52 protein-coding genes and 2 tRNA genes (2 of these 54 cut by a window edge) are annotated in these 57,671 nt (G+C 68.1%); 37 read left to right on the plus strand and 17 right to left on the minus strand.

The genetic code is table 11. The annotated features are described in order from the left end of the window. The 3 genes from ACWGDB_RS05720 to ACWGDB_RS05730 all read left to right on the plus strand — a co-directional run. A protein-coding gene (locus ACWGDB_RS05720; protein WP_406200257.1) for a hypothetical protein crosses the window boundary here: on the plus strand, positions 1-56 show its 3' end. It extends 253 nt beyond the left edge of the window; 56 of the gene's 309 nt are visible here — the last part of the coding sequence; its start codon lies beyond the left edge, outside the window; its stop codon occupies positions 54-56. 217 nt (positions 57-273) lie between these two features. Then, positions 274-1,392 (plus strand): peptidoglycan bridge formation glycyltransferase FemX, encoded by a 1,119-nt coding sequence (gene femX, locus ACWGDB_RS05725; RefSeq protein WP_383608264.1) that lies wholly within the window; start codon positions 274-276, stop codon positions 1,390-1,392. A 98-nt stretch (positions 1,393-1,490) separates the two neighbouring features. Beyond that, a complete protein-coding gene (locus tag ACWGDB_RS05730; protein WP_453821240.1) occupies positions 1,491-2,522 on the plus strand; it encodes an alanine racemase in 1,032 nt (343 codons plus the stop codon). Between the two features lie 145 nt (positions 2,523-2,667). On the opposite strand, the gene ACWGDB_RS05735 is transcribed toward ACWGDB_RS05730, so the two are convergent. Both ACWGDB_RS05735 and ACWGDB_RS05740 read right to left on the minus strand, forming a co-directional pair. Continuing rightward, a complete protein-coding gene (locus ACWGDB_RS05735; protein WP_453821241.1) occupies positions 2,668-4,167 on the minus strand; it encodes a glycosyltransferase family 87 protein in 1,500 nt (499 codons plus the stop codon). A gap of 204 nt (positions 4,168-4,371) precedes the next feature. Beyond that, a complete protein-coding gene (locus ACWGDB_RS05740) occupies positions 4,372-7,065 on the minus strand; it encodes a transglycosylase domain-containing protein (RefSeq protein WP_453821242.1) in 2,694 nt (897 codons plus the stop codon). A gap of 352 nt (positions 7,066-7,417) precedes the next feature. Between ACWGDB_RS05740 and ACWGDB_RS05745 the strand changes: the two genes are divergently transcribed. The 4 genes from ACWGDB_RS05745 (at position 7,418) to ACWGDB_RS05760 (ending at position 11,245) form a co-directional block, all read left to right on the plus strand. Beyond that, positions 7,418-8,101 (plus strand): PadR family transcriptional regulator, encoded by a 684-nt coding sequence (locus ACWGDB_RS05745; RefSeq protein WP_453821243.1) that lies wholly within the window; start codon positions 7,418-7,420, stop codon positions 8,099-8,101. 44 nt (positions 8,102-8,145) lie between these two features. Beyond that, positions 8,146-9,228: an inositol-3-phosphate synthase gene (locus tag ACWGDB_RS05750; protein WP_383608274.1), complete on the plus strand. Its 1,083-nt coding sequence runs from the start codon at positions 8,146-8,148 to the stop codon at positions 9,226-9,228. A 97-nt stretch (positions 9,229-9,325) separates the two neighbouring features. Further along, the gene (locus ACWGDB_RS05755; protein ID WP_453821244.1) at positions 9,326-10,603 is read left to right on the plus strand and encodes an MFS transporter; all 1,278 of its coding nucleotides are present in this window, start codon (positions 9,326-9,328) and stop codon (positions 10,601-10,603) included. Between the two features lie 108 nt (positions 10,604-10,711). Beyond that, entirely contained in the window at positions 10,712-11,245 is a 534-nt protein-coding gene (locus ACWGDB_RS05760) for an LppU/SCO3897 family protein (RefSeq protein WP_383628864.1), read from the plus strand. A 118-nt stretch (positions 11,246-11,363) separates the two neighbouring features. Here the strand turns inward: ACWGDB_RS05760 and ACWGDB_RS05765 are convergent, their stop codons facing one another. Next, entirely contained in the window at positions 11,364-12,806 is a 1,443-nt protein-coding gene (locus ACWGDB_RS05765) for a CCA tRNA nucleotidyltransferase (protein WP_453821245.1), read from the minus strand. Positions 12,807-13,074: 268 nt separating this feature from the next. On the opposite strand from ACWGDB_RS05765, the gene ACWGDB_RS05770 reads away from it, so the two are divergent. The 7 genes from ACWGDB_RS05770 to trxA all read left to right on the plus strand — a co-directional run bounded on the left by ACWGDB_RS05770 (position 13,075) and on the right by trxA (position 22,838). Then, positions 13,075-15,483 carry a DUF6049 family protein gene (locus tag ACWGDB_RS05770; protein ID WP_453821246.1) on the plus strand — a complete coding sequence of 803 codons (2,409 nt, stop codon included), beginning with the start codon at positions 13,075-13,077 and terminating at the stop codon, positions 15,481-15,483. A 45-nt stretch (positions 15,484-15,528) separates the two neighbouring features. After that, entirely contained in the window at positions 15,529-17,775 is a 2,247-nt protein-coding gene (murJ, locus tag ACWGDB_RS05775) for a murein biosynthesis integral membrane protein MurJ (protein ID WP_453821247.1), read from the plus strand. 137 nt (positions 17,776-17,912) lie between these two features. Then, positions 17,913-19,634, plus strand: a complete 1,722-nt coding sequence (locus tag ACWGDB_RS05780; RefSeq protein WP_453821248.1) for a protein kinase family protein — start codon at positions 17,913-17,915, stop codon at positions 19,632-19,634. A gap of 30 nt (positions 19,635-19,664) precedes the next feature. After that, on the plus strand, positions 19,665-20,402 hold the full coding sequence (gene sigM / locus ACWGDB_RS05785) for an RNA polymerase sigma factor SigM (RefSeq protein ID WP_453821249.1): 738 nt from the start codon (positions 19,665-19,667) through the stop codon (positions 20,400-20,402). Beyond that, complete coding sequence (locus tag ACWGDB_RS05790) at positions 20,399-21,328, plus strand: anti-sigma factor family protein (protein ID WP_453821250.1); 930 nt, start codon at positions 20,399-20,401, stop codon at positions 21,326-21,328. The genes sigM and ACWGDB_RS05790 overlap by 4 nt, the downstream gene beginning before the upstream one ends. Positions 21,329-21,497: 169 nt before the next feature. Beyond that, on the plus strand, positions 21,498-22,466 hold the full coding sequence (trxB, locus tag ACWGDB_RS05795) for a thioredoxin-disulfide reductase (protein WP_453821251.1): 969 nt from the start codon (positions 21,498-21,500) through the stop codon (positions 22,464-22,466). Between the two features lie 39 nt (positions 22,467-22,505). Beyond that, positions 22,506-22,838 (plus strand): thioredoxin, encoded by a 333-nt coding sequence (trxA, locus tag ACWGDB_RS05800; protein WP_453821252.1) that lies wholly within the window; start codon positions 22,506-22,508, stop codon positions 22,836-22,838. A gap of 74 nt (positions 22,839-22,912) precedes the next feature. Here the strand turns inward: trxA and ACWGDB_RS05805 are convergent, their stop codons facing one another. The 9 genes from ACWGDB_RS05805 to rpmH all read right to left on the minus strand — a co-directional run bounded on the left by ACWGDB_RS05805 (position 22,913) and on the right by rpmH (position 29,843). Then, entirely contained in the window at positions 22,913-23,530 is a 618-nt protein-coding gene (locus ACWGDB_RS05805; RefSeq protein WP_406200225.1) for a GNAT family N-acetyltransferase, read from the minus strand. Between the two features lie 320 nt (positions 23,531-23,850). Further along, complete coding sequence (locus ACWGDB_RS05810) at positions 23,851-24,948, minus strand: ParB/RepB/Spo0J family partition protein (protein WP_453821253.1); 1,098 nt, start codon at positions 24,946-24,948, stop codon at positions 23,851-23,853. Further along, positions 24,945-26,018, minus strand: a complete 1,074-nt coding sequence (locus tag ACWGDB_RS05815) for a ParA family protein (protein WP_453821358.1) — start codon at positions 26,016-26,018, stop codon at positions 24,945-24,947. The genes ACWGDB_RS05810 and ACWGDB_RS05815 overlap by 4 nt, the downstream gene beginning before the upstream one ends. Positions 26,019-26,316: 298 nt before the next feature. Continuing rightward, positions 26,317-27,033 (minus strand): 16S rRNA (guanine(527)-N(7))-methyltransferase RsmG, encoded by a 717-nt coding sequence (gene rsmG / locus ACWGDB_RS05820; protein WP_427843623.1) that lies wholly within the window; start codon positions 27,031-27,033, stop codon positions 26,317-26,319. A gap of 126 nt (positions 27,034-27,159) precedes the next feature. After that, positions 27,160-27,672: a Jag family protein gene (locus ACWGDB_RS05825; RefSeq protein WP_369272170.1), complete on the minus strand. Its 513-nt coding sequence runs from the start codon at positions 27,670-27,672 to the stop codon at positions 27,160-27,162. Between the two features lie 15 nt (positions 27,673-27,687). After that, complete coding sequence (gene yidC / locus ACWGDB_RS05830) at positions 27,688-28,959, minus strand: membrane protein insertase YidC (protein ID WP_453821254.1); 1,272 nt, start codon at positions 28,957-28,959, stop codon at positions 27,688-27,690. Between the two features lie 3 nt (positions 28,960-28,962). Then, the gene (yidD, locus tag ACWGDB_RS05835; protein ID WP_453821255.1) at positions 28,963-29,316 is read right to left on the minus strand and encodes a membrane protein insertion efficiency factor YidD; all 354 of its coding nucleotides are present in this window, start codon (positions 29,314-29,316) and stop codon (positions 28,963-28,965) included. Beyond that, the gene (gene rnpA, locus ACWGDB_RS05840; protein ID WP_453821256.1) at positions 29,313-29,684 is read right to left on the minus strand and encodes a ribonuclease P protein component; all 372 of its coding nucleotides are present in this window, start codon (positions 29,682-29,684) and stop codon (positions 29,313-29,315) included. The genes yidD and rnpA overlap by 4 nt, the downstream gene beginning before the upstream one ends. A 21-nt stretch (positions 29,685-29,705) precedes the next feature. Then, the gene (rpmH, locus tag ACWGDB_RS05845) at positions 29,706-29,843 is read right to left on the minus strand and encodes a 50S ribosomal protein L34 (protein WP_005482975.1); all 138 of its coding nucleotides are present in this window, start codon (positions 29,841-29,843) and stop codon (positions 29,706-29,708) included. Positions 29,844-30,227: 384 nt separating this feature from the next. Here rpmH and dnaA point away from each other — a divergent pair, with 384 nt between their 5' ends. From dnaA to ACWGDB_RS05895, 10 genes are all read left to right on the plus strand, one after another. Then, entirely contained in the window at positions 30,228-32,168 is a 1,941-nt protein-coding gene (gene dnaA, locus ACWGDB_RS05850) for a chromosomal replication initiator protein DnaA (protein WP_453821257.1), read from the plus strand. Between the two features lie 858 nt (positions 32,169-33,026). After that, the gene (gene dnaN, locus ACWGDB_RS05855) at positions 33,027-34,157 is read left to right on the plus strand and encodes a DNA polymerase III subunit beta (RefSeq protein ID WP_266824758.1); all 1,131 of its coding nucleotides are present in this window, start codon (positions 33,027-33,029) and stop codon (positions 34,155-34,157) included. Positions 34,158-34,363: 206 nt separating this feature from the next. After that, positions 34,364-35,239: a phosphogluconate dehydrogenase (NAD(+)-dependent, decarboxylating) gene (gene gnd / locus ACWGDB_RS05860; RefSeq protein ID WP_362385980.1), complete on the plus strand. Its 876-nt coding sequence runs from the start codon at positions 34,364-34,366 to the stop codon at positions 35,237-35,239. A gap of 160 nt (positions 35,240-35,399) precedes the next feature. Beyond that, complete coding sequence (gene recF / locus ACWGDB_RS05865) at positions 35,400-36,521, plus strand: DNA replication/repair protein RecF (RefSeq protein WP_453821258.1); 1,122 nt, start codon at positions 35,400-35,402, stop codon at positions 36,519-36,521. Beyond that, positions 36,518-37,069, plus strand: coding sequence for a DUF721 domain-containing protein (locus ACWGDB_RS05870; RefSeq protein ID WP_453821259.1), 552 nt, complete (start codon positions 36,518-36,520; stop codon positions 37,067-37,069). Before recF ends, ACWGDB_RS05870 begins: the two co-directional genes overlap by 4 nt. 477 nt (positions 37,070-37,546) lie before the next feature. Beyond that, on the plus strand, positions 37,547-39,607 hold the full coding sequence (gene gyrB, locus ACWGDB_RS05875; protein WP_453821260.1) for a DNA topoisomerase (ATP-hydrolyzing) subunit B: 2,061 nt from the start codon (positions 37,547-37,549) through the stop codon (positions 39,605-39,607). A 42-nt stretch (positions 39,608-39,649) separates the two neighbouring features. After that, on the plus strand, positions 39,650-42,241 hold the full coding sequence (gene gyrA / locus ACWGDB_RS05880; protein ID WP_427843618.1) for a DNA gyrase subunit A: 2,592 nt from the start codon (positions 39,650-39,652) through the stop codon (positions 42,239-42,241). Between the two features lie 18 nt (positions 42,242-42,259). Next, complete coding sequence (locus ACWGDB_RS05885) at positions 42,260-43,060, plus strand: DUF3566 domain-containing protein (RefSeq protein ID WP_383608320.1); 801 nt, start codon at positions 42,260-42,262, stop codon at positions 43,058-43,060. A 136-nt stretch (positions 43,061-43,196) separates the two neighbouring features. Next, positions 43,197-43,273 (plus strand) — tRNA-Ile (locus tag ACWGDB_RS05890). A gap of 80 nt (positions 43,274-43,353) precedes the next feature. Continuing rightward, the gene (locus tag ACWGDB_RS05895) at positions 43,354-44,097 is read left to right on the plus strand and encodes an AAA family ATPase (protein ID WP_453821261.1); all 744 of its coding nucleotides are present in this window, start codon (positions 43,354-43,356) and stop codon (positions 44,095-44,097) included. 72 nt (positions 44,098-44,169) lie between these two features. Here the strand turns inward: ACWGDB_RS05895 and ACWGDB_RS05900 are convergent, their stop codons facing one another. Next, complete coding sequence (locus tag ACWGDB_RS05900) at positions 44,170-44,547, minus strand: DUF6344 domain-containing protein (protein ID WP_453821262.1); 378 nt, start codon at positions 44,545-44,547, stop codon at positions 44,170-44,172. A gap of 337 nt (positions 44,548-44,884) precedes the next feature. On the opposite strand from ACWGDB_RS05900, the gene ACWGDB_RS05905 reads away from it, so the two are divergent. Both ACWGDB_RS05905 and ACWGDB_RS05910 read left to right on the plus strand, forming a co-directional pair. After that, complete coding sequence (locus tag ACWGDB_RS05905; protein WP_003999697.1) at positions 44,885-45,013, plus strand: DLW-39 family protein; 129 nt, start codon at positions 44,885-44,887, stop codon at positions 45,011-45,013. Positions 45,014-45,264: 251 nt separating this feature from the next. Further along, a complete protein-coding gene (locus tag ACWGDB_RS05910; protein WP_453821263.1) occupies positions 45,265-46,575 on the plus strand; it encodes a hypothetical protein in 1,311 nt (436 codons plus the stop codon). A 221-nt stretch (positions 46,576-46,796) separates the two neighbouring features. Here ACWGDB_RS05910 and ACWGDB_RS05915 read toward each other — a convergent pair whose 3' ends face one another. Next, positions 46,797-48,518 (minus strand): serine/threonine-protein kinase, encoded by a 1,722-nt coding sequence (locus ACWGDB_RS05915; RefSeq protein WP_453821264.1) that lies wholly within the window; start codon positions 48,516-48,518, stop codon positions 46,797-46,799. Between the two features lie 201 nt (positions 48,519-48,719). Then, a complete protein-coding gene (locus tag ACWGDB_RS05920) occupies positions 48,720-49,268 on the minus strand; it encodes a DNA-binding protein (protein WP_328880513.1) in 549 nt (182 codons plus the stop codon). 181 nt (positions 49,269-49,449) lie between these two features. Between ACWGDB_RS05920 and ACWGDB_RS05925 the strand changes: the two genes are divergently transcribed. From ACWGDB_RS05925 to ACWGDB_RS05940, 4 genes are all read left to right on the plus strand, one after another. Beyond that, positions 49,450-49,522 (plus strand) — tRNA-Ala (locus ACWGDB_RS05925). A 416-nt stretch (positions 49,523-49,938) separates the two neighbouring features. Next, positions 49,939-50,121 (plus strand): hypothetical protein, encoded by a 183-nt coding sequence (locus ACWGDB_RS05930; protein ID WP_369276492.1) that lies wholly within the window; start codon positions 49,939-49,941, stop codon positions 50,119-50,121. Then, positions 50,118-50,762 carry an RNA polymerase sigma factor gene (locus ACWGDB_RS05935; RefSeq protein ID WP_453821265.1) on the plus strand — a complete coding sequence of 215 codons (645 nt, stop codon included), beginning with the start codon at positions 50,118-50,120 and terminating at the stop codon, positions 50,760-50,762. The genes ACWGDB_RS05930 and ACWGDB_RS05935 overlap by 4 nt, the downstream gene beginning before the upstream one ends. After that, positions 50,746-51,588: a hypothetical protein gene (locus ACWGDB_RS05940; RefSeq protein WP_453821266.1), complete on the plus strand. Its 843-nt coding sequence runs from the start codon at positions 50,746-50,748 to the stop codon at positions 51,586-51,588. The genes ACWGDB_RS05935 and ACWGDB_RS05940 overlap by 17 nt, the downstream gene beginning before the upstream one ends. A 158-nt stretch (positions 51,589-51,746) precedes the next feature. On the opposite strand, the gene ACWGDB_RS05945 is transcribed toward ACWGDB_RS05940, so the two are convergent. After that, positions 51,747-52,448, minus strand: a complete 702-nt coding sequence (locus tag ACWGDB_RS05945; RefSeq protein WP_453821267.1) for a DUF5324 family protein — start codon at positions 52,446-52,448, stop codon at positions 51,747-51,749. A gap of 326 nt (positions 52,449-52,774) precedes the next feature. Between ACWGDB_RS05945 and ACWGDB_RS05950 the strand changes: the two genes are divergently transcribed. Both ACWGDB_RS05950 and ACWGDB_RS05955 read left to right on the plus strand, forming a co-directional pair. Next, entirely contained in the window at positions 52,775-53,308 is a 534-nt protein-coding gene (locus tag ACWGDB_RS05950) for a peptidylprolyl isomerase (RefSeq protein WP_453821268.1), read from the plus strand. A 103-nt stretch (positions 53,309-53,411) separates the two neighbouring features. Next, positions 53,412-54,299 carry a rhomboid family intramembrane serine protease gene (locus ACWGDB_RS05955; protein ID WP_453821269.1) on the plus strand — a complete coding sequence of 296 codons (888 nt, stop codon included), beginning with the start codon at positions 53,412-53,414 and terminating at the stop codon, positions 54,297-54,299. Between the two features lie 350 nt (positions 54,300-54,649). On the opposite strand, the gene crgA is transcribed toward ACWGDB_RS05955, so the two are convergent. Beyond that, a complete protein-coding gene (gene crgA, locus ACWGDB_RS05960; RefSeq protein WP_328425900.1) occupies positions 54,650-54,904 on the minus strand; it encodes a cell division protein CrgA in 255 nt (84 codons plus the stop codon). A gap of 141 nt (positions 54,905-55,045) precedes the next feature. Here crgA and ACWGDB_RS05965 point away from each other — a divergent pair, with 141 nt between their 5' ends. The 5 genes in view from ACWGDB_RS05965 to ACWGDB_RS05985 are tightly spaced (at most 24 nt apart) and all read left to right on the plus strand, a layout consistent with a single transcriptional unit that may run on beyond the window. Further along, a complete protein-coding gene (locus ACWGDB_RS05965; protein WP_453821270.1) occupies positions 55,046-55,822 on the plus strand; it encodes a DUF881 domain-containing protein in 777 nt (258 codons plus the stop codon). Between the two features lie 24 nt (positions 55,823-55,846). Beyond that, positions 55,847-56,572: a class E sortase gene (locus ACWGDB_RS05970; protein ID WP_453821359.1), complete on the plus strand. Its 726-nt coding sequence runs from the start codon at positions 55,847-55,849 to the stop codon at positions 56,570-56,572. A gap of 17 nt (positions 56,573-56,589) precedes the next feature. Next, the gene (locus ACWGDB_RS05975) at positions 56,590-56,787 is read left to right on the plus strand and encodes a hypothetical protein (RefSeq protein ID WP_164905044.1); all 198 of its coding nucleotides are present in this window, start codon (positions 56,590-56,592) and stop codon (positions 56,785-56,787) included. Further along, on the plus strand, positions 56,784-57,422 hold the full coding sequence (locus tag ACWGDB_RS05980; RefSeq protein WP_383608351.1) for an aminodeoxychorismate/anthranilate synthase component II: 639 nt from the start codon (positions 56,784-56,786) through the stop codon (positions 57,420-57,422). Before ACWGDB_RS05975 ends, ACWGDB_RS05980 begins: the two co-directional genes overlap by 4 nt. Continuing rightward, positions 57,419-57,671, plus strand: partial view of a class E sortase gene (locus ACWGDB_RS05985; protein WP_453821271.1) — the 5' end (the start) only. Its footprint extends 1,022 nt past the window's final position; 253 of the gene's 1,275 nt are visible here — the first part of the coding sequence; it begins with the start codon at positions 57,419-57,421; its stop codon lies beyond the right edge, outside the window. Before ACWGDB_RS05980 ends, ACWGDB_RS05985 begins: the two co-directional genes overlap by 4 nt.

Raw genomic sequence — 57,671 nt, forward strand, 5'->3', positions numbered from 1 at the left:
CCGGAGTCGGCTTCTTCCTCGGCATGGCACACGGCGGGCTCTTCGGCGGCTTCTGACGCCTGCACGCACGCGCCCCTCGCGCCGGTCACGGAGACCGACCTCCGAACACCGGCACAACAGGGCATAGAACACCCTCGAACGCCCCGGCGGCCTCAAGGCCGGGGCGAAGCTGCCGTACGCCCAGTCAGGGCGCTCGCAAGGCGCAGTAGGCTTCGGCGCGAGAGCCGGAGCCCCTGAACCCATGGGGACACCCCAGCCCGAGGAGCGCCCCGAATGAGCCTGACCCTGAGGACGATCAGTCGCGAGCAGCATCTGGCATACATCCAGAGCCTGCCGTCGGCGAGCCACATGCAGGTCCCGGCCTGGGCAGACGTCAAGGCGGAGTGGCGCTCGGAGAGCCTCGGGTGGTTCGACAGGTCCGGCGAACTCGTGGGTGCGGGCCTCGTCCTCTACCGGCAGCTGCCCAAGATCAAGCGCTATCTCGCCTATCTGCCCGAGGGCCCGGTCATCAACTGGTTCACGCCGAATCTGACCGACTGGCTGGAACCGATGCTCGCGCATCTGAAGAACCAGGGCGCCTTCTCAGTGAAGATGGGCCCTCCGGTGATCATCAGGCGCTGGGAGGCCACCTCCATCAAGGCGGGCATCCAGAACCCGGACGTGAAGCGACTGCGTGACATCGAGGCCGACTTTATCGAGCCGCGCGCCTTCGAGGTCGCCGACAAGCTCCGCCGCATGGGCTGGCAGCAGGGCGAGGACGGCGGGGCCGGCTTCGGTGACGTACAGCCCCGCTACGTCTACCAGGTGCCGCTGGCCAACCGATCCCTGGAAGAGGTCCACAAGAACTTCAACCAGCTGTGGCGACGCAACATCAAGAAGGCCGAGAAGGCCGGCGTCGAGGTCGTCCAGGGCGGTTACCACGACCTTGAGGAGTGGCAGCGCCTGTACGAGATCACGGCCGTGCGCGACCACTTCCGCCCGCGCCCGCTGTCGTACTTCCAGCGCATGTGGACGGCGCTCAACACCGAGGACCCCAACCGCATGCGGCTGTACTTCGCCCGTCACAACGGTGTGAACCTGTCGGCGGCGACGATGCTGATCGTCGGCGGGCACGTCTGGTACTCCTACGGCGCCTCCGACAACATCGGCCGTGAGGTCCGGCCCTCGAACGCGATGCAGTGGCGGATGCTGCGCGACGCCTACGCGCTCGGCGCGACCGTCTACGACCTGCGCGGCATCTCCGACTCCCTGGACGAGACCGACCACCTCTTCGGCCTGATCCAGTTCAAGGTGGGCACCGGCGGCCAGGCCGCCGAGTACCTCGGCGAGTGGGACTTCCCGCTCAACAAGCTGCTTCACAAGGCGCTCGACATCTACATGTCGCGTCGCTGACCTTGCGCTCTCTGCTTCGATACCGTCAACAGCTGCACCGTCGATAGCTTCCATACCTCTGATACACCGCAGCCACGAGAAAGGTTCCAGGTCCGGCCATGGCGCTCACGCTCTACGTCGACACCGCGCGCTGGCGGGCGCACCACAAGCACGTGCAGGAGCAGTTCCCGGGACTCGTCCCGGTCTGCAAGGGCAACGGCTACGGGTTCGGGCACGAGCGGCTGGCGGAGGAGGCCACTCGACTGGGCTCGGACGTCCTCGCGATCGGCACGACGTACGAGGCCGCGCGCATCAAGGACTGGTTCGGCGGTGACCTGCTGGTTCTGACGCCGTACCGGCGCGGCGAGGAGCCGGTGCCGCTGCCCGACCGGGTCATCCGCTCGGTGTCGTCCGTGGACGGCGTGTACGGCCTCGTGGGTGCCCGTGTCGTCATCGAGGTGATGTCCTCGATGAAGCGGCACGGCGTCAGCGAGCACGACCTGCCGCAGCTGCACGCCGCCATAGAGAACGTCCGGCTCGAGGGCTTCGCCATCCACCTGCCGCTGGACCGCACCGACGGCTCCGACGCCGTCGAGGAGGTCATCGGCTGGATGGACCGGCTGCGCGCGGCCCGGCTGCCGCTGCACACGATGTTCGTCAGCCACCTCAAGGCCGGGGAACTGGCCCGCCTGCAGCAGCAGTTCCCGCAGACCCGCTTCCGCGCCCGCATCGGCACCCGGCTGTGGCTGGGGGACCACGACGCCACCGAGTACCGCGGCGCGGTCCTGGACGTCACCCGCGTCTCCAAGGGCGACCGCTTCGGCTACCGGCAGCAGAAGGCGGCCTCGGACGGCTTCCTGGTGGTCGTTGCGGGCGGTACGTCGCACGGGGTGGGCCTGGAGGCCCCCAAGGCACTGCACGGCGTCATGCCGCGCGCCAAGGGCGTCGCCCGGGCCGGGCTCGCCACGGTCAACCGGAACCTCGCTCCCTTCGTGTGGGGCGGCAAGCAGCGCTGGTTCGCGGAGCCGCCGCACATGCAGGTGTCGATCCTGTTCGTGCCCTCGGACGCGCCCGAGCCGAAGGTCGGGGACGAGCTGGTTGCCCATCTCCGGCACACCACCACGCAGTTCGACCGGATCGTGGACCGCTGACCTGCCGCACTCGGCACACGCTCGGCAACGCCGTAACAGCGAAAGGCCGTACACGGACTCTCCCGTGTACGGCCTTTCGCACGTTCGGCCAGTGCGGCTCTCCGCCTGTCCGGCCTTTCCCGTGCGCTTCCTACGCCGTGTTCGCTCAGAGCGAACCGCCGGCCGCCCCCCGGCTGCCCCACTCCACCGGCGGCCCCTCGAAGTGGGCCGCATGCCGCGGGGGATGGGCTGCTTGGCCGAGCACGAACACGTCCTCCGCCCCGTCGAGGACGCCCCCCGACGGGTCGTCGTCGCCTGCCCGGCGCACCGGGTCCCGCTCCGGCATGAGGATGTCCCGCACGATCACGGCGCACATGTACAGCGTCCCCAGCAGGTGCACGCCGATGGCCCAGTGGTAGCCGTCGGGCGGCAGTCCCTTGTGGGCGTCCCCGCTGGTCGTGTACGCGAGGTAGAGCCAGATCCCGAGGAAGTACGCCACCTCGCAGGCCTGCCAGATGAGGAAGTCCCGCCACCTCGGCCGGGCCAGCACCGCCAGAGGCACCAGCCACAGGACGTACTGCGGCGAGTAGACCTTGTTGGTGAGGATGAACGCCGCGACGATCAGGAAGGCCAGCTGGGCGAAGCGCGGACGGCGCGGTGCGGTCAGCGTGAGCGCGGCGACGCCGGCACAGCACAGCAGCATCAGCAGCGTGGCGAGCGTGTTGACGGTCTCGGTGCTCAGCGGGTCACTGGAGTTCTGGGCCAGGATCAGCCAGAAGGAACCGAAGTCCACGCCTCGTTCCTGGCTGAACCGGTAGAACTGCGACCAGCCGTCCCAGGCGAGGAGCATCACCGGAAGGTTCACGACCAGCCAGGCCACCGCCGTGCCGCCCAGCGCCTTCCCGAAGTCCCGCCACTTGCCCGCGCGCCAGCACAGGACGAACAGCGGGCCGAGCAGGAAGACGGGATAGAGCTTCGCGGCCGTGGCGAGCCCCAGCAGGACGCCGAAGGCGAGCGCGCGGCCACGTGACCACATCAGCATCGCCGCGGCCGTCAGAGCGACGGCCAGCAGGTCCCAGTTGATGGTCGCGGTCAGTGCGACAGCAGGCGCCAGAGCGACCAGCAGGCCGTCCCAGGGACGCCTGGCGTGCGTGCGGGTCACACAGACGGCGATGACGGCCGCGCAGACCATCAGCATCCCGGCGTTGACCATCCAGTACCACTGCTCCTGGTCCTGGATGCTGCCGCTGCCCGTCGTGAGCCAGGAGGCGACTTCCATGAACACACCGGTCAGCACCGGGTATTCGAGGTACTCCATGTCGCCGGGAAGCTTGTCGAAGTACGGCACCAGCCCGTCGGCGAAACCGCGCCCCTGGAACAGGTGCGGGATGTCGGAGTAGCAGGCATGCGTGTACTGCGAGCTGGCGCCGAAGAACCAGGCGCCGTTGTAGCAAGGTGCCTTCTGGACCAGCCCGAGGGCGAACATGCCGATCGCCACGAGCACGATGATCCGCACCGGAGTCCACCAGGACGTACCGAGCAGGGCCCGCCGTCCGATGGGGCCACCGATCAGCTCACTCCCGTTGGCGGCGACCTCGTCCTCTCTGGTCGGCCGCACCAGGTCCGGCTCGTGAGCGCTTGTGGGCGTCGTCTCTGCACTGGGCATGGGCACATCCTGCCGTACGTGTCTGAGAACGGTGCGAGGGGCGACGGGGATGAGGCCGCTGAGTGTTTCACGTGAAACCGACGTTTCACGTGAAACAGGCCCTCGGCCCGAGCCACCCGCGCGCGCCCGCTCATAACGAAGGCCGGTGGCCGGCACCCTTTGCGTGGATGCCGGCCGCCGGCCTTCTGGCGTCATACGAGCCCGTCAGCCTGACGGTCCGCCGAAGATGCCTCCGTTGCCATTGCCATTGCCGTTGCTGTTGCCGTCCGTCTCGGTTTCCGTGGGCGTCGGTGTGGAGGTCACGCCGCCGTCCGTGCCGCCGTTGTCCGAGCCTCCGACGTCGTTGCACTGGAAGCCGAAGCAGGTCTCGGTCGGCGTAGGCGACGGCGAGATCAGCGACTCACTGGGCGTCGGGCTCGGAGTCGGGCTGGCTTCCTCGGTCTCGCTGGGCGTAGGACTGGGCGTCGGCGTGGGGATGTCGTTGACGACCTGACCGATGGGCGTCGGCACCGGGAACGGTGTCGGGGTGGTGCCCTTCAGCGCCTGCTCCATGTAGTCGTGCCAGATCTCGGCCGGGAACGAAGCACCGTGGATCTTCTCCTGACCACCCGTTCCGAACATCTTCAGGAACTCGCGGTTCTGGTTCTTCTCGTTGTCGTCCAGCCTGAACATCGCGATCGACGTCGACAGCTGCGGGGTGTAGCCCACGAACCAGGCCGACCGGTTGCCGTCCGTGGTACCCGTCTTGCCGGCCACCTGACGGTCGCTGAGCTGTGCGCTGGTACCCGTGCCCTTGTCGACCACCGTCTTCAGGACGTCCGTGACGTTGTCGGCGACCTCCGGGGTGAAGGCCTCCTTGGTCAGGGTCTCGTGGGAGAAGACCTCGCCGTCCTTGTCCGTCACCTTCTTGACGGAGTAGGGATCACGCTGCTTTCCGCTGGAAGCGAAGGTGGCGTAGGCGCCCGCCATGCGGATCGCGCTGGGCTGAGAGGTACCGATGGAGAAGGACGGGTAGTCCGTACCGGTCAGGCTGTTCTCCAGGACGCCGGCGTCCTCGGCCGCCTCCTTCACCTTGTCCAGCCCGATGTCCATGCCGAGCTGCACGAAGGCGGAGTTCACCGAGTTCCTCATCGCCTCACGGAGGTCGATCCGGTAGGCGGGAGGGGTGCCGTACGACTCATCGCCGTCGTTGACCTGGTTCCACTCCTCACCCTTCTCGTTCCGCCAGATCTCGCCCTTGTAGTCCTTGATCTTGAGCTTGTTCTTGCCGCTGTACAGGCTCTTCGGCGACACCTGGGTGCGCTCGTCCTGAGCCTGCTCCCCTTCGAGGTCCGGGTTCCGCACGCCCCACTTCATCGCGGCCGCGAGCACGAACGGCTTGAACGTCGAACCGACCTGGGCGCCGGTGACGTCGGCGTTGTTGGTGAAGTGCTTGGTCGCGTCCGTACCGCCGTAGATGGCCTTGATGGCACCGGTCGCCGGATCCACCGATGCCCCGCCGAACTGGACGTGGGTGTCCGTCTTCGGACGCTCCTCGGGCTTGATGTTCGCCTTCTGGACCTTCTTCACCGCGTTCTCGAGTTCCTTGACCTTCTTCTTGTCGAAGGTCGTCTGGATCGAGAGGCCGCCCGCTCGCAGTTTCTGCTCGGTGATGTTGGTCGTCTTGCTGTTGTTGACCAGGTAGCCGTTGGCGAGATCTACGAGGTAGCCGATCTGGCCGCTCAGCGCGGAGTTGAAGCGCGGGTTCTTCCATTCGGGCAGCTTGGTGTACTTGGCGCGCACCTCAGGGCTCAGATGCCCGTACTGGACCATCTTGTCGAGAGTGTCCTGCATCTGAATCAGGGCACGCTTCTGATTGGCCTTGGGGTTGGCCGCCGGGTCGATGGACTGCGAACCCGCGGGGTCGTAGTACGTGGCGCCCTTGAGCGTGGCCGCCAGGAAGGCGCACTCGCCCTCGTTCAGCTTGATGGCGTCCTTGTTGAAGTACGCGCGGGCGGCCGCCTGGATCCCGTAGGCGTTGCGCCCGTAGTAGGCGGAGTTCAGGTAGCCGGCCATGATGTCGTCCTTCGACACCGTGGTACCCACCTTGACCGAGATGAAGATCTCCTTGAACTTCCGCGAGAGTGTCTGAGACTGGTCGCCCAGCCTCGCGTTCTTCACGTACTGCTGGGTGATCGTGGAACCACCCTGGGTCTCGCCACCGGTGGCCATGTTGAACACGGCGCGGGCGATGCCCTTCGGGTCGATGCCACTGTCGCTTTTGAAGGTCTTGTTCTCCTGCGAGATCACGGCATTCTGCATTGCCTTGGGAATCTGCGAGAGATTGATGATCTGCCGGTTGGTCTCGCCACCGGTGGAGACCATCTCGCTGCCGTCAGCCCAGTAGTAGACGTTGTTCTGCGCCGTGGCGGTCTCGTCGACCTTGGGGACGCCCACCATGGCGTAACCGATACCGGCCACAGCCACCAGGCTCCCGAGGAATCCGATGAAGAGGCCCGTCACGAGGCGCCAAGACGGCACCCAGCGCGCGACGCCGTACTTGCCGGCCCGCGGATAGTCGACGAACCGCTTCTTTCCAGGGGGAGCGGCGCGCCCGCGGCCCCGTCCGGGACCGGTGGCGCCGCCGGGAGCGGCGCGGCGGCCTGCCCGGGCCGGCTCGGCCGCTCTGCGGCGGCCACCGCTGCTTCTCTGGGCCGCGCGTCGTGCCTCGGCACGCCCGCCGTACGGACGTTCTTCGCCTTCCGAACCGCTGAAACCCGACCCGTACGAGTCGGAAGGAGATCCGGTGGCGCCTCGCGGTGCCGCTCGGCGGCCGGAGGACGAGCCGGACTGGCCGCGTCGGGCCGCGGCACGTCCGCCTTCCTGCGGCTGCGGCGGTTTGCGACGGTGCTCGCTCATCGAACGACTACTCCTCGGGCAGGCGCACCCCTGCGCGCCTGACAACGGCGGCTGATTTCCGGTCCCCCCGAAGTACGGATGTGGTCGGTTCTGCATTCACCCGTACTGCACCAAGGACAACGACGCCCTCAGGTGTCACGCGGTTCCCGGTGCTGTGCATGGCGCACAGACTACGCACCGTCAAAGCCCGCCTAGTTCCGAACTTCACCCCAAATCAGGCAACTCGCTCCACATGAATCGTTGATGTGATCCCGTTCACCGTTCCCCCACTTGTCGCGCCCGGAAGGCCGTTCTATCGTCTAGATGTATCGAGTCGATACATCAGCGCGAGATATGACGAGGAGGCGAGGGGATGAGCCGACGGTCCGGGATCCTCGAGTTCGCCGTCCTCGGACTGCTCCGCGAGTCCCCGATGCACGGCTACGAGCTGCGCAAACGACTCAATACGTCACTGGGCGTGTTCCGTGCGTTCAGCTACGGCACGCTCTACCCCTGCCTCAAGACGCTGGTCGCCAACGGCTGGTTGATCGAGGAACCGGGGCACACCGCCGAGGACGCCCTGGCCGCACCACTTGCGGGGCGTCGCGCAAAAATCGTCTACCGGTTGACGGCGGAAGGTAAGGAGCACTTCGAGGAACTGCTCTCGCAGACCGGCCCCGACGCGTACGAGGACGAGCACTTCGCTGCCCGATTTGCCTTCTTCGGACGTACACCGCAGGACGTGCGCATGCGCGTGCTGGAGGGCCGACGCAGCCGGCTGGAGGAGCGTCTGGAGAAGATGCACGCCTCCCTGTCACGCACGCGGGAGCGCCTCGACGACTACACGCTTGAGCTCCAGCGCCACGGGATGGAGTCCGTGGAGCGCGAAGTGCGCTGGCTGAACGAGCTCATCGAGAGCGAGCGGGCCGGGCGGGACCTGAAGGGTTCCGCTGCCGGGGGGTCCGCTCAGCAGGACACCACACATGGAGAGCCGGGCGATCTGCCCCGTCCCGGGGGCACCCCCAGGACGGATTCGCCCGGCGACACCGCCACGTGAGAGCTCAGTCAGGGCCTCACTCGTACACACAGGGAGCAACCGGAATGGGTTCGGTTCGCGTAGCCGTCGTCGGCGTGGGCAACTGTGCCGCGTCGCTGGTTCAGGGAGTCGAGTACTACAAGGACGCCGACCCGGCGTCCAAGGTCCCCGGCCTGATGCACGTGCAGTTCGGCGAGTACCACGTCCGTGACGTCGAGTTCGTCGCCGCCTTCGATGTCGACGCGAAGAAGGTCGGCCTCGACCTCGCGGACGCCATCGGCGCCAGTGAGAACAACACCATCAAGATCTGCGACGTGCCCCGCACCGGCGTGACCGTCCAGCGCGGCCACACCCTCGACGGTCTCGGCAAGTACTACCGCGAGACCATCGAGGAGTCCGCCGACGCCCCGGTCGACGTCGTCCAGGTCCTCAAGGACAAGCAGGTCGACGTCCTCGTCTGCTACCTGCCCGTCGGCTCCGAGGACGCGGCGAAGTTCTACGCCCAGTGCGCCATCGACGCCAAGGTCGCCTTCGTCAACGCCCTGCCGGTCTTCATCGCCGGTACGAAGGAGTGGGCGGACAAGTTCACCGAGGCGGGCGTCCCGATCGTCGGCGACGACATCAAGTCCCAGGTCGGCGCCACCATCACGCACCGCGTCATGGCGAAGCTGTTCGAGGACCGCGGCGTCGTCCTGGACCGCACGATGCAGCTGAACGTCGGCGGCAACATGGACTTCAAGAACATGCTCGAGCGGGAGCGCCTGGAGTCCAAGAAGATCTCCAAGACGCAGGCCGTCACCTCGCAGATCCCCGACCGTGAGCTCGGCGAGAAGAACGTCCACATCGGCCCGTCGGACTACGTGGCGTGGCTCGACGACCGCAAGTGGGCCTACGTCCGCCTCGAGGGCCGCGCCTTCGGTGACGTCCCGCTGAACCTGGAGTACAAGCTCGAGGTCTGGGACTCCCCGAACTCCGCCGGCGTCATCATCGACGCCCTGCGCGCCGCGAAGATCGCCAAGGACCGCGGCATCGGCGGCCCGATCCTCTCGGCGTCGAGCTACTTCATGAAGTCCCCGCCGGTGCAGTACTTCGACGACGTGGCCCGCGAGAACGTCGAGAAGTTCATCAAGGGCGAGGTCGAGCGCTAAGCACCGCGGCGCCGCAGTTGAACGCTCCTGCCAGAGCTGCCGAGGGTCCCCGGGTTGTACCGCCCGGGGACCCTCCCCGTATGTGAGGCTGTGCCCCATGTCCGTCGTACGCGACCTGCGGGTCCTGCTGCGCTTCGGGAACTTCCGGCGCCTGCTCGTCGTACGCCTGCTCTCGCAGGGCGCCGACGGCGTCTTTCAGACCGCGCTCGCCACGTACGTCGTCTTCTCCCCGGAGAAACAGACGTCAGCCACCGCGATCGCCTCCGCGATGGCCGTCCTGCTCCTGCCGTACTCCCTGGTAGGCCCCTTCTCCGGCGCCCTCCTCGACCGCTGGCGCCGTCGCCAGGTCCTTCTGTACGGCAGCCTGCTGCGCACCGTACTGGCCTCGGCGACGGCCCTGCTGATCATCACCGACGTCCCGGACTGGCTCTTCTACGTCTCCGCCCTGTGCGTTACCGCCGTCAACCGCTTCGTCCTGTCCGGCCTGTCCGCCGCGCTGCCACGCGTGGTCGACGAAGAGCGCCTCGTGATTGCCAACTCCCTTTCCCCGACCGCCGGAACGCTCGCCGCGACCGCGGGTGCCGGTCTGGCCTTCGTCGTACGGCTGGTGGCCTGGGACTCCGACGCGGCCGTGGTGCTCCTGGGCGCTGCCCTGTACCTGTGCGCTGGACTGGCGGCACTACGCATGTCACGGGAACTGCTTGGCCCCGATCGCGAGTTGGTGCAGCCACGCATAGCTACGGCTCTGGCCGGTACCGCGCAGGACCTGGCCGCGGGCGTCCGTCATCTCGCCACTCCGCCGCGCCGGGAAGCGGTCTGGGCCCTGCTCACGATGACCCTGATGCGCTTCTGCTACGGCGCCCTGCTGGTCATGCTGCTGATGCTGTGCAGGTACGCCTTCTCGTCGAATGCGGATGACGGACTTGCCCTGCTGGGGCTGGCATTGGGGTTCTCCGGTGCCGGCTTCTTCGCGGCGGCCTTGGTAACCCCCTGGGCGGCGGGGCGGTTGGGGCCCGGCCGCTGGATCGCCGTGTGCGCGGGAGTCGCCGCAATCCTGGTGCCCACGCTCGGCCTGCCCTTCGCCGCAACTCCCATGCTCGTCGCGGCTTTCGTCCTCGGCCTGACGACGCAGGGGGCGAAGATCGCAACCGACACGATCGTGCAAGCCTCGGTCGAGGACGGCTTCCGTGGCCGGATCTTCTCCGTTTACGACGTGCTGTTCAACGTCGCGTTCGTCGGTGCGGCCGGAGTGGCTGCCCTGGTACTGCCGCCGGACGGCCGCTCGGCGGCGCTCGTGGTCGCAGTCGCCGTTGTCTACGCGGCAGTTGCGGTGGCTATGGCCCGCTTTGAACACCGCTCTGTGTCACATCAATGACACAGAGTCCCCCGCGGCTACGGGACTGTCAGTGGCGGCCGGTAACTTACGTGCGTCTTATATCGCGCATGGTTCGCGCCACGCACCCATGTTTCCAGGGGGACCCAAGTGACAACTCCGCCGCCCACAGGCAACCCGTTCGCCCAGGGCCAGAACCCGTACGCCCAGGGGCAGCAGCCCTCCGGCCAGCCTCAGGGCCAGGCGCCGTATCCGCCCCAGGGCGGCTACCCGCAGCAGCCTGGGCAGCCGGGGTTCCCTCCGCAGGGCGCGGCGCCGTATGCGCCGGTTCCGCCGCAGCAGCCCGGCCGCCGGTTCAGCTTCAAGGCGATCAAGAACATCGCTGCCGTCGTCATCGTCGGCATCATGCTCATCGTCGGCTACATAATCAGCCTGGATGACGCCGAGAACGCCGCGGTGGGCGACTGCCTGAAGTCAGCCTCCTCCTCGTCGTCCTCCAACGACCGCATGGAGGTCGTGGACTGCACGTCCTCGGAGGCCGAGGCCAAGGTGCTCAAGAAGATCGACGGCACCTACACCTCGCTCACCGCCGAGACGGAGTGCCGCAAGGTCAGCGGCGCCACCAGCTTCTACGCCCAGACCGGCGACGGCGACAACTTCCTGCTGTGCCTGTCGGACGTCTGATCTGACCTCTCCACGTACTGAGGGGCGGTGTTTCACGTGAAACACCGCCCCTCAGTACGTGCTGCTCTTCTTGCAGCCGGGTCATGTTTCACGTGAAACATGACCCGGCTGCACAGCCTCAGCCTTGCTCGGTCCACCACTCCTTGAGTGCAGCAACGGCATCGTCGTGCCCCATCGGCCCGTTCTCCAGCCTCAGTTCCAGCATGTGCTTGTACGCGTGGCCGATGACCGGACCGGGGCCGACACCAAGGATCTCCATGATCTGGTTGCCGTCGAGGTCGGGGCGGATGGAGTCCAGTTCCTCCTGCTCCTGGAGTTGAGCGATCCGCTCCTCCAGGCCGTCGTAGGCACGGGACAGTGCAGCCGCCTTGCGCTTGTTCCGCGTGGTGCAGTCCGAGCGGGTCAGCTTGTGGAGGCGGTCCAGGAGCGGACCGGAGTCACGGACATAGCGGCGGACAGCGGAGTCCGTCCACTCGCCGGTGCCGTAGCCGTGGAAGCGCAGGTGGAGTTCGACCAGACGTGAGACGTCCTTCACGAGCTCGTTGGAGTACTTCAACGCCGTCATGCGCTTCTTCGTCATCTTCGCGCCGACCACTTCGTGGTGGTGGAACGAGACCCTGCCGTCCTTCTCGAAGCGACGCGTGCGGGGCTTGCCGATGTCGTGCAGCAGCGCGGCCAGGCGGAGGGTCAGGTCGGGACCGTTCTCCTCCAGCGCCATTGCCTGCTCCAGGACGATCAGCGTGTGCTCGTACACGTCCTTGTGACGGTGGTGCTCGTCACTCTCCAGCCGCAGGGCCGGCAGCTCGGGCAGCACATGGTCGGAAAGCCCGGTGTCCACCAGGAGCCTCAGCCCCTTGCGCGGGTGAGCGGACAGGATCAGCTTGTTCAGCTCGTCCCGCACCCGCTCCGCCGAGACGATCTCGATCCGCCCGGACATCTCCTGCATGGCCGTGACGACCTCGGGAGCGACCTCGAAGTCGAGCTGCGCCGCGAAACGCGCCGCCCGCATCATGCGCAGCGGGTCGTCCGAGAAGGACGCCTCGGGAGTGCCCGGCGTGCGCAGCACCCGCTCCGCGAGATCCTCCAGACCCCCGTGCGGATCGACGAACTCCTTCTCCGGAAGCGCGACGGCCATGGCGTTCACGGTGAAGTCACGCCGGACGAGGTCCTCCTCGATCGAGTCGCCGTACGACACCTCCGGCTTGCGGGAGGTCCGGTCGTAAGCCTCCGATCGGTAGGTGGTCACCTCGATCTGGTAGCCGTCCTTCTGTGCCCCGACCGTGCCGAAAGCGATACCGACCTCCCACACGGCATCCGCCCATGGCCGCACGATCTTCAATACGTCCTCGGGACGGGCGTCGGTCGTGAAGTCCAGGTCGTTGCCGAGCCGGCCGAGCAGCGCGTCCCGGACCGATCCGCCGACCAGGGCGAGTGAGAACCCGGCCTCCTGGAATCGGCGGGCAAGATCATCGGCGACAGGGGCAACCCGCAACAGTTCACTGACCGCGCGGTGCTGCGCCTGGCTCAGGGCGCTGGGCTTTTCTTCGTTGGCGTTCGGCACAACAAAAGAGGGTACGTGGCCGGGCCGACCGTGAGCGCCCCATTAACCCGCATCCCGGGGGCCGCAGACAGCTCCGCCGATACGCGCACAAGAGCTGCCCTTGTGACCTACGAAACGCTCCTCTTTATACGGGCACATACGGGACAGACCGACAGGTGTGAACCGATCTTGTGGAGGAGACCGCGGCACTTCCCCTCAGCGCGCATCGTTACCATGCGTGGACGCACATTCCGACGACCACTGACGACGACGAGGGACGGACGAGCGCGTGGCCGAGGCGGCAGACTTCCAGGGGATGACTCCCTCACCTGCCCGCCGGTGGATGCGGCGCACCGGAGCACTGCTCGCCGGGGCGCCTCTGCTGGCCGGGCTGCTTCAGCTGCCCACCGCCGCCCCCACACAGGCTGCGGTGCAGGACTCCGTGCAGGCCGCTTCCGGCTCGGGCACGGTGGCTGTCGCTGTGGATTCGCTCACTCCCTCCGCCCCCAGTGACGGCGACACACTGACCGTGTCCGGCACGGTGACCAACACGGGCAAGCAGGCCGTCACCGACGCGCAGGTGGACCTGCGTCTCGGGGGCGCTCTGAACACCCGCTCGGCCATCGACAGGGTCGCCGGGCGCAGCGACTACCAGCAGGGTGTCGACGGAGCCCCGGTGGGCGGGAAGTACGTCAAGGAGTTCTCCAAGCTCACCCCTGGCGTGTCCCAGCGCTTCAGCATCTCCGTACCGGTCGACAAGCTGGATCTCGGGGAGGACGGCGTCTACGAGTTCGCCGTCTCCCTGTCCGGCGAGACGTCCGCGCGGCCGTGGGACCAGGTGCTCGGCATCCAGCGGACGTTCCTGCCGTGGCAGCCCGACGAGGCCGACCCGAAGACCCGCACGACGGTGATGTGGCCGCTCATCTCCACCGCGCACATGACGGCGCAGACGGGGTCGGACGAGTCGCAGACGCCGGTCTTCCGTGACGACGACCTCGCCAAGGAGATCGCCCCCGGTGGCCGCCTCGAGCAGCTCGTGTCGCTGGGCAAGGACCTCGACGTCACCTGGGTGATCGACCCCGACCTGCTGGCCTCCGTGGACGCGATGACGGAGCGCTACCGCGTCCAGGGCGAGGGTGACGCGACGACGGCGGGCACCCACCAGGCACTCGCCAAGCAGTGGCTGGCCGACCTGCAGGAAGCCGTGCAGGACAAGGAGGTCGTCGCGCTGCCCTTCAGTGACCCCGACCTGGCTTCCCTGGCCCACAACGGCACGAACGTCACCGGCTCGCTGAGCCACCTCAAGGAGGCCACCGAGGCCGCCGTCGTCACGGTCGACTCGATCCTCCACGTGCAACCGAACACCGACTTCGCCTGGCCCGTGAACGGCGCGGTCGACCCGTCCATCGTCAAGGTGGCCACCTCCGCCGGCGCGGACAAGGTGATCGCCCGCAGCGACAGCCTGGAGGAGGAGGGCGGCCTGCCCTACACGCCCTCCGCGGCCCGCCCCATCGGCGGCGGCACGACGGCGGTCGTCACGGACGCACGGATGTCGACGCTGTTCCAGGGCAACCTGACCAGGGCGTCGAGCTCGACGCTCGCCGTGCAGAGGTTCCTGGCGCAGAGCCTGGCTCTCAACCTCCAGACGGACAATCAGCGCAGCATCGTCGTCGCCCCGCAGCGGGTGCCGACCGCGAGCCAGGCCCGCGCGATGGCCGAGGCGGTGACGGCACTCCAGGACGGCACGTGGTCCCAGTCCCAGGACCTCACCGCCGCTGCCACCGCCAAGCCCGACTCCGCCGCCACCACGCAGGTGCCGCCGGTGTCCAAGTACCCCGCCTCGCTGCGCGACCAGGAGCTGCCGCGATCCGCCTTCAGGCAGATCGCGACCACGCAGGACAAGCTCGACAAGTTCAAGGTGATCCTCACCAACCAGGACCGGGTGGTGACCCCCTTCGGGCGGGCCATGAACCGCGAGATGTCCACGTCGTGGCGTGGCCGCCCCGCAGAGGCCGCCGACTATCGCAACAGCGTGGAAGCGTACGTCGACTCCCTGGCCGGCCAGATCACACTGATCGACAAGTCCGAGACCAAGCTGTCCGGGCGCAGCGCCACGATCCCGGTGACGGTGCAGAACAACCTGGTGCAGGGCGTCGATCACCTGGTGCTGCGACTCACCTCCAGCAGCCCGAGGCGGCTCGAGATCGGCGGGGAGCGCTTCTACGAACAGCCCGTCGCGGTGTCCGGCGGGCACAGCCAGACGGTGAAGTTCCCCACGTCGGCTCAGGCCAACGGCCAGGCCACGGTCGTGGCCCAGCTGTACACGGAGGACGGCCAGAAGTACGGCGCACCGGTCACCTTCGACGTGAAGGTCACCGAGTTCACGGCCACCGTGATGCTGGTCATCGGCGGCGGTTTCCTCCTGCTTGTCCTCGCCGGGTTCCGTATGTACACGCAGCGCAAGCGGGCCGCCGCCCGTGCGGCCGAGGAAGACGGGGCCGAGGAGACGAGCGAGGCGGACGGCGATCCGGAGAACCCGGAAGGCCCTGAGAACCGTCTCACACCCGAGGACCTGCTCAAGGAGGAGTCCCGTACGGGCGCCCGGGAAGAGGCCCCGGAGCAGCCGAGTGACCCGACACCGGACACCGCAGCGGAAAGCGCCGACCCGTCCGGCACGGGTGAGAGAGTGGACCGTTGAGCGATGTCGTGGCCGGTGGGCCCGGGACGATGAGGTGGGGTAACCATGAACGCGCCGTACGACGGTGACCGCGGCCAGGCCGCGGGCCCCCCGGGGCACCCCGAGGGCCCGCCGCCCGAGGACGGCCAGGTACCGCCGCAGCATCCCGCGGACATGTACCTCCAGGACGCCTACGACCAGGACCCCTACCGGGCCCAGAACCTCTCGTCCCAGGACCCGGTCGCAGAGGCCCTGTACGACCGTGCCGCGCATCCGCCGCCCCCGCCGGGCACGTACCCGCCGCAGCAGCAGCTGTACGCCCAGCCGCCCCAGTCGCCGTACGCCCCCGACCCTCAGGTGTGGGCGCAGACCCCGGCGCCCGAGCCGGAGGGCCCGACCCAGTACCTGCCGTACGGCGACGACCCCCGTACGACCCAGTACGTCGGCGTCGACGACCTCGTCACGCACTCCACCGAGAACCAACCGGAGCACGACGCCTTCGCGCATCTCTTCCGGGACCAGCAGCAGGGCGGCCACCCGCAGTACCAGCCGCCGACGGTCCCGGGGCCTTCCCCGGCGCCTGCCGGCGGCCCCTACCCGGGACCCGCGGCACCTGCCGCGGCCGAGGCCGCTGCGCCGGCTCCGACGCCCGCTCCTGCCCCTGCGTCGGCCGCCAAGAAGGGCGGGCGGGCCGGCGGCCTGCTGAAGTCGAGCGCCGTGATGGCGGCGGGCACGATGGTGTCCCGGCTCACCGGGTTCGTACGGTCCATGATGATCGTTTCGGCACTGGGCCTCGGCCTGCTCGGCGACTCGTTCCAGGTCGCCTACCAGTTGCCGACGATGATCTACATCCTGACCGTCGGCGGCGGCCTCAACTCCGTCTTCGTGCCGCAGCTCGTGCGGGCGATGAAGGACGACGAGGACGGCGGCGAGGCCTACGCCAACCGGCTGCTGACCCTGGTGATGGTGGCGCTCGCCGCACTCACCGCCCTGGCGATGTTCGGCGCGCCGCTCCTGGTCAGAGCCCTGTCCACCCCGGTCGCCAACGATCCCGCCGCCAACGAGGTGGCCGTCACCTTCACCCGCTACTTCCTGCCCTCGATCTTCTTCATGGGCGTCCACGTGGTGATGGGGCAGATCCTCAACGCCCGCGGCAAGTTCGGCGCGATGATGTGGACGCCGGTTCTGAACAACATCGTCATCATCGTGACGCTGGGGATGTTCCTCTGGGTGTACGGCACCGCGGAGCACTCCGGCATGTCCGTCACGAACATCCCGCCGGAGGGCCAGCGGCTCCTCGGCATCGGTGTCCTGCTCGGCCTGGTCGTCCAGGCCCTGGCGATGATCCCGTACCTGCGCGAGACGGGCTTCCGGCTGCGGCCGCGCTTCGACTGGAAGGGCCACGGTCTCGGCAAGGCGGCGATGCTCGCGAAGTGGACGATCCTGTTCGTCCTGGCCAACCAGGCCGGCGCGCTCGTGGTCACCCAGCTCTCCACCGCCGCCGGTGTCGACTCCGACGTCGACGGAACCGGCTTCGCCGCCTACGCCAACGCCCAGCTGATCTGGGGCCTGCCGCAGGCCATCATCACCGTCTCGCTGATGGCCGCCCTGCTGCCACGGCTCTCGCGCTCCGCCGCCGAGGGCGACCGCGGTGCCGTTCGGGACGACATCTCCCAGGGCCTGCGGACGACCGCCGTCGCCATCGTCCCCATCGCCTTCGGATTCCTCGCCCTGGGCATCCCGATGTGCACGCTGATGTTCGGCTCCTCGGGCACCAGCGAGGCCACCAACATGGGCTTCATGCTGATGGCCTTCGGTCTCGGCCTCATCCCGTACTCCGTGCAGTACGTGGTCCTGCGCGCCTTCTACGCCTACGAGGACACCCGGACCCCCTTCTACAACACGGTGATCGTCGCGGCGGTCAACGCCATCGCCTCGGCCGCCTGCTACTTCGTCATCCCGGCCCGCTGGGCCGTCGTCGGCATGGCCGCCTCCTACGGCCTGGCCTACGCGATCGGCGTCGGCATCGCCTGGAGCCGACTGCGCAAGAAGCTGGGCGGCGACCTCGACGGCACCCGCGTGATGCGGACTTACGCCAGACTCTGCATCGCCTCGGTGCCTGCGGCCGTGCTGAGCGGCGCGGCCTGCTACGGGATCGCCCAGACCCTCGGCCAGGGCGTCGTCGGTTCCTTCGCCGCCCTGCTGGCCGGCGGAGCCGTTCTGCTCGGGATCTTCTTCGTCGCCGCCCGCAGGATGCGCATCGAGGAGCTGAACTCACTGGTCGGCATGGTTCGCGGGCGCCTGGGTCGCTGAACCTTGGGTAGGCGCACAACCATCGTCCGCCATCGTGTGTCGTGCATAGCGGCGGACTGTGGGCACAATTGGTTTCGGCGTCGGACGGCGCGCACTGAGTCGGACGGCGCGCAAGGATTGGGGAGGCAGGAACGACGGTGGCGGAACGGAGCACGGCTGCCGTCGACGTGGCAGACAACAGCGGCGATGAGCCGCTGACCGCTCAGGCGGACCAGTCCACGGCCGACGGGGTGGCCAAGAATCGGGAGCGGGACACGGACATCGACGAGGCACAGGGGAGTGGCGGGACCGAGGGTCCCGAAAAGGCCTCACCGCCCGAACTGCACAGCGGTCACAAACTCGCCAGACGTTACCGCCTCGAGGAGTGCGTCACCCGTCTGGACGGTTTCAGCAGTTGGCGTGCGGTCGACGAGAAACTCCGTCGCGCCGTCGGCGTCCACATCCTGCCCGCGGACCACACTCGGGCCCGTTCCGTACTGGCCGCCGCCCGCGCCTCCGCGCTGCTCGGCGACCCCCGGTTCGTCCAGGTCCTCGACGCCGTCGAGGAGAACGACGTCGTCTATGTCGTTCACGAATGGCTCCCCGACGCCACCGAACTGACCACGCTGCTCGCTTCCTGCCCGCTGGAGGCGTACGACATCTATCAGATGGTCACCCAGGTGTCCGCCGCCATGGCGGCCGCTCACCGTGAGGGTCTGGCGCATCTGCGCCTCAACCCGAACGCCGTGCTGCGGGCATCGACCGGCCAGTGGCGCATCCGCGGCCTCGCTGTGAACGCCGCCCTGCGCGGCATCAACTCCGACACCCCGCAGCGCACCGATACGGAGGCCATCGGCGCCCTGCTGTACGCCGCGCTCACCCAGCGCTGGCCGTACGAGAGCGACGCGTACGGTCTGTCCGGCCTGCCCAAGGACATCGGACTGATCGCCCCCGACCAGGTGCGCGCCGGCGTCCACCGTGGCCTGTCCGAGCTCGCCATGCGCGCGCTGGCCAACGACGGTGCGACCGCGTCCCGCCACGAGTCCGCGTGCACGACGCCGGAGGAACTGGTGAAGGCGATCGGCGAGATGCCCCGCATCCGCCCGCCGGAGCCCGCGTTCACGGCCCCGCCGGACTATCAGCGCACGACGTATCAGCAGGGCACCTACGGCCGCGGGCAGGGTTCGCATCCGGGCGCCACCCAGCCGGTACCGACCCCGCCGCCCCCGCTGCAGAGCCGCACCGGAAAGGCCCTGAAGTGGGCCGTGTCGGCCCTCCTGATCGCGGCCTTGGGCCTTGGCAGCTGGCAGCTCGCTGATGCGCTCATGGACCAGGGCAACAAGCCCGAGGACGGCAGCCAGACGCAGACGACGGACGACAACGACAAGAACGGCGACAACACCAAGCCGGTCCGGCCGATCAAGATCCAGAACGCCCAGGAGTTCGTCGCGAAGGGCGGCGCCCAGGCGCCGGAGGACGTGGCGAAGACATACGACGGCGACAGCTCGTCGTACTGGCGCACCAAGAGCTTCGTCGACGGCCCGGAGATGAACCCCGCCTTCAAGCCCGGTGTCGGCATCGTCTACGACCTCGGATCGTCTCAGTCGGTGTCGGCCGCTTCGATAGGGCTTCTGTATCCCGGCGACCACACGACTGTCTCGCTCTACGCGTCGGACTCCCTGACGCCCTCGTCGCTGGACTCGATGGAGAAGATCGGCACCGTCACGACCAGCGGCACCAGTGCGTCGGTGAAGGTCACCAAGTCGGTGAAGACCCAGTACGTTCTGGTGTGGCTCACCGCCATGCCCCATGCGGACGGTGACCAGTACAGCGGCTCCGGGTTCAAGCAGGCCATCACCGACCTGAAGTTCACCGGCTAGAGCTCACCACGTCCAAGGGGAGGGGGTCCGATGGCAGAGGGCACCGCACACCGCGAGGTGAGCGACCAGGATCTCCTGGCCCTCCATGTGAAGGGCGACCCCGATGCCTTCGGTGAGCTCGTGCGGCGTCATCGCGATCGGCTCTGGGCGGTGGCGCTGCGGACGCTCGGAGACCGCGAGGAGGCCGCTGACGCCGTCCAGGACGCCCTCGTGTCCGCCTACCGGGCCGCCCACACGTTCAGAGGCCAGTCGGCCGTCACGACGTGGCTGCACCGGATCACCGTGAACGCCTGCCTGGACCGCGCTCGCAAGGCAGCCTCACGGAAGACCTCCCCCGTCGACGACACCGAGCGCCTGGAGCAGTTGCTGGAGCCTCACGAGGAGGCATCCGCACCGGCGGAGCGCAACGATCTGCATCGCCAGTTGCTGGAAGCCCTCGGCACGCTGCCGCCCGACCAGCGCGCTGCGCTCGTCCTGGTGGACATGCAGGGATACCCGGTCGCGGAGGCCGCCCGTGTCCTCGATGTTCCGACCGGCACGGTCAAGAGCCGATGTGCGCGTGGCAGAGCCAGACTCCTGCCTCTCCTCACGCATCTACGACCGGAAAGCACGCGTGGCGGCAAGGACTCCGGCGAGAGGCGGAACCGGACGCAGGGGGCATCCGTCCCACCGGCAGCGGGTCCTCATGACACGGCGCAAGCCAAGGATCCACGTGATACCGGGCCGAGTGATTCAGCAGCAGTGAAGGGCGGAGGTGGGCGAGCGTGACATCCACGACGGACGCGGCCGGGCACCCGGACGTCACCGAGCTCTCCGACCTCACCGAGGGCCTACTCCCTCCGGCCAGGACCACCGAGGTACGGAGTCATCTGGACCAGTGCGAACTGTGCGCGGATGTCCACGCCTCGCTTGAGGAGATCCAAGAGCTGCTCGGCACCCTGCCCGGCCCGGCGCGCATGCCCGCCGATGTCGCCGGACGCATCGACGCCGCGCTCGCCGCAGAGGCTCTGCTGAACGCGACGGCGCCCGAGGGCGTCGATGCACCGACGCCTGGTGGAGAGCCCCACACTCCGGTCTCCGGTGCGGACGACAGCACGCATGTTTCACGTGAAACATCGACAGCGTCCGACCGTCCGGCAGGGCACGCCCGCTCCTCGACCACCGGTCCCGGCCGCAAGGGCCGTAGTAAGCCCGGACGCCGCAGGGTGGCCGTCCTCGGCGCCGCCTTCACGGCTGCCGCTCTCGGACTGGGCTCCGTGCTGCTGACCTCACTGATGGGTGGCGGAGGGGCCGGTCCGTCGGCCGATGGCGGGCAGACCGGCGCCGACACCTTCTCCGCAGCGAAGCTGGAGAAGCAGGTCACCGATCTCCTCGCTGCGAGCGAGAGCTCTCCAGGTAGCTCCCGCGGTCCGGACCGCAGCCTGGGCATGGAAGGCGGGCCCGACACCGAGAGCCCCAAGATCCTGCGCGAGATCACGGTGCCTGACTGCGTCAGGAAGGGCATCAACCGCGACGGCGTGGCGCTCGCCGCTGAGGAAGGTGTCTACCAGGGCAAGGACGCTCTCCTCGTCGTGATGCCGGACGCCTCCGACGTCAGCCGGGTCGCCGTTTACGTCATGGACGCGACCTGTGTGAAGCAGCCGTCGTCGACCACGGCCAAGGTTCTCCTGAAGGACTCCTACCCGCGTTCCTGAGACCCCGGCCGCTCGCCCCCGTCAGCCCCGCCAACCCCTAGGCTGTGGCGTCACCGTGTGCCCGGACACAGCGGGAATGCGCGCCCCTTAGGATCCGTTGGGTGGGGTGAGAGTCCTGAAAGGGGCTCCCCCGGCCCTTCGACGCAGTCCAGAGACGAGGAATCAAGCCGTGAGCGATGTCCGTAACGTGATCATCATCGGCTCCGGGCCCGCCGGTTACACGGCGGCGCTCTACACCGCGCGCGCGTCGCTGAAGCCGCTCGTGTTCGAGGGAGCCGTCACTGCAGGCGGTGCGCTCATGAACACGACCGAGGTCGAGAACTTCCCGGGCTTCCAGGACGGCATCATGGGCCCCGAGCTCATGGACAACATGCGCGGCCAGGCAGAGCGCTTCGGCGCCGAGCTCATCCCGGACGACATCGTCAACGTCGACCTCAGCGGCGAGATCAAGACCGTCACCGACACCGCGGGCACCGTCCACCGGGCGAAGGCAGTCATCGTCACCACCGGCTCGCAGCACCGCAAGCTCGGTCTGCCGAACGAGGACGCCCTCTCCGGCCGCGGCGTCTCCTGGTGCGCGACGTGCGACGGCTTCTTCTTCAAGGACCAGGACATCGCCGTGATCGGCGGCGGCGACACCGCGATGGAGGAAGCCACCTTCCTCTCCCGCTTCGCCAAGTCGGTGACGATCGTCCACCGTCGCGACACCCTGCGCGCCTCGAAGGCGATGCAGGACCGCGCCTTCGCCGACCCGAAGATCAAGTTCGTCTGGGACAGCGAGGTGGCCGAGGTCCAGGGCGAGCAGAAGCTGTCCGGCCTGAAGCTGCGCAACCTCAAGACCGGCGAGCTCTCGAACCTGGCGGTCACCGGCCTGTTCATCGCCATCGGCCATGACCCGCGCACCGAGCTGTTCAAGGGCCAGCTGGAGCTGGACGAGGAGGGCTACCTCAAGGTCGAAGCCCCCTCCACCCGGACCAACCTGACCGGTGTCTTCGGCGCCGGTGACGTGGTCGACCACACCTACCGTCAGGCGATCACCGCGGCCGGTACCGGCTGTTCCGCCGCCCTGGACGCCGAGCGCTTCCTCGCCGCCCTCGCGGACGAGGAGCAGGCCGAGCCCGAGAAGACCGCTGTCTGACCCCCACCCACCCCACGCACCACAGTTAAGGAGCCCGCCGTGGCCGGCACCCTGAAGAACGTTACCGACGACTCCTTCGAGCAGGACGTCCTCAAGAGCGACAAGCCCGTACTGGTGGACTTCTGGGCCGCCTGGTGCGGTCCGTGCCGCCAGATCGCGCCCTCCCTCGAGGCGATCGCCGCCGAGCACGGCGACAAGATCGAGATCGTCAAGCTCAACATCGACGAGAACCCGGGTACGGCCGCCAAGTACGGCGTCATGTCCATCCCGACGCTGAACGTCTACCACAACGGCGAGGTCGCCAAGACCATCGTCGGCGCGAAGCCGAAGGCGGCGATCCTCCGCGACCTCGGGGACTTCATCGCCGAGTGATGTTTCACGTGAAACACGAATGGGCCAACCCGAGAGGGTTGGCCCATTCGCTTTAGAGGGGCCCGGACCACCGGTCAGAGAGGCCGCAGCACGGGCTCCTTCTGCACAGCCCCCAGCAGCCGGTCGATCGCCATCTCCACGTCTTCCTTCCAGGACAGCGTCGTGCGCAGTTCCAGCCGCAGGCGCGGAGACGTCGGGTGAGGGCGAACGGTCTTGAAGCCCACGGCCAGGAGATGATCTGCGGGCAGCACACACGCTGGCTCTTTCCAACGCGCGTCGCCGAAGGCCTCGATGGCCTTGAAGCCCCGCCGCAGCAGATCCTTGGCGACCGTCTGGACCATCACCCGGCCCAGTCCCTGTCCCTGGTACCCGGGCATGATGAACGCCGTCATCAGTTGCACGGCATCCGGCGACACCGGACTCGTGGGGAACGCCGTCGAGCGCGGCACGTAAGCCGGGGGCGCATAGAGCACGAAGCCCACTGGCACGTCATCGACGTAGACGACCCGTCCGCAGGAGCCCCAGTCCAGCAGGACGGCGGAGATCCAGGCTTCCTTCTCCAGGGCGGGAGTGCCGGCTCTTACTGCGGCTTCACCGCTGACCGGGTCCAACTCCCAGAAGACACACGCGCGGCAGCGCTTGGGAAGGTCCGGAAGGTTGTCCAGCGTGAGCGGTACGAGCCGTCGCCCCATGAAGGCTGTTCCTCGCTTCCTTCGCCCGCGGCATCGCGAGCGGCTGTCAGGGCGCTCCGTTCCCTGAGCAGGCTGCCGACGAATCCGCCGACCGCGCCCAGCCCAAGACCCGCGCTCACCAATCCGGTGCGGCTCACCATTCGCATGGACCCCGCCCTCCCCTTAGAGGTCTGCCAGGTGGATGCGCCATACCCGAACGCATCGTATCCACGATGCGATTCCATCGATACCGCCAGAAAGCAAAGTGCGGGCCGTGTTCCGGTACACACCGGACACGGCCCGCATGGACAGACTGGGAAGGAAGCCCGGCCGGCCTGGCCTCAGGCCTCGTCCTCCTCCGCGTCGCCCTCCAGAAGGCTCTTCTGAAGAGCGAGCTTCTCGCCCGGAGCGAACGTGCTGAGGATCCGCTCAAGGTCTTCCGGGGAGGCGAACTCGACGGTGATCTTGCCCTTCTTCTGGCCCAGTTCGACCTTCACCCGAGTCTCGAAGCGGTCCGAGAGCCGGGTCGCGAGGTCGGACAGCGCCGGGGAGGGCACGGAGCCGGCCCGCGGCCCCCTGGAGCGCTGAGCCTTCTGCGGGCGGGAGCCCATCAGGGTCACGATCTCTTCGACGGACCGGACCGAGAGCCCTTCGGCGACCACCCGGTAGGCGAGCCGCTCCTGCTCCTCAGGGTCATCCACGGAGAGAAGCGCCCGCGCATGGCCGGCGGAGAGCACACCGGCGGCCACTCGGTTCTGGACCTTGGGCGTGAGCTTCAGCAGACGCAGGGTGTTGGACACCTGCGGGCGAGAACGGCCGATGCGGTCCGCCAGCTGGTCGTGCGTGCAGTTGAAGTCCTTCAGCAGCTGATCGTAGGCAGCCGCCTCTTCGATCGGGTTCAGCTGAGCACGGTGCAGGTTCTCCAGGAGGGCATCCAGGAGAAGCTTCTCGTCGTCCGTCGCCCGCACAATCGCCGGGATCGCCTCGAGGCCGGCCTCACGGCAGGCCCGCCAGCGACGCTCACCCATGATGAGCTCGTACCGTGCGAGGCCGATCTGCCGTACGACGATCGGCTGGAGGAGGCCGACCTCCTGGATGGAGGTGACGAGCTCCTGCAGAGCGTCCTCGTCGAAGACCTCACGAGGCTGCCGCGGGTTCGGCGTGATCTCGTCGAGGGGGATCTCCGCGAAGTGGGCACCCATGGGAGATGCGGGCGTCTCCACGGCACCGTTGAGCGAAGGCTCCTCGGTTTCATGTGAAACAGGCGGCAGCGTGGCCACCTTGGCCGCAGCCACGCCACGGTCACTCATCACCGGGACAGCAGCCGGGGACGTGGCCCCAGAGCCCCCCATCGCAGCCGGGGGCACCGTCTTCTCCGTCGGTGCAGCAGGGATCAGTGCGCCAAGACCACGACCCAACCCTCTCCGTCGCTCGCTCACTGGATCCCCTCCACCATGCTCGGGTTGTTCTGGGCGCCGAAGTGGGCGTTCGTCGGGTCGTAACTGACGCCGACACCCCTCAGCGCAATTTCTCGTGCCGCCTCAAGATAAGACAAGGCACCGCTCGATCCTGGATCGTAGGTCAGCACGGTCTGCCCGTAGCTCGGCGCCTCGGAGATACGGACCGAGCGGGGAATGCTCGTCCGCAGCACCTCGTCGCCGAAGTGGCTGCGCACCTCGTCCGCGACCTGGGACGCGAGCCGCGTCCGGCCGTCGTACATGGTGAGCAGGATCGTCGAGACATGCAGAGCGGGGTTGAGGTGCCCCCGCACCAGGTCGACGTTGCGCAACAGTTGGCCGAGGCCCTCCAGGGCGTAGTACTCGCACTGGATCGGGATCAGGACCTCCTGCCCGGCCACCAGCGCGTTGACCGTCAGCAGGCCGAGCGAGGGTGGGCAGTCGATGAGGATGTAGTCCAGTGGCTGCTCGTAGGCCTGGATCGCCCGCTGCAGTCGGCTCTCGCGTGCCACCAGGGACACCAGCTCGATCTCCGCACCGGCGAGATCGATCGTGGCCGGGGCACAGAAAAGACCCTCGACATCAGGGACCGCCTGGACGACCTCCGACAGAGGCTTGCTCTCGACCAACACGTCATAGATCGAGGGAACTTCTGCGTGATGGTCGATCCCCAGGGCCGTGGACGCATTGCCCTGCGGGTCGAGATCGATGACCAGCACACGGCCACCATGCAGAGCCAGCGATGCGGCAAGATTGACGGTCGTCGTCGTCTTGCCCACGCCCCCCTTCTGGTTGGCGACCACCATGACGCGGGTCTGCTCGGGCCGTGGAAGGCCCTCGCCGGCGCGGCCTAGAGCCTCCACCGCCAGTTGGGCAGCACGACCGATGGGAGTGTCGTCCATCGGGGGCGGTGTTTCACGTGAAACATCGTCCCCCATCGACTCGGTACGGGGACCGGGGACCGGATCGGTCATCGGTCCCGCGATGTTGGCGTCGGACCGCACGGACTCACTCTCCTCGACTTCAGGCTCGCAATGAACAGAGCCTCCCATGTCTTCGGGGTCGTGAACCAGTGAGGCCTGGTGTTCTGTGGAGAAATCCACCTCTGTGGACAACTCCGTGCCCCGCAAGGGGGACGGAGCGTCATCGGAAGCACCTTCTCCGAGAGAACCGAGGGGTTGTCTGTCTCGAGGTTCGGCCGCAGCGCGGCCGCGGCTGATGATGCCGTGAAGCAGTGAGCGACGTTTCACGTGAAACACGATGCACAGCAGCCGAGGCCTAACTGTCGCGACACTCCGGCATGGGTAGGTTTGCCAGCTTGTGTGGAGTACGTCTCGTCGTCAGGACGGATCAGCGTCGTCGGCGAGCGCGTCCCGTCCTGGCTGCCTTCGCTCGCTTGGCAGCGAAGCGCACACCGCCCGGGCTCTCCCCGACCTCCACCCGGACGACCGTCGACATGGGATCCACGACGCCCTCACCGACATGCAGGATCGACGTCTCCACGGCGCCGAGCTTGCTCAGGGCGGTCGCAGCGCTCTTCAGCTCCTCCTCGGCGGTGTCGCCCTTGAGGGCAAGCATCTCGCCGTATGGCCGCAGCAGCGGAATGCCCCAGGTGGCCAGCCGGTCCAGCGGTGCCACCGCACGCGCGGTCACGACATGCACCGGCGGCAGCTTCCCCATGACCTCCTCGGCACGGCCGCGGACGACCGTCACATGGTCGAGTCCCAGCAGCTCCACGACCTCTGTCAGGAAGTTCGTCCGGCGCAGGAGGGGTTCCAGCAGCGTGATCTTCAGGTCCTCCCTGACCAGCGCCAGGGGGATACCGGGCAGGCCCGCGCCCGAGCCGACGTCGCACACCATCACGCCCTCCGGGACGACCTCGGAGAGCACCGCGCAGTTCAGCAGGTGCCGCTCCCACAGGCGGGGCACCTCTCTCGGGCCGATCAACCCGCGCTGCACACCCGCCTCGGCGAGCAGTTCGGCGTAGCGGACCGCATCAGCGTAGCGATCGCCGAACACCTCACGTGCCTGCTCGGGAACAGGGGGAAGCTCCGCTGCCTCCGTCACGGGGGACCGTCCTTCCGTTCGCGCCGACGCAGCGAGCGCCGGCACCAGAACCACCAGAACTATTCAGGCTGACAAAGTTCGGCCCCGCCTGCGCGCAGACGGGGCCGGGGGAACGTAGAGGACCGATCAGGCGGGAAGCACAACGACGAACCGCTGCGGTTCCTCGCCCTCGGACTCGCTGCGCAGGCCCGCCGACTTGACCGCGTCGTGCACGACCTTGCGCTCGAACGGCGACATCGGCTTCAGCTTCACGGGCTCGCCCGTGCTCCTGACCTCGGCGGCTGCCTTGGCACCCAGCTCGGAGAGCTCGGCACGCTTCTTGGCCCGGTAGCCCCCGATGTCCAGCATCAGTCGGCTACGGTCTCCGGTCTCCCGGTGGACGGCCAGGCGCGTGAGCTCCTGCAGTGCCTCCAGCACCTCGCCGTCACGCCCAACCAGCTTCTGCAGGTCTCGGCCGCCCGCGTCGCTGATGATCGAGACAGCGGCGCGGTCGGCCTCGACGTCCATGTCGATGTCGCCGTCGAGATCGGCGATGTCAAGCAGACCCTCGAGGTAGTCCGCCGCGATCTCGCCCTCCTGCTCCAGGCGGGACAGGGTGTCTGCACCCTCGGCAGCGGCGGAGGTGGTGCCTTCCGTCACGGGATGGGCTCCTTCTTACTTCTTGGTCGGGGACTTGGGGCGCTGCGGACCGCCCTTGCGCTGCCCGGACTGGGCCTTGCTGCGGCTGCCACCGCCGGACTTCTGCGCGGTCTTCTTGGCAGCACCGGGCTTCTCGTCCTCGGGCTCGTCGGACTTCTCCAGGGACGTCGTCGGCTCGCCGGCCTGCTTGGGACCGCCGTGCTGACGCTGGGACTTGCTCTGCCGCTTCGGCTGCTGCCGCTTGGCGGCAGCACCGGTGGTCGGCGTACCGTCCTCGGCCACTGTGGCGACAGCGCCCTCGCCCTTCAGCACGTTGCCGTCGGCCTGCGCCGCGAGACCCGCCTTGCTCAGGCCGTTGATGAACTTGCGCTCGTACTCGTTGCGGTCGCGTCCCTTGGCGACGATGGCCTTGACGATGGCGCGCTCACCGCGACCACGGGTCTTGCCGTGGCTCGTGACGTGCTTGGTCAGACGCTCCAGGTACGCGGCCTGCGCCTTGGACCCCGGGGTCGGGTTGTTGCGGATGACGTACATCTGCTGGCCCATGGTCCACACGTTGGTGGTCAGCCAGTAGACGAGGACACCGACCGGGAAGTTGATGCCGAAGACGGCGAACATCACCGGGAAGATGTACATCAGCATCTTCTGCTGCTGCATGAACGGCGTCTTCACCGTGGTGTCGACGTTCTTCGTCATCAGCTGGCGCTGCGTGTAGAACTGCGACGCCGACATCAGGACGATCATGACCGCGGTGACGATGCGGACGGTGACCAGCGACGCATCGAGCGCGGCGACATCGGCGGAGCTGTCGGTGAACTTCGCGGCCAGCGGAGCACCGAAGATGTGTGCCTTCTGCGCGCTCTGCAACAGGCTCTCGTTGATGACACCGACGGTGTCGTTGTTCGCGATGCTGTTGAGCACGTGGTACAGGGCGAAGAAGAACGGCGACTGCGCCAGGATGGGAAGGCACGAGGAGAGCGGGTTGGTACCCGTCTCCTTGTACAGCTTCATCATCTCTTCGGACTGGCGCTGTTTGTCGTTCTTGTAGCGCTCTTGGATCTTCTTCATCTCGGGCTGCAGCGTCTGCATGGCCCGGGTCGCCTTGATCTGCTTCACGAAGAGCGGGATCAGGCAGATACGGATCAGAATCACCAGGGACACGATGGACAGCCCCCAGGCCCACCCGGTGTCAGGGCCGAAGATGGCGCCGTACACCGAGTGGAACTGGACGATGACCCAGGAAACGGGTGTCGTGATGAAGCTGAAGAAGCTGGCAATCGTGTCCACTAATCATGCTCCTTGGGCATGGGGCGAGGTCTCTGCGGCCGGGCTCGAAGGAACCTTCTCCTCGATGGCCGTTTCGGCGGCGGAGGGCCCGCCCTTGCGTGCGCGCCAAGCGTTGCGCAGCAACTCGTGCCACCGCGGGCGCTTGCGTGGCGGGACATGGTCCACACCACCCAGCGACCACGGATTGCACCGCAGAATGCGCCAGGCGGTGAGCGCCGTGCCCTTGATCGCACCGTGCCGGTCTATGGCGGTGTAGCCGTAGTGAGAGCACGAGGGGTAGTACTTGCACACCGGCCCGAGCAGTGGACTGATCGTCCACTGGTACAGCTTGATCAGAGCCAGCAGTGGGTACTTCATCGCGCGCCCCCTCCCAGCAGCCGCAGCAGAGCGGCGTCCAGGTCTTGGGCCAGCTGTGCATGGTCGGCGTCACCCGCACCGGGCAGCGCTCGTACGACTACCAGGCTACCGGGGGGCAGCTGGTCGACTCGGTCGCGCATCAGATGGCGAAGCCTGCGCTTCACCTTGTTCCGCACGACCGCGCCACCCACTGCCTTGCTCACGACGAAACCCGCACGCGTCGGGGGAGCGCTCTCCCCAGGCGCGTGCGGGTCCGTGGCACCGCTACGAAAGTGGACGACGAGAGTCGGGCGTCCAGCCCGGCGTCCTCGCCGTACCGCGGTCGCGAAGTCCTCGCGCCGCCTCAGCCGATGCTCGGTAGGCAGCACGACGTCATGACCTGATCAGAATCAGGCGGACAGGCTGGCGCGACCCTTGCTGCGGCGGTTCGCCAGAATCGCGCGGCCGGCACGGGTGCGCATCCGCAGGCGGAAGCCGTGGGTCTTTGCGCGACGACGGTTGTTCGGCTGGAAGGTGCGCTTGCTCACTCGGGGGCTCCAGAAATCAATCGGTAGTGGCGGGGTGCCGTCCTGGCTGTCACCGTGCGCCCACGAGTAGCTCGCAGTTACGCCCGAGTGCACCGCTTCCCGATCACCTGACGCGATCTGTGCCCATCGGAGGCAGGCGGCAGCAGCCATCGACAACTCGACCTGGTTACGGTACGCGCGGCTACGCCATCCGGTCAAACCAGAGGTCACTAGGAGACACTATCCACAGCCTGGGGACAACAACTTGAACCGCACCCACCGCCCTGACTACCGTGACTGGACTCCGATTCGTTCCCTTGTCTCCTTGATTCGGGCTCCGCCCGGTTTGAATCCCGACCCGTCCCACAATCACACGTTCGTGGGACCCGTGAGAGAGCGTGCCCTGTGGCTGACGTACCTGCCGATCTTGCCGCAGTGTGGCCACGAGTACTCGAGCAACTCCTCGGTGAGGGTCGCGGCCAGGGTGTCGAGGTGAAGGACGAGCACTGGATCCGGCGCTGCCAGCCGCTCGCGCTGGTCGCCGACACCGCCTTGCTCGCCGTGCCGAACGAATTTGCGAAGGGCGTACTGGAGGGCCGCCTGGCCCCCATCGTCAGCGAGACCCTGAGCCGCGAGTGCGGCCGTCCGATCCGCATCGCGATCACCGTCGACGACTCCGCCGGCGAGCCCCCGGCCCCGCCGGCGCCCCCCGCCCAACCCCAGTCGCGCTACGAGGAGCCCGAACTCCCCTCGTACGAGGGCTACGGCCGCCACCGCGCCGATGACCAGCGATCCGGCGACCAGCTGCCCACCGCCCGCCCGGCCTACCCGAGCGAGTACCAGCGCCCCGAACCCGGCCCCGGCAGTTGGCCGCGCCCGAGCCAGGACGATTACGGCTGGCAGCAGCAGCGGCTCGGCTTCCCGGAGCGGGACCCGTACGCGTCGCCGTCGCAGGACTCCTACGGCCAGGACTCGTACCAACAGGACTCCTACGGTCCGCCCGCCCAGGACTACCGCCCGCAGCCGATGGAGCGGTCGTCGTACGACGGGCACCGCCCCGAATACGAACAGCACCGCCCCGACTACGAGCAGCAGCGGCCGGACTACGACCAACCGCGCGCCGACTACGACCGCGACGCCCGGCGTGACCTGGACGCCCGCCGTGGCCTCGACTCCCGCCGCGACCGGCCCGAGCCGCCCTCCGGCTCCGGCCATGTGCACCGCGGCGGCCCCGTCGGCTCGAACCTGCCGACCACCGGCGCCCCCGGCCCGCTGGCCGCGCAGCCCGCGCCGGCGCCCGGGCCCGGTGAGCCGACCGCGCGCCTGAACCCGAAGTACCTCTTCGACACGTTCGTCATCGGCGCCTCCAACCGCTTCGCGCACGCGGCCGCGGTCGCCGTCGCCGAGGCGCCCGCGAAGGCGTACAACCCCCTCTTCATCTACGGGGAGTCGGGGCTCGGCAAGACGCACCTGCTGCACGCGATCGGGCACTACGCGCGGAGCCTGTACGCCGGCACGCGCGTGCGATACGTCAGCTCGGAGGAGTTCACCAACGAGTTCATCAACTCCATCCGCGACGGCAAGGGCGACAGCTTCCGCAAGCGCTACCGCGAGATGGACATCCTGCTCGTCGACGACATCCAGTTCCTCGCGGACAAGGAGTCGACGCAGGAGGAGTTCTTCCACACCTTCAACACCCTCCACAACGCCAACAAGCAGATCGTGCTCTCCAGCGACCGGCCGCCCAAGCAGCTGGTCACCCTGGAGGACCGACTGCGGAACCGTTTCGAGTGGGGCCTGATCACCGACGTCCAGCCGCCCGAGCTGGAGACGCGCATCGCGATCCTGCGCAAGAAGGCGGTCCAGGAGCAGCTCAACGCCCCGCCGGAGGTCCTGGAGTTCATCGCCTCCCGCATCTCGCGCAACATCCGCGAGCTGGAGGGAGCGCTGATCCGGGTGACGGCGTTCGCCTCGCTCAACAAGCAGCCGGTCGACCTGGGACTGACGGAGATCGTCCTCAAGGACCTGATCCCCGGCGGCGACGGCGCGACGCCGGAGATCACGTCGACGGCCATCATGAGCGCCACGGCCGACTACTTCGGTCTCACCGTCGAGGACCTGTGCGGCAGCTCCCGCGGCCGCCAGCTGGTCACGGCCCGGCAGATCGCCATGTACCTGTGCCGTGAGCTGACGGACCTGTCGCTGCCGAAGATCGGCGCGCTGTTCGGCGGCCGCGACCACACCACGGTGATGCACGCCGACCGCAAGATCCGCAATCTGATGGCCGAGCGTCGCGCCATCTACAACCAGGTCACCGAGCTCACGAACCGCATCAAGAACGGCTGACCGACCCAGCGATACGCACGCAAGGGCGCCCCCGGTGGAAGACACCGGGGGCGCCCTTCGTCATGTCGCGGTTGTCGGCTGTTCGAATACTTGCCGCGTTACGGCCACTCTCCACAGATTCGGCGACTTTCTGCCGTCCACATCCTGGGGACTGGGAAGTTGTCCAGACTGTGTCCACAGAGGCCTCTGTTGAAAGACCATCAGGCCAGGTCAACTGCCTGTGGATTCGTGGACGAACGATCTCCACAGACTGTGGACAGCGAGACGATCCACAGGCTGTGCATCAAGTTGTCCACCGGCAACCCACAGGCTGGAGCCAGTTGTCCCCAGTGATCCCCAGCTTCTCCACATCACTGTCCACTGTTCGGCAACGCGACGCGCCTTCTCACCGGCTCGAGTGAAAGGCGTCACACGAAGTTGCCGGGTTGGCCTGTGGGAAAGGTGGGTAAAGCTGGGGACGGCGCTGGGGAGAAGTCGCCTCAGGCTGTGCATGGGGTGTGCAGAACTTTCCGTTCTCCACAGAAACACCCAGTTGTCCACTGGCGTCGCCCACAGGACCCGTGGACAAAATCTTGGCTCTGAGCTGGGCAAACGCGGTTATCCACGGTTTCCACAGGCCCTACTACTACTCCCAACTAGAGAGAGCTGGGAATCCGTTTCGAAGAGGGCCCTGTGCACAACTCGCTGTCCGGCTCCCGGCTGCCCCTCGTCACGACTTGACCCCGAGAGGCACCTACTGTCAGTGGGGTGCGTCAGACTGTTCCCGGTGTCCTTCCCCTCACTGGGGCCGACGACACCGAGACAGACGACGAAGCCAGGCAGGCCGAGAAGCGCCGGCAACAGCAGGAGGCGGCAACAGTGAAGATCCGGGTGGAACGCGACGTACTCGCGGAGGCAGTGGCCTGGGCGGCACGCAGCCTCCCGGCCCGTCCGCCGGCGCCTGTCCTCGCCGGCCTCCTCCTCAAGGCCGAGGACGGCCAGCTGAGCCTGTCCAGCTTCGACTACGAGGTCTCCGCGCGGGTGAGCGTCGAGGCCGAGGTCGAGGAGGAGGGCACGGTCCTGGTCTCCGGCCGCCTGCTGGCCGACATCTGCCGCGCTCTGCCCAACCGACCCGTGGAGATTTCCACAGACGGTGTACGGGCGACCGTGGTCTGCGGCTCCTCGCGGTTCACACTCCACACCCTGCCTGTGGAGGAGTACCCGGCGCTGCCGCAGATGCCGACGGCGACCGGCACCGTCCCCGGTGAGGTCTTCGCCTCCGCCGCCGCCCAGGTGGCCATCGCCGCCGGCCGCGACGACACGCTGCCCGTCCTCACCGGTGTGCGCATCGAGATCGAGGGCGACACCGTCACGCTGGCCTCCACCGACCGCTACCGCTTCGCCGTCCGCGAGTTCCTGTGGAAGCCGGAGAACCCGGAGGCGTCCGCGGTCGCCCTCGTGCCCGCGAAGACGCTCCTGGACACCGCCAAGGCGCTCACGAGCGGCGACAGTGTCACCCTGGCGCTGTCCGGCTCGGGTGCCGGCGAGGGCCTGATCGGTTTCGAGGGCGCCGGCCGTCGGACGACGACCCGTCTCCTGGAGGGAGACCTCCCCAAGTACCGCTCGCTGTTCCCCACGGAGTTCAACAGCATCGCCGTGATCGAGACCGCCCCCTTCGTGGAGGCCGTCAAGCGCGTGGCCCTGGTCGCCGAGCGCAACACCCCGGTGCGGCTCAGCTTCGAGCAGGGCGTGCTCATCCTGGAGGCCGGCTCCAGCGACGACGCACAGGCTGTGGAAAGGGTCGACGCCCAGCTGGAGGGCGACGACGTGTCGATCGCCTTCAACCCGACCTTCCTGCTGGACGGCCTGAGCGCCATTGACTCCCCGGTCGCCCAGCTGTCGTTCACGACGTCCACCAAGCCCGCGCTGCTCAGCGGCAAGCCGGCGCTGGACGCCGAGGCGGACGAGGCCTACAAGTACCTGATCATGCCGGTGCGGCTGAGCGGCTGAGCGGCTGCCGAGGTCGGCGCCGCGGTTGTCCACAGCGTCCCCAGTACCGGTGGATCACCGGCCTGGGGACGAGCTGTCGGGCGAACCCGCAGGTGAGGGCGTACGTATGAGCGCCTATGCCCACGGATGTGCGCGTGCGTCCGGGTTTAGGCTCGTACGCGGGTACGAAGGTGCCCCACACGCCACAGCAACCTAAGGAACAACTGATGGAGCTCGGTCTCGTCGGCCTCGGCAAGATGGGCGGCAACATGCGCGAGCGGATCCGCCGCGCAGGCCACACCGTCGTCGGATACGACCGCAACCCGGACCTCGCGGATGCCCACAGCCTGGAAGAGCTTGTGGGCAAGCTCCCCGGGCCGCGCGTGATCTGGGTGATGGTCCCGGCAGGCGCCCCGACCCAGTCGACGATCGACGAGCTCGCCGAGCTGCTGGAGCCCGGTGACGTCGTGGTGGACGGCGGGAACTCCCGCTGGACGGACGACGAGCGGCACGCCGAGGAGCTGGCGGCCAAGGGCATCGGGTTCGTCGACTGCGGCGTCTCCGGCGGCGTCTGGGGCCTGCAGAACGGCTACGCGCTGATGTACGGCGGCGACGCGGAGAACGTCGCCAAGGTGCAGCCCATATTCGACGCCCTCAAGCCGGAGGGCGACCGCGGCGCTGTACACGCCGGCAAGGTCGGCGCGGGGCACTTCGCGAAGATGGTCCACAACGGGATCGAGTACGCGATGATGCAGGCTTACGCCGAGGGCTGGGAGCTGCTGGAGAAGGTCGACTCCGTGACCGACGTCCGGGAGATCTTCCGCTCCTGGCAGGAGGGCACGGTGATCCGTTCCTGGCTGCTGGACCTCGCGGTGAACGCCCTCGACGAGGACGAGCACCTGGACAAGCTCAGGGGTTATGCACAGGACTCCGGCGAGGGACGCTGGACTGTGGAAGCAGCCATCGACCACGCGGTGCCGCTGCCGGCGATCACCGCGTCGCTGTTCGCGCGGTTCGCGTCCCGCCAGGACGACTCCCCGCAGATGAAGATGATCGCGGCGCTGCGGAACCAGTTCGGCGGCCACGCGGTCGAGAAGAAGTGACCGGTGGAGCACAAGTGACCGCCGGGGCGGAAGTGCCCGTCGGAGACCGGAGAAAGTAATCCACACCCTGGGGATGGCACCCTGGCACCCTCAGGAGTGACCCGGTTGTCCACAACTGGGGACAGTCGAACCACATGTTGGGGGAGGTCGGCGAACGACCATGCACGTCACGCATCTGTCGCTGGCCGACTTCCGCTCGTACGCCCGGGTCGAAGTCCCGCTCGACCCGGGCGTCACCGCCTTCGTCGGACCCAACGGCCAGGGCAAGACCAACCTCGTCGAGGCCGTCGGCTATCTCGCCACCCTCGGCAGTCATCGGGTCTCCTCCGATGCACCCCTCGTCCGCATGGGAGCCGACCGGGCGGTCATCCGGGCGCAGGTGCGGCAGGGCGAGCGGCAGCAGCTGGTCGAGCTGGAGCTGAACCCCGGCAAGGCCAACCGGGCCCGCATCAACAGGTCCTCGCAGGTCAGACCCCGTGACGTGCTCGGCATCGTACGGACCGTCCTGTTCGCCCCGGAGGACCTCGCCCTGGTCAAGGGCGATCCCGGCGAGCGGCGCCGCTTCCTCGACGAGCTGATCACCGCCCGTTCCCCGCGCATGGCCGGCGTCCGCTCCGACTACGAGCGGGTCCTCAAGCAGCGCAACACGCTCCTGAAGTCGGCCGCGCTGGCCCGTCGGCACGGCGGCCGTTCCATGGACCTGTCCACCCTCGACGTCTGGGACCAGCATCTCGCCCGCACGGGCGCCGAGTTGCTCGCCCAGCGCCTGGACCTGATCGCGACGATCCAGCCGCTGGCCGACAAGGCGTACGAGCAACTGGCCCCCGGCGGGGGCCCCATCGCGCTGGACTACAAGCCGTCGGCTCCCGGCGAGGCGCATACCCGCGACGACCTCTACGAGCAGCTGATGGCGGCGCTCGAAGAGGCACGCAAGCAGGAGATCGAGCGCGGCGTCACCCTCGTAGGCCCTCATCGGGACGATTTGCTTCTCAAACTCGGTCAGCTGCCCGCCAAGGGATACGCCTCGCACGGCGAGTCCTGGTCGTATGCGCTGGCGCTGCGCCTGGCCTCGTACGACCTGCTGCGGGCCGAGGGCAACGAACCGGTGCTGGTCCTGGACGACGTCTTCGCGGAGCTGGACACTCGGCGCCGTGAGCGCCTGGCCGAGCTGGTCGCGCCCGGCGAGCAGGTCCTGGTGACCGCCGCGGTCGACGACGACGTACCGCACGTCCTGACGGGGACGCGATACACGGTGTCCGAGGGGACGGTGGAGCGCGTATGAGCGAGAACCAGTCCGCCAACGACAACGAGGGCTCTCCCCGGAAGACCCCCGAACCCTCGGGTATCGACCTCGCGCGCGTGGCGCTCAGGGCGGCCAAGGAGCAGGCACGCGCACGCGGCGACGCGGCGCAGCAGAAGAAGCAAGCTCGGCGCGGCGGCCTGCGCTCCGGCGCGCGGGCGGACGGCCGCGACCCCATGGCGCTCGGCTCCGCCATTAACCGCTTGATCACCGAGCGGGGCTGGGAGGCCCCGGCCGCGGTGGGCGGTGTGATGGGCCGCTGGCCGCAGATCGTCGGCGAGGACGTCGCCAAGCACTGCGTGCCGGAGAAGTACGACGAGGACGAGCGGACCCTGATCGTGCGCTGCGACTCGACGGCCTGGGCGACGAACCTGCGGCTGCTCGCGCCGACGCTGGTCGCCCGTCTCAACGAGGACCTCGGGCATGGCGCGGTGCGGCAGATCAAGGTGCAGGGTCCCAACGGCCCGGCCCGCCGCTACGGCCCGCTGCGCGCTCCTGGCAGCACGGGGCCCGGCGACACCTACGGGTGATCGGACCGGCGCGGCCAGGCGTGAACGGGCTTCCGAACGGCCGTCACAGCAGTCTCCACAGCCCCGTCGGCCACAGGTGACCGACATCACATCAACAGTCATCAACGGTCGCTGACCACCGCCGCCGACCTCCTCCTCGTGCAACCGCACGCGGTTGCGAATCGCGACCTGACTCCTAAGTAGCAAAGGGTTGACGGCCGGAAGCGCTGAGTGGCTCTGTGAGCCGCTCGGAGCCCCCATCCGTATATCGGGAGTCGGGAGAGCCGGGTTCAGGGCGGCACATGCGGACTCAGGTACCGGCAAACCCCCATCACTGTCGGCGCTACCGGTAGACTGGAGGCTAATCCCGCCCCATTCGTGGGGACCGTCCGGGAAAAGCTGAGCAACGCTGATCAAGGCTTACCAACGCAACATGCCGCAGCCGCTCCGGCAACCCGCCGACGAGCCTGCCTTGTGCTGTGCCAGAAAGGGCGCTTCGTGGCCGATTCCGGCAACCCCAACGAGAACATCCCGTCCACCGACGCCGGCGCCAACGGCGCGGTCACCTCGTCGAACGGCGAGGTCACCGCCTCGTACGACGCCAGCGCCATCACCGTCCTCGAGGGTCTGGACGCGGTCCGCAAGCGACCCGGTATGTACATCGGCTCGACCGGTGAGCGCGGACTTCACCACCTGGTGCAGGAGGTCGTCGACAACTCCGTCGACGAGGCGCTGGCCGGGCACGCGGACACGATCGACGTGACGATCCTCGCCGACGGCGGTGTCCGGGTCGTGGACAACGGCCGTGGCATCCCGGTGGGCATCGTGCCGTCCGAGGGCAAGCCGGCCGTCGAGGTCGTGCTGACCGTGCTGCACGCGGGCGGCAAGTTCGGCGGCGGCGGCTACGCGGTCTCCGGTGGTCTGCACGGCGTCGGCGTGTCCGTGGTGAACGCCCTGTCGATGAAGGTCGCCGTCGAGGTCAAGACCGACGGTTACCGCTGGACGCAGGACTACAAGCTCGGCGTCCCGACCGCCCCGCTCGCCCAGCACGAGGCCACCGAGGAGCACGGCACCTCCGTCACCTTCTGGGCCGACCCGGACATCTTCGAGACCACCGACTACTCCTTCGAGACGCTCTCGCGGCGTTTCCAGGAGATGGCGTTCCTCAACAAGGGTTTGAGGATCAAACTCACCGACGAGCGCGAGTCGGCCAAGGCGACGTCCGGGGCGGACGAGGCGGGAGCCGACGAGAAGGCCGAAGTCAGGTCCGTCGACTACCACTACGAGGGCGGCATCGTCGACTTCGTGAAGTACCTCAACTCCCGCAAGGGAGACGTGGTGCACCCCACCGTGATCGACCTGGAGGCGGAGGACAAGGACAAGCTCCTGTCCCTCGAGGTCGCGATGCAGTGGAACAGCAGCTACACCGAGGGTGTCTACTCCTTCGCCAACATCATCCACACCCACGAGGGCGGTACGCACGAAGAGGGCTTCCGTGCCGCGCTGACCTCGCTGATCAACAAGTACGCGCGCGACAAGAGGCTGCTGCGCGAGAAGGACGACAACCTCACGGGTGACGACATCCGCGAGGGTCTGACGGCGATCATCTCGGTGAAGCTGAGCGAGCCGCAGTTCGAGGGCCAGACCAAGACCAAGCTGGGCAACACCGAGGTGAAGACCTTCGTCCAGAAGGTCGTCTACGAGCACCTCGCCGACTGGCTGGACCGCAACCCGAACGAGGCGGCGGACATCATCCGCAAGGGCATCCAGGCGGCCACCGCGCGCGTGGCGGCCCGCAAGGCCCGTGACCTGACGCGTCGCAAGGGTCTGCTGGAGACCGCGTCCCTGCCGGGCAAGCTCTCCGACTGCCAGTCGAACGACCCCATCAAGTGCGAGATCTTCATCGTCGAGGGTGACTCCGCCGGCGGCTCGGCCAAGTCCGGCCGCAACCCGGAGTACCAGGCGATCCTCCCGATCCGCGGCAAGATCCTGAACGTGGAGAAGGCCAGGATCGACAAGATCCTGCAGAACCAGGAGATCCAGGCGCTGATCTCGGCCTTCGGTACCGGAGTCCACGAGGACTTCGACATCGAGAAGCTGCGCTATCACAAGATCATCCTGATGGCGGACGCCGACGTCGACGGCCAGCACATCAACACCCTGCTGCTGACCTTCCTGTTCCGCTTCATGCGGCCGCTGGTCGAGGCCGGGCACGTGTTCCTGTCCCGTCCCCCGCTCTACAAGATCAAGTGGGGCCGGGACGAGGTCGAGTACGCGTACTCCGACCGTGAGCGCGACGCGCTGCTGGAGATGGGCCGTCAGCGTGGCAAGCGCATCCGCGAGGACTCGATCCAGCGCTTCAAGGGTCTCGGCGAGATGAACGCCGAAGAGCTGCGCATCACGACGATGGACCAGGAGCACCGCGTCCTCGGCCAGGTCACCCTCGACGACGCGGCCCAGGCCGACGACCTGTTCTCGGTCCTCATGGGCGAGGACGTGGAGGCCCGCCGCCAGTTCATCCAGCGCAACGCCAAGGACGTCCGCTTCCTCGACATCTGAGTCGGTCTCAGCTGACCGCACCAGGAAGGACCTTCACCAGCAATGACCGACGAGAACACTCCCGTCACGCCTGAGGACGACGGCCTGGCCCTGCGCGTCGAGCCCGTCGGGCTCGAGACGGAGATGCAGCGTTCGTACCTCGACTACGCGATGTCCGTCATCGTCTCGCGTGCGCTGCCGGACGTCCGGGACGGCCTCAAGCCCGTCCACCGCCGCGTCCTGTACGCCATGTACGACGGTGGCTACCGCCCGGAGCGCGGCTTCTACAAGTGCGCCCGTGTCGTCGGTGACGTCATGGGTAACTACCACCCCCACGGCGACTCCTCGATCTACGACGCCCTGGTCCGCCTCGCCCAGCCGTGGTCGATGCGCATGCCGCTCGTCGACTCCAACGGCAACTTCGGCTCGCCGGGCAACGACCCGGCGGCGGCCATGCGGTACACCGAGTGCAAGATGGCGCCGCTGTCGATGGAGATGGTCCGCGACATCGACGAGGAGACCGTCGACTTCACGGACAACTACGACGGCCGCTCCCAGGAGCCGACCGTCCTGCCTGCCCGCTTCCCGAACCTGCTGATCAACGGCTCGGCGGGCATCGCGGTCGGTATGGCGACCAACATCCCGCCGCACAACCTGCGCGAGGTCGCGTCCGGCGCCCAGTGGTACCTGGAGAACCCGGAAGCCTCGCACGAGGAGCTCCTGGACGCGCTCATCGAGCGCATCAAGGGCCCCGACTTCCCGACCGGCGCCCTCGTGGTCGGCCGTAAGGGCATCGAGGAGGCGTACCGCACCGGCCGCGGCTCCATCACCATGCGTGCGGTCGTCGAGGTCGAGGAGATCCAGAACCGCCAGTGCCTGGTGGTCACGGAGCTGCCGTACCAGACCAACCCCGACAACCTCGCGCAGAAGATCGCCGACCTGGTGAAGGACGGCAAGATCGGCGGCATCGCCGACGTCCGCGACGAGACCAGCTCCCGTACCGGTCAGCGTCTCGTCATCGTGCTCAAGAGGGACGCGGTCGCCAAGGTCGTGCTGAACAACCTCTACAAGCACACGGACCTGCAGACGAACTTCGGCGCGAACATGCTGGCGCTCGTCGACGGCGTCCCGCGCACGCTCTCCCTGGACGCGTTCATCCGCCACTGGGTGACGCACCAGATCGAGGTCATCGTCCGTCGTACGAAGTTCCGCCTGCGCAAGGCGGAGGAGCGGGCGCACATCCTGCGCGGCCTGCTGAAGGCCCTGGACGCCATCGACGAGGTCATCGCGCTGATCCGGCGCAGCGACACCGTCGACATCGCGCGCACGGGCCTGATGGAGCTCCTGGAGATCGACGAGATCCAGGCCAACGCCATCCTCGAGATGCAGCTGCGCCGACTGGCCGCCCTGGAGCGCCAGAAGATCGTCCAGGAGCACGACGAACTCCAGGCGAAGATCACCGAGTACAACGAGATCCTCGCCTCGCCGGTCCGTCAGCGCGGCATCGTCAGCGCGGAACTCGCCGCGATCGTCGAGAAGTACGGCGACGACCGCAAGACCATGCTGGTCCCCTACGACGGTGACATGTCCATCGAGGACCTCATCGCCGAAGAGGACATCGTGGTCACGGTCTCGCGCGGCGGTTACGTCAAGCGCACCAAGACCGTCGACTACCGGGCGCAGAAGCGCGGCGGCAAGGGCGTACGGGGCACGAAGCTCAAGGAAGACGACATCGTCGACCACTTCTTCGTCTCGACGACCCACCACTGGCTGCTGTTCTTCACCAACAAGGGCCGCGTCTACCGGGCGAAGGCGTACGAGCTCCCCGACGCCGGCCGTGACGCGCGCGGGCAGCACGTCGCGAACCTGCTCGCCTTCCAGCCGGACGAGGCGATCGCCGAGATCCTCGCCATCCGCGACTACGAGGCGGTGCCGTACCTGGTGCTCGCCACGAAGGCGGGTCTGGTGAAGAAGACGCCTCTGAAGGATTACGATTCGCCGCGCTCCGGTGGTGTGATCGCGATCAACCTCCGGGAAACGGCGGACGGTTCCGACGACGAACTGATCGGTGCCGAACTCGTCTCGGCCGACGACGATCTGCTTCTGATCAGCAAGAAGGCACAGTCGATCAGGTTCACCGCCACCGACGAGTCACTGCGTCCCATGGGCCGCGCCACCTCGGGTGTCAAGGGCATGAGCTTCCGCGAGGGAGACGAGCTCCTCTCGATGAATGTTGTTCGACCCGGTACGTTCGTGTTCACTGCCACCGACGGCGGGTACGCGAAGCGGACTCCCGTCGACGAGTACCGCGTCCAGGGTCGCGGCGGCCTCGGCATCAAGGCCGCCAAGATCGTCGAGGATCGCGGATCGCTCGTCGGTGCGCTGGTGGTCGAGGAGGCCGACGAGATCCTCGCCATCACGCTGGGCGGCGGTGTGATTCGTACGCGAGTCAACGGGGTCAGGGAGACGGGCCGTGACACCATGGGCGTCCAACTGATCAACCTGGGCAAGCGCGATGCCGTCGTCGGTATCGCACGTAACGCCGAGGCGGGACGCGAGGCGGAGGAGGTCGACGGCGACATCGTCGTCGACGAGATCGCCGAGGGTGCCGCGACCACCGGCACGGACGAGGGTGAAACGCCCTCGGCCGAGTAGCACGAGGAGAGAGTCATCGTGAGCGGAGCCACGGGCGCCGGATCGTCCGGTACCTCGACCGGTTCTACAGCCGGTTCGGAGACGGGCGGCGGCCGTGGCTCCGCCGCGCCTGCGAACGACCCGCACACCACCCAGCTGAAGGCGATCAAGTCGCCCGCGAAGGGCTCGCCCTCGCCCGATGCACCTGGATCCCAGGGGGGACCCGTGACGGACACCCGAGGCTCGCAGACCCAGCAGTACGCGGCGGGCTCGGCCGCTCCGGGCGCCCAGCCCCAGCCGCAGCCCTCAGGGGCCCAGCAGGCGGCCTCCGCGCCGTCCACGTCGCCGCTGCCCGGGGAACGGCAGCCGCAGCAGTCCGCCGGGCCCTACCACCCGCCGCAGGCCTACCAGACGCCCGCCCCGGAGAGCGCGGTACGCCGGCCGCGCACGGGTGCCCGTACGACGCCCCGCACCCGCAAGGCGCGTCTGCGTGTGGCCAAGGCCGACCCGTGGTCGGTCATGAAGGTCAGCTTCCTGCTCTCCATCGCGCTGGGCATCTGCACGATCGTCGCGTCCGCGGTGCTCTGGATGGTCATGGACGCCATGGGCGTCTTCTCGACGGTCGGCGGCACGATCTCCGAGGCCACCGGCTCGAACGAGTCGAACGGCTTCGACCTGCAGGCCTTCCTTTCGCTGCCGCACGTCCTGATGTTCACGTCGATCATCGCGGTCATCGACGTCGTCCTCGCGACGGCCCTGGCGACCCTCGGCGCGTTCATCTACAACCTCTCCGCCGGCTTCGTGGGCGGCGTCGAGCTGACGCTCGCGGAGGACGAGTGACCGTTGCCGCCCCAGGGTGGCTTCAAAGGCGGCTTCAAACCTCTCCTGACGGTCCCCCGACAACCGATTTTGGGACTGCCCACGTCGTGCGCTAATCTTCAGGAGTCAGCGCGCGGGACACACCGCAGAGCGCGGCGGGGCTATAGCTCAGTTGGTTAGAGCGCATCCCTGATAAGGATGAGGCCACAGGTTCAAATCCTGTTAGCCCCACCAGCGAAAAGGCCACCCCCTCACATGAGGGGGTGGCCTTTTGCCGTGGCCCGATTGTCAGTGCCGGATGAGAGCCTGGCTGCATGATCGTCGAACGGGCATACGCGCATGTTGCCGAGGGCGAGCTGGGGGAAGGCAGCCAGTGGCCCTGGTCGGTGCCGTGCGTGCGGCAGCTGCTGGAGGGCGGCCTGAAGTTCACCGCGCCGGTCACGTTCCTCGTGGGGGAGAACGGCTCGGGCAAGTCGACCCTCGTCGAGGCGCTGGCGGAGGGCTTCGGCCTGGACTCCTGGGGCGGATCCGCGGGCTACAAGTACGCGAGCTGGCGTGAGCCGTCGGAGCTGGGCGGGCGGATCCGGTTCGAGCCGACGCCGGCCGGTCGGCGCATGCTGCAGGGGCCTCGTACGCGCCGCAGAGGTTTCTTCCTGCGGGCGGAGACGGCGCTGGACGCGCTGGACCGGGAGCAGAAGACGGGAAGGCTGTCCGGGGCCGCGGACGAGATGAGCCACGGCGAGGGCTTTCTGATGGCCTTCCGCGAGCGGTTTCAGGAGCCGGGGCTGTACGTCATGGACGAGCCCGAGGCTGCGCTGTCCTTCGCTTCTTGTCTTCAACTCGTGGGTCTGCTGTATGAATTGGGGCGTTCCGGCGCACAGATCATCTGCGCGACGCACTCACCCGTGCTGACGGCGCTGCCTGGCGCCGAGATCATCGAGGTGGGTGACCACGGAATGCGTCCCGCCGGCTGGCGGGATCTGGAGCTCGTCGACCACTGGCGGCGCTATCTCAACGATCCATGGGCCTATCTCCGGCACATTGTCGATGAGGGGTGAGCACGCCGTGGCGTTTTTTACGGGATGGTGCGCGTTGGGGCAAGGGGTGACGGCTCGGGGTGGGCCGTCGGTTCAACGCTGGTGTGGCACGAGGGGCTGCGCCGGGGGGCCGGCGTGGACGCATTCTCGGGGGGCCGAGGGGGGCGTCGCCGCTTCTGTCTCCGTCAGCGGTCGGTGCCGGCAGCTGGGGGTCTTGCCGTGGGCCTCGGCTCTGATGCGCTGCTTCATCGTGGGGGGCAGTGCTCTGGCGTAGGACCACGCCCAGTTTGGCATCGCAGGCACCGTCAGCTCCGCGCTGCGGTCGCTGTCGTCGCTGCCGCTCTTGCGTGACGTCTCGGTGTGCGGCACCGCCGCAGCGCTGGTCGATGTGACAAAGCCGAGCGCTGTGCACAGCGCGAGGAACGCGGTGACGATGGCCGTCCACAGGTTCATGACCTTGTTCCTGGTCATGGCCCCTCACTTTCGGGTTGGGCGATTTGCGTACTTTCCTCATGATGTGTATGGGGACCGAGAAGTCATGGACCGACGCCCATGACGCGTCGATCTTCAGATGAACACCACTCGAATGGGCGCAAGAGACGGGAAGAGTGCCGAAAGTCGGAAGAAGGGGAGCGAAGTCACCGTCTGTCGGGGTGTGATCACCCTCCGATCGGAGCGATGTCATCCGCTTCTACTGCGCTGTTCCGGAGGGCAGTTGAGCCCCGACGCAGGTCACCGATCGATATCGGTCGGTGTGTATAGTCGGGCGCCAGAGGTCCCCTACGTCAAGGAAAGACGAGGTCGCGCGGTGAAGAAGCTTCTCCTGGTCGCACTGGCCGCCATCGGCGGGCTCCTCGTGTACCGCCAGATCCAGGCGGATCGCGCCGAGCAGGATCTGTGGACGGAGGCGACTGACTCCGTGCCCACGGGTTCGTGAGTCACCACTTCGGAATCTGAACAGACCCCGGCCGCCGATGCGGTCGGGGTTTTGTGTGCTCGGGTTGCGGGAGTGGCCGGGAGGCCTTAGAGCCGGGCGTATCGGACAGTCGTACGGATTGCGTGGGTGCAGGGCTGCCGGGCTGGGCAGGATGGGCGAGTCCATGGTCCGGCGGCGGCGAGGGGTGGCGCGTGATGAGGCGGCGGCGTACGGCGTGGTGGCGCCGCGCGGGAGTGCGGCGAGGTGCGTGGGTGCGGAGCGATGCGAACCCGCCTCGCGGTCACTCCTCGGCACACGCGCGTACGGCCGTCGTAGGGGCACTGCTGCTGTGCACGACCGCCGCACTGCCGAGCGGGGCGGCTTTCGCGGCCGGCACGCCCAGCCCATACGCCTTCGCGCCGGACGCCCGGCCCGTCTCGGGCGGGGCAGGCACCGCGGATGCCGCACGCCTCACCCCCGGAGCGACGTACAAGAGCTCCCTCCCGAGCGACGGGAAGATCTACTACCGCCTCGCCCTCGACGCCACCTCCGACACCTACGTCTCCGCGACCGCGATCCCCGCCCCCGGCAGCACCGTCTCCGCCAGCGACGGCGTCAGGGTCTCCGTGCAGGACGCCGACGCCCGCTCCTGCTCCTTCGGAACCGAGACGTTCCGCGTGGTCCAAAGCCCACGGCCCATCGCGGCGTGGGCGGCACGGGAGGTCTCCGCCAACACGTCTCGCTGCAAGAGCGCGGGCACCTACTACGTGGTCGTCGAGCGCGTCGGTACGGCGAGTTCCGCGCCGGACACCTGGGACCTGGAGCTCTTCGCCGCCTCCGAGCCGTCCCTGGAGCAGACCGGCGCGACGAGTGCCCCCGAGGCGTGGGACTCCGCTTCACCCGCCCCGCTCACGGGTGAGGGCGTGCGCCGCGAGGGCGGCTCCGGCTTCACCTCGGCGGTGTCCGTCGGCGAGGGGGTCTGGAGTGCCGACATCGAGCCCGGCCGGACGTTCTTCTACAAGGTGCCGCTGACCTGGGGACGCCAGCTGTACGCCACCGCCGAACTGGGCAGCTCGGCCGACGGTGACGGCATCGCGGTCGGTGCCCTCGACCTCTCGCTCTACAACCCGGCTCGCGGCCTCGTCGACGACGCGAGCACCAACTACGACGGCAGTCAGAAGGCCGTCGAGATCGATCCCCTGCCGCCGGTCGCGTACGAGAACCGGTACGCCGTGCCCGACCGGGTCAGCGGCATGCGATTCGCCGGTTCCTATTACCTCGTGGTGCACCTCGCGGCCGAGGTGGCCGAGAAGTACGGCGACGGGCGGCTCCCGCTGACGTTGCGTGTGCGGGTGGGGGGTTCGGCCGAGTCGGGTCCCGGTTATGCGGGGGAGTCCGAGCCGCCGGGCGTCTTTGAGGTTGGTGGAGGCGATCCGGGAGCGGCTGCGGAGACCGGGGCCGGGGGCGACGGTGACGCTGCGATGACCCTGCTCGCGGTGGGTGGGATCGGGGCGGGGACTGTGGTGCTGGTGGTGCTGGGGGTGTGGATGGTGGTGGCTCGGCGGAGGGTTGGGGCCCTGTAGGGCGGGTGGGGCGTAGGGCGGGGGTGAGGCTCGGGCTGTGGGTTCGACGGCCATTGGGTGGGCCCGTGGGGTGTGAAGGCCGGCGGGGCCCGGGCGCCGGCCGGTGATTTTAGGTGCCTCAACGGCCTCAGCGGCCTCAGCGCTCTCAACCGACTCAGAGCGGCCTCAGCGGCCTCAGCGCTCTCAACCGACTCAGAGCGGCCTCGGCGGCCTCAACCGACTCAGATGCGAGCCAGCGCCCAGAAACCCACGGCGTAACAGGCCAGCGCCAGCAGCAGGAGCGGGATCGCCACCTTGGCGGGCGGGCCGGGGTGGCGCGCGACGCCGTGGGCTGCGCGGCGGGTGGCGCGGTGGCCGCCGCGGCGGTGTGGCTGCGGAACTGGGGGCGCTGAAGGTGGAACCTGCGGGCTCTGAGCGGTGTACGAAGCAGTAGAGGCATCGACGCGTTGGTGTTGCACCGGCGTCGGGGGCTGAGACGGGTACTGCGGTGTGTGTGGGTGGGGGGAGGACAGGACGTGGGTGGTGTCGTAGGGGGAGGCGTGGGGCGCGTGATGCTGCGCGCCGTGGTGTGCCTGGCCGGTCTCTCTCTGGCCTTGTGCCCGGCCGGGCTCGCCCTGGACCTGGCCCTGTGCGTGATCGTGGCCCCGTGCTGGGTGGGGCTGTGGCGGGGGCGCTTGGGTCCGGAGGGAGGAGGACGTGTCCTGAGGGGGTGGCAGGTGGAAGCTGCCGGTGTCCGACATGGTGAGGCGCCCGTCTTGCCCGGCCGTGTCGCTTCCGTCGCCGGGTGGGGACTGGGATGGCGTGACGTCCGAAGCCGAAGCCGAAGCCGGGGTCGGAGTCGGAGTCCGGGTCGGTCCGGCCACGCCCTGGCGTGGATCACTCGGGGCCGTGCCCGAGCCGGTGCCGTTGCCGGCGGCCATGTGTCCGGTGCCGCTCGCCACCGAACCGGTGCCGGTAGGCGTGGACACAGAGCCGGTGTTGGCCCTCCCTACGGAGCCCGAGGTCGTGCCCGCGCCGAACTGGCGCGAGCCTCCCGTGCCCTCCTCGACGCCGGGTGCCCGTTTGAACGGCCCGTCCGGCCCGAACCCCGGTGGCAGAGGACCGATTTGGTCGAAGATCTCGATGAGCTCGTCGTCGGGGCCCGGCTCCGGAAGGAGTTCGGCGGCCGATGCGAGGGCCTTGCGTGCCCCCGTGGCCGTGCGGAAACGCGCGTGTGGATCCGGCTGCAGCAGCGAGGCCACCACCTGCCACAGCGGTTCGGGAATGCCCTTGGGCGCACCGGGAGTTCCGTGCGCGGTGAAGTACTGGACGAGCGCCTTGACGTCGGGCTTGGCGCCCTCCAGCAGATACAGGGCGACCAGTCCTACCGCGAACAGGTCGGCCGGGAAGTCCGGTTCCGAACCCATGAGTTGCTCGGGCGCGAGATAACCGGGCGTTCCCACCACGAGGTTGGTCTCGGTCAGGCGCGGCTCACCGAGCCGCATGGCGATGCCGAAGTCGGACAGACGCAGCCGTGGGCGGGCGGTGCCGGTTGCTTCGAGGAGCAGGTTGGCGGGCTTGATGTCGCGGTGGACGACGCCCTCCGCGTGCACCGCGGCCAGCCCCGCGAGGAGCTGGTCGAGGAGCGTGCAGACCAGGGAGGGCGGCAAGGGACCGTAGTCGCCGATGAGATGGACCAGCGAACCGCCGGCCACCAGGTCCATGGTGAACAGGACCTTGTCGTCATCGGCGGCCCAGCTGGCGGGCGCGAGCACATGGGGGTGATCGATCCGGAGGGCCTGTTCGCGGACGAACCGCAGCAGCGAGTGCGCGTCGCTCTGCTGCAGCACCTTGGCGGCCACATACCGGCGGCGGCGGTGGTCCCAGGCACGCCAGACGGCGCCGACGCCTCCGCGTCCGATCGGGTCGACCAGTTCGTACCGGCCGGCGAAGACCTCACCCATGGCTGTGCGTCGCTCCTCCCCCTCCGACTACCCCCCCTTGCTTCCCCCTCGACGAGCGATACGACTCCCCCTCCGCTGACTCCCTTTCTCGCCCAGCCACGGCGAGACACTCCCGCGGCTCCCTCATGCCCGCTCGTGCCCGCTCAGGACGTAGGCCGTCGGCCCGGTTGCCGAACCCCCTTCGGCAACCGGGCTCCGGCGTCAGTTCTGGTGGGACTGGTAGTGCGTGACCGCGTCGGAGGTCCGGCCGGCGCCGTACACCCGGAGGAACTCTGCCAGTTCCGGGTGGGTGGGGGCGAGGGTGTCCGCGGCGTCGATGATGTCCCCGGCGGCCGCCACCGACCGCAGCAGGGACTGGATCTCACGGACCACCCGCTTGACCGTGGGCGCACCCGAACTGCTCGTGGTCTGCGTCGTGTTGCTCAGCACCGAACCCCCCTGCGACTTCTTGATCTCCTCCATGCGCTCGGTGGCCTCCGCCGCGCTCACGCTGCCGTCCGCGACCTGCCCCGCCAGGTCCTGCAGCAGCTGAACCCGCTGGACCACGGCGGGATTGCCGATCTTCGCCCGCTGGCCGCTCATCAGCTGCGACAGCATCGGTGCGGACAGTCCCAGTACCCCCGCGAGACGAGCCTGGTTGAGACCAAGATCGTCGATGAGCTTACGGAAGAGCGTCCCCAGCGGCTCCCCGTACCAGTTCCGCTGCAGATCCCGCGCTCTTGCGGTGGCTTCCTGCTGTGCGGCGTCCATTGCGTCTCCCCATCGCTTCCCCAAAACCGCGGTTCGCTGTAGCGAACCACGCCGAGCATCTTACGGAGAGTGGTCGTTCATCGGGACCCCCAATCTTTTTGCGAGATACGGGGGGCGACCCGGTACTCTGGTCTGCGGCGCCCGCCGGTACGTGGTTCTTCCGGTTGGTTGCTCCCCTTCCGGGGCCTTAGCTCAGTTGGTAGAGCGCTGTCTTTGCATGGCAGATGTCAGGGGTTCGACTCCCCTAGGCTCCACACTCCGGACCGGTCAGATGCCTCGTCGCCTCTGGCCGGTTTTTGTATGCCCTGGTCTCCGGTGGACTCTCCGATGCACGCCATGTCCTGAGTGACGTGTGTCACGTGACGGTCCGGTGAGGTCGTTGCAGACGTTTGCGCAAATACGTGGGATGGGTGGAGCCCCCGGGGTTGGTGCGCAGGTGGCGGACGTGGCGCCAGGGTGGCGGGCTCGCCTGCCGAGGCCGTGTGTGAGCTGGCGTGAACGTGATGGCGTAATCAGAAGGATGCGCTCCGTTAAGAAAATCTGTGCGGGACTTGCACACACGGGCCGTTGCAAACGTCATCGTGGGCGGAGGGCGTAAACACACGCCGTCCCGAGGCCCACCGGGGGTGCTGAGCGGCCTCGCCTTGCATCAGGAAGGCACAACAGCACAGTGACGATGGACATTGCCGGTGAGGTGATCCTGGCGGCGCTCGCCCTACGGGTGTTCGGCCGGGACGCGGTCGTTCTGTTGCGTCGGCTGGCCGCGGCCGGAGTACGGGCGGGCATCAGCGAGATGCGGCGCGACCTCCCCGAGGGCGCCAACAGCCCACACCACGAGGGGCAGGCGTCGTGAGTCAGGACCTGCCGAGCCAAGCCGCTCGCGCCCCGCGGATGAAGAAACTGCCGCTGGACTTCGAGGCCTTCCACCAGATGTACCGGCCGCTGTACGTCAACTGGGCCAAGTCCAGGCTGGGTAACTGGCACGACGCCGAGGAAGCCGTCGACGCCGCCTTCGAGCAGTTGCTGAAGGCGTGGAGCACCGTGCTGTCCAAGGAGAACCCAGCCGCGTATGCCTGGCGTGTGCTCAAGAACAGCACCATCGACCACTCCCGCACCCGCGACCGCCGCCCGGCACTCATCGGCGAGGCCTTCGAGACCGTGGCGCTGGACCGGGCCGTGGACCCCATCAGCCAACTCGAGGAAAGCCTCAACCTCTACGCGGAGATCGGCCAGCTGCCGCCGCGTCAGATGGACGTGGTCCTCCTGCACTTCGGGCTCGGCTACAGCGCGGTCGAGATAGCCGCCGCCCTCGGGATCACCCCGGCCGGCGTGCGTTCGACCGTCCGCCACGCCAAACGGCGCCTCCAGCACGCGTACGGCGTGAAGAAGAGCCTCGCGGAATCCCGTACTGACGCCGAGCCCTGCACGGGCGCGGAAGGGCAGGCCGAGGAAGGGAATGCACAGGAAGGGAAGGCCGATGACATCGCCGATTGACGAGCTGCTCGGCCGGGCCCGCCTCCTCCGTCCGCCCTACGCCAAGGCAGCCATAGAGGCGGCGGCCGTACGCCTGTCCGCGCGCGCCGCCTCCTTCCTGCACCCCACCGACCCGAACCCGGCAGACGTCACCGCCGGCCAGGCTCCGTCGACCGCGCAGGGCCAGGCTCCTCCGGCCGACGAACGCTCCGCCGCCGACGACCTTCAGACCCTCTGCGAGACGGTCATCACCCACACCGACGCCCTCGCTGATCTCGAGGAGTTCCTCGCCCGAGCCCTGCCCCAGCCGCCGGGAGCCCGTGTCCTCGGCTGCATGCTTCAGCTCTGTGCGCGGGAGGAGTCGGCACGCTTCTGGTGGCAGTACGCCGCGGGCGCCGGCGACTCCGCTGCCAGCTACTGCCTCTATCTGCACCACCGCTCCCTGGGCGAACCCGGAGTCGCCGACTGGTGGCAGACCCAGCACGCGCGGTACGCCCGCAGCGTCCGGCCCGAGTCGGACGACCCGCACGGCGAGGGCACCGCCGGTGTGGAAGCCGCCATCCGCATCGAGGACTCCGGCCCCGAGCCCGAGGACGAGATCAGCACCACCCTCCGCGTCCTGCGTGCCCTCAAGCCCGACTGCCCACCCGTCCCCGACCCCGTCAGCGCCGTGCTGCACTACATCCCCGCCGCCGTCGCCTACGTGGACGATGACCTGGACCTGCCACTGCCGGACCCCGACTTCACCGACCGAATACGCGCCCTCGCCACACCGGCCCCGGTGGTGCAGGAAACCGCGCGGCGTGGCCGCAGGCTCGCCCCCCTGCCATCGCGCCGGCGGACGTGACCGGCGTTTCACGTGAAACAACGCCGTGGGGCGGGAGACCCTCAAGTCTCCCGCCCCACGGCGCAGTTCAACATCCCAGCCGGAGCTGGACCTTCACATCACCGGCTCTCGTAAAACCGGCCTTCGCATGACCGGTCCTCGTCTCGCAGGCCCTCGTCCTACCGGCCGTCGTCGCGCCGGGCGGCCTCCTCCTCGGCCTCCTTCGCCTCGACCTCGGGATCGAGGACGGACTTGCCGCTGCCGTCCACCGAAGTGAGACGGTTCGACTCGGGGACCTCGGTCGCGGCGGGAGGCTCGACCAGCCAGTCCGGGTTGGCCTGCTTGTCCCACCACTTCCACGCGGCGAACGCTCCGCCCGCGAGGGCGCCGAGCACCGCCAGCACCTTCAAGGCACGGCCGGCGCTGGCACGCCGCTCGTGCTTGCGAACGAGCTTCTCGATCTCCTTCGGTGAGACCTGACCGCGCAGCGCGGCCACAGCGGCCACACCGCGCGCGGTGGCCTCATCCCTGACGGGTCCGGCCGCGGCCACTGCCTGCTCGAGCCTCGGACGGGAGTAGTCGGCGGCCTGCCGGGCAGCCTTACGGGTACGGACGGCGGCTTCATGCGCGGCGTTGTCGACGCCCGGCGGCACATGGGCCAGTGCCTGCTCCAAGCGCGGCGCGACATGCACGCCGTACTGCAGGCGGGCCTGCTCGGTGGCTTGTGTCACCTTCGGCGCGAGCCGTACGCGTGCCTCGTGTGCGTAGTGTGCGGCCCTGTCCTTGGCGGTGTCGGCGTAGGGCGCCACCACTTCCGCGGCGTGCAGCACGCTGTCCTTCGCCGAGCCGGTCGCGGCGCGCACGCTGTCGATGCGGGTCACGGGTTCCTCCTCCACGGTGGCGTACGGTAATTCGACTTTCCACACTTTTACGGATCATGCCTGTCAGAACGCTGCGCGGCATGTGAGGGCGGGCATTTGGGTGCCGATGAGCTTGATCAAGTGCAATAACGGACCAATGCGGGGCAACGGTGGCTTGTCGTCGACAATGCCACGGTTCTCCGCGTCGCGCCCCCGCCACGGACCGACTCGTCGGCTTTTCTGCAAGCAATCCGCCCGGTTGCGTACCGGTGAACGACCGTCGGGGGACGGATGTCGCCGTACGTGCGAGGATCGTGGGGTCACAGGAAGACAACGGAAGGCAGATCGTGGCCGAGCAGCTCTACGCCACCCTGAAGACCAACCAAGGCGACATCGAGGTCCGGCTCCTCCCGAACCACGCGCCGATCACGGTCAAGAACTTCGTCGAACTCGCCAAGGGCGAGCGTGAGTGGACGAACCCCACCACCGGTGAGAAGTCCACGGCCAAGCTCTACGACGGCACGGTCTTCCACCGCGTCATCAGCGGCTTCATGATCCAGGGCGGTGACCCCCTGGGCAACGGCACCGGCGGCCCCGGCTACCAGTTCCAGGACGAGTTCCACCCGGACCTCGCCTTCGACAAGCCGTACCTCCTGGCCATGGCCAACGCCGGACCGGGCACCAACGGCTCGCAGTTCTTCGTCACGGTCTCCCCGACGACCTGGCTGAACCGCAAGCACACCATCTTCGGCGAGGTCACCGACCCGGCCAGCCAGAAGGTCGTCGACGCCATCGCCGGCGTCCAGACCAACCCGCGCACCGACCGCCCGGTCAGCGACGTCGTCATCGAGTCGGTCGTCGTCGAGACCCGCGAGGGCTGAGTCCGACACGTCCCGCAGGGAACCAATCGCCCCGCTCGTCCGTAAGGATGAGCGGGGCGATGTATGAGGACGTGCATCGCGTACGACGACCTAGGGGACCCTCATGGACCAGCCGGCAGGTAGCCCGCAGGACGCGCAGAGCCTGCCCGTCTGCTACCGCCACCCGGACCGCGAGACCGGCATCCGCTGCACCCGTTGCGAGCGCCCCATCTGCCCCGAATGCATGGTCAGCGCCTCCGTCGGCTTCCAGTGCCCCGACTGCGTCCGCGGTGGCTCCGGCACCGGACACGCCGCGGACGCCGCCCGCCCGCGCACCATCGCAGGCGGCAGCATCGTCGCCGACCCGCGCCTGCTGACGAAGATCCTCATCGGTATCAACCTCGCGGTCTTCATCGCCGTACAGACCAGCACCGCGTTCCTGAACGACCTCGTCCTCATCGGCACCTGGCCCCCCGCCCCCTTCAATCCCACCCAGGGAGTCGCCGAAGGCGAGTGGTACCGCCTGGTGACCTCGATGTTCACGCATGAGGCCATCTGGCACTTCGCCTTCAACATGCTCAGCCTGTGGTGGCTCGGCGGCCCCCTCGAAGCGGCCCTCGGCCGTGCCCGCTACATCACGCTCTACGTCTGCTCAGGCCTCGCGGGCAGTGCCCTGGCCTATCTGCTGGCCTCCCCGACGACGGCCACGCTCGGCGCCTCCGGTGCGATCTTCGGTCTCTTCGGCGCGACAGCAGTCCTCATGCGGCGCCTCAACTACGACCTGCGACCGATCATCGCGCTGCTGGCGATCAACCTGATCTTCACCTTCGCCCCAGGATTCAACATCTCCTGGCAGGCCCACATCGGCGGCCTCGTCGCCGGCGTCATCATCGGGTACGCCATGGTTCACGCCCCCCGCGAGCGTCGGGCGCTGGTGCAGTACGGCACATGTGCGCTGGTGCTGGCCGCGGTGGTCCTGGTGACCGTACTGAGAACGCTCCAGCTCACCTGAGCCGTGCCGTTATCCACGTGAGCGGCACCGTTGTCCACAGCGTGTGGCGGATCTTGTGCGCACGGTGTGGGAACAGCTTCGCCCCCTGTCCGATCCCTACGTTTCCGCAGGTCAGACAGGGGGCGTACGTGCGTTCGAGATGCCTTCGGGTGACCGGTGTGGCTGTCATACCGGCGTCAACGTCCGATGGGTTATCCACAGATCGTCGTCTTTTCCCCAGTCAGCTTGTGGAAATTGCTGCAAGGCTGTGGATAACTCAACGGATAGCCCTGGGCAGAGCTCCGTTCACCGCGAAGCGGCCGCCATGTCGCATGCCATGTCGGCTGCCGCTCAGGCTGTCGCCTCGACCGCTACTTCCACTGAGTGGAGACGCCGAAGCCGGCGGCGATGAAGCCGAAGCCCACGACGATGTTCCAGTTGCCCAGCGCGTCGAGGGGCAGTGAACCGTCGGTCACATAGAAGACGACGATCCAGGCGAGGCCGATGAGGAACATGGCCAGCATGACGGGCGCGACCCAGGCGCGGCTGTTCAGCTTGATCGCGGTCGTCTGCTTCGACGGCGGCGGCGTGTAGTCGGCCTTCTTGCGGATACGTGACTTCGGCACGAGGGTCTCTCCTGTCGATGCGCTGCGTGGCCGCGCAGGGAACTGTGGCTGGCTCGGGGCAGCGTACAAGGGGACTCTGATTGCTCCCCCGGGCGTCCGTTAGCGTAGTGCTTCCGCGGCGCCGAAGGAGATAAGGGTACGTTGAGCAATTCTGCCGACTCCCCCGGGGCGGGATCCAGCCCTGTACGCGGCCGATTCCGGCCGGTACGCGTGCTGACCGCGGCCGTCTTCGCTCTCGCCGGGCTCATTTTCTTCACCAGTTTCAACACGGCCAAGGGCACCAATATCCGCACGGACGCCTCGCTGCTGAAGCTCTCGGACCTGATCCACGAGCGCAGCCACAAGAACGGCGAGCTGGGCGAGTCCAACGCGGCCCTGCAGGACGACGTGGAGGCCCTGGCCGAGCGTGACGACGGCAGCACCAAGGCCGAGGACGACAAGCTGGCGGCCCTGGAGCAGCACGCGGGGACGCAGAAGCTGACCGGCGAGGCGATCTCGGTCACGCTCAACGACGCCCCGCCGGACGCCACCGCCAAGCTCCCGGGCTATCCCGAGCCGCAGCCCGACTACCTGGTCATTCACCAGCAGGACCTCCAGGCCGTGGTGAACGCGTTGTGGCAGAGCGGCGCCAAGGGCATCAAGGTCATGGACCAGCGGCTGATCTCCACCAGCGCGGTCCGCTGCGTCGGCAACACCCTGATCCTCCAGGGCCGGGTCTACTCACCGCCGTACAAGATCACGGCGGTCGGTGATCCGGAGAAGATGCAGCAGGCGCTCGCGGCCTCGACGGCGATTCAGAACTACATGGTGTACGTCAATGTCTACGGCCTCGGCTGGAAAGTCACCGAGGACGGGACGGTGACTCTGCCGGGTTACTCGGGCACAGTGGATCTGCAGTACGCCAAGCCCGTGGAGTGAGTGAGCCCCTCTCTGGAGCTGCCGGTGCGCGTCGTCGTCAGGACCGTCAGCGAACTGTGCGTCACCGTCGGCACCGTGATCGTCCTTTTTGTCGTCTATGTACTGTTCTGGACCGGTGTGAAGGCCGACACCGTCATGGACGACCAGATCGATCAGTTACAGGACCAGTGGGCGCAGGGGGCCGTACGCCCGACGCCCGCGGGCCCCGGAGGATCGGCGAGTCCGGGCAGCGCCACGACTCCGGGCGCGACCACGAGTCCGCCGAAGCCCGCCCCGTACACCGCGGACAAGCCCTTCGCGATCATGTACATCCCGCGCCTTGGTTTCACGTGGAACAAGCCGGTGCTCGAAGGCACCGCCACCAAGACCCTCAAGAAGGGCCTCGGCCACTACGCGAACACCGCCCAGCTCGGCCAGAAGGGCAACTTCTCGGTCGCCGGCCACCGGCGCACGTACGGCGACCCCTTCAAGGACTTCCCGAGGCTGCGGGCCGGCGATGCGGTGGTGCTGACGGACGGGACGACCTGGTTCACGTATCGGATCGACAAAGGGCCCTACAAAACCGTGCCCTCCGACATTGAGGTGATTGACGCCGTGCCCCGTAAGTCGGGGTACACGCGTGAAGGCCGCTATCTGACCCTGACCACGTGCGATCCGGAGTGGGGGCACAGTCACCGGCTGATCGTGTGGGCCCATCTCGACTCCACCCAGCCTGTGGAGGCCGGGAAACCGGAGGCGTTGCGCCGTTAGTCTGGTGGCTGTACGGCGTGAGTCTGGTGCCGTGGTGCGACGGAAGGGACGGCATGTACGGCTGGATCTGGCGGCATCTGCCGGGGAACGCGTGGGTGAGGGCGCTGCTCTCGCTCGCTCTGGTCGTGGCCGTGGTCTACGTCCTGTTCAACTACGTCTTCCCGTGGGCCGAACCGCTTCTGCCCTTCAACGATGTGACGGTGGACAACCAGTGAGCGCGCGCATTCTCGTCGTGGACAACTACGACAGCTTCGTCTTCAACCTGGTCCAGTACCTCTACCAGCTGGGCGCCGAGTGCGAGGTCCTGCGTAACGACGAGGTGTCGACGGCACACGCGCAGGACGGCTTCGACGGCGTCCTGCTGTCGCCCGGCCCGGGCACGCCCGAGGAGGCCGGCGTCTGCGTCGAGATGGTGCGCCACTGCGCCTCGACGGGGGTGCCCGTCTTCGGGGTCTGCCTCGGCATGCAGTCGATGCAGGTGGCGTATGGCGGTGTCGTCGACCGTGCGCCCGAGCTGCTGCACGGGAAGACCTCGCTGGTCGAGCACGGGGGCAAGGGCGTCTTCGCGGGCCTGCCGACGCCCTTCACCGCGACCCGCTACCACTCGCTGGCCGCCGAGCCGCAGACGGTGCCGGCCGACCTCGAGGTCACCGCGCGGACGCACGACGGCATCATCATGGGCCTGCGCCACCGTGAACTTCCCGTCGAAGGCGTGCAGTTCCACCCCGAGTCCGTGCTGACCGAGCACGGGCACCGGATGCTGGCCAACTGGCTGGTGGAGTGCGGCGACCAGGGCGCGGTGGCGAGGTCGACGGGGCTCGCCCCGGTGGTGGGCAGGGCCACGGCGTGACCGCGCTGCGCCCCGAGCGCGAGTCCGGCGCCACGTACGGGGAGTCCTTCACGGACTCCTACGGCGGCGCCGGCGACCAGGGCACCTCGTACGGGCAGCAGCCGTACGGGGCGTCGGATGGTGCGCTCGGGGAGCGGTACGGCGGGGAGGGCCACGTCACTCACGGGCAGGGGCAGGGCGCCGCGTCTTACGGCGCCGACGGCTACGGCGGCGGATACACCTACGGCACCGACGGGTACGGCACGCAGA

It is taken from the genome of Streptomyces sp. NPDC055013 (genome assembly GCF_053608645.1).

Coding starts and splice junctions, on each gene's coding strand:
- femX (WP_383608264.1), top strand. CDS start 274: ATGAGCCTGACCCTGAGGACGATCAGTCGCGAGCAGCATCTGGCATAC.
- ACWGDB_RS05730 (WP_453821240.1), top strand. CDS start 1,491: ATGGCGCTCACGCTCTACGTCGACACCGCGCGCTGGCGGGCGCACCAC.
- ACWGDB_RS05735 (WP_453821241.1), bottom strand. CDS start 4,167: ATGCCCAGTGCAGAGACGACGCCCACAAGCGCTCACGAGCCGGACCTG.
- ACWGDB_RS05740 (WP_453821242.1), bottom strand. CDS start 7,065: ATGAGCGAGCACCGTCGCAAACCGCCGCAGCCGCAGGAAGGCGGACGT.
- ACWGDB_RS05745 (WP_453821243.1), top strand. CDS start 7,418: ATGAGCCGACGGTCCGGGATCCTCGAGTTCGCCGTCCTCGGACTGCTC.
- ACWGDB_RS05750 (WP_383608274.1), top strand. CDS start 8,146: ATGGGTTCGGTTCGCGTAGCCGTCGTCGGCGTGGGCAACTGTGCCGCG.
- ACWGDB_RS05755 (WP_453821244.1), top strand. CDS start 9,326: ATGTCCGTCGTACGCGACCTGCGGGTCCTGCTGCGCTTCGGGAACTTC.
- murJ (WP_453821247.1), top strand. CDS start 15,529: ATGAACGCGCCGTACGACGGTGACCGCGGCCAGGCCGCGGGCCCCCCG.
- sigM (WP_453821249.1), top strand. CDS start 19,665: ATGGCAGAGGGCACCGCACACCGCGAGGTGAGCGACCAGGATCTCCTG.
- ACWGDB_RS05805 (WP_406200225.1), bottom strand. CDS start 23,530: ATGGGGCGACGGCTCGTACCGCTCACGCTGGACAACCTTCCGGACCTT.
- ACWGDB_RS05815 (WP_453821358.1), bottom strand. CDS start 26,018: ATGGGAGGCTCTGTTCATTGCGAGCCTGAAGTCGAGGAGAGTGAGTCC.
- yidD (WP_453821255.1), bottom strand. CDS start 29,316: ATGAAGTACCCACTGCTGGCTCTGATCAAGCTGTACCAGTGGACGATC.
- gnd (WP_362385980.1), top strand. CDS start 34,364: ATGGAGCTCGGTCTCGTCGGCCTCGGCAAGATGGGCGGCAACATGCGC.
- recF (WP_453821258.1), top strand. CDS start 35,400: ATGCACGTCACGCATCTGTCGCTGGCCGACTTCCGCTCGTACGCCCGG.
- ACWGDB_RS05870 (WP_453821259.1), top strand. CDS start 36,518: ATGAGCGAGAACCAGTCCGCCAACGACAACGAGGGCTCTCCCCGGAAG.
- gyrA (WP_427843618.1), top strand. CDS start 39,650: ATGACCGACGAGAACACTCCCGTCACGCCTGAGGACGACGGCCTGGCC.
- ACWGDB_RS05895 (WP_453821261.1), top strand. CDS start 43,354: ATGATCGTCGAACGGGCATACGCGCATGTTGCCGAGGGCGAGCTGGGG.
- ACWGDB_RS05900 (WP_453821262.1), bottom strand. CDS start 44,547: ATGACCAGGAACAAGGTCATGAACCTGTGGACGGCCATCGTCACCGCG.
- ACWGDB_RS05915 (WP_453821264.1), bottom strand. CDS start 48,518: ATGGGTGAGGTCTTCGCCGGCCGGTACGAACTGGTCGACCCGATCGGA.
- ACWGDB_RS05920 (WP_328880513.1), bottom strand. CDS start 49,268: ATGGACGCCGCACAGCAGGAAGCCACCGCAAGAGCGCGGGATCTGCAG.
- ACWGDB_RS05940 (WP_453821266.1), top strand. CDS start 50,746: ATGACATCGCCGATTGACGAGCTGCTCGGCCGGGCCCGCCTCCTCCGT.
- ACWGDB_RS05955 (WP_453821269.1), top strand. CDS start 53,412: ATGGACCAGCCGGCAGGTAGCCCGCAGGACGCGCAGAGCCTGCCCGTC.